The following is a 57,671-nucleotide window of genomic DNA, read 5'->3' on the forward strand; positions in this document are numbered from 1 at the left end:
ATTTCAAATAAATCCAAGCTTTGATAAAAGGAATTTTAGACATAATTTACTATCAAAGGATTTATAAATATGAGTAAATTCAAAAATAAGAAGGCACTAGCTTTATCAGTTGGTGCTATTATGGCAGGGGTTAGTGTTATAGGGATAGTTGCAGCTTGTGCACCAACGAAAGCCAAACCGAATAAACCTACTGAAAAGAAAGTAGAACAACCACAAACAGGTGGTAATCAATCTTCAAATCCTGGAAGTGGAAGTACTACAGCAGGAAGTAAACAAGGTTCAGAAACTGGTGGTTCAACTAATACAAACCCAGAAACTGGAAGCACTACAAATACAACTAAACAAGGTTCTGAAAACAGCGGAACTACAAATTCATCAGGCGGTTCAACTAACACTAACCCAGGAAGTGGGAATTCATCAAATCCAGGAAACCAAGGTTCACAAAATGGCGGATCAACAGAGGGGTCAAATGGTTCAACTAACACTAACCCAGGAACTGGCGGAGAAAACAATGGATCACAAAGTGGTGAAACACCAGATTCATCAAATAGTTCAACAAATACAAACCCAGGAACTGGTGGAGAAAATAGTGGTTCACAAAATGGCGGATCAACTGAAAATACTAAAAATAAAGAATTAGAAAATAAGAAAAAAGAAATTAAAGAAAAAATTTCTAAATTACCTTATTTATCTGAAGCTGATAAAAAGAGCTTCAATGACCAAGTTGATACTATTACAGATCCTTCTAAGGCTAATGAATTAGATACAATATTCACTAAAGCTCAGAAAAAAGATAACGAAGAAAAAGTTAAAAAAGAAGAAGCTGAAAAGGCAAAAGCTTTTGAAACTAAGAAAAATGAAGCAAAAGACGCAATAACAAAATTAAATAGTCTTTTAACCAGTGATAAAGAAAAATACAAAGAAAATATTGATGCAGTTGTAAAAATTGAAGAAGCTCAAAAAATTGATCAAATTGTAAAAGAAGCCACGATAAAAATAATGTACGTAAAAACAAATTCACTCCAACTAAAGCTTTACTTGAAGTGTTTAATGATCATAACTATTTAACTTTTGAATTTAATACTTCTATTGAAACATATAATGAATTAAAAAATAAAAAGTTAATTCTAGAACTTGAAGTTGCTGGAGAAGATGGTCTAACACATGTACCTAGCCCTGATAGTGCAGCAGTTTATGGTGAAGAACCAAATCAATACTATATAATTGGTGGCGTACAAAAAGATGGCTTAATTAATGTTAGAATTGGAACTCATAGTTATTTTGATGCTTCAACAAATTCAAAAAAAGGAAAATATAAACTTACATCTTTATACAGAGCTGATGACGGAAAGAAAACTAACTTATTAAACGAATCGTCTAGCGAAGTTAAAATAACTTGATAATTAAAAATATTTTAGTTAAAAGATTAAAACAACCTACTAACTTATAATATTGATTTCACTAATGATGTTAATTTCATATACAAAAAACCGACTGGAAAAGTTGGTTTTTTCTTTCTGATAATTTATATTTTTATCAAACAGATAACAGAGAACGGATTCATAAATAACAAAAAATACTAATCCTAAAAAATATCTTTAACCGGAACATTTACACACAAAGTCCTTTTTTTTTTTTTTTTTTGAAGCACGAAAAATTGAATTTAGAATTGCTTTATATTTCTCAAACCAAACTTTTAAAAAGGAATTTTCAACATAATTTTAACTATCAAAGGATTTATTAATATATGAGTAAATTCAAAAACAAAAAAGCACTAGCTTTATCAGTTGGTGCTATTATGGCAGGGGTTAGTGTTATTGGAGTAGTTGCAGCTTGTGCACCAACGAAAGCGAAACCAGCTAAACCCACTGAAAAGAAAGTAGAACAACCACAAACTAGCGGTAATGAATCTTCAAACCCAGGAAGTGGGAATACAACAAATCCAACTGGTCAAGGTTCAAACAGTGGTGGAACAACAAATGCTAATCCAGGAAGTGGTAATTCATCGAACGCAGGAAGCCAAGGGTCAGAAAATAACACAACAACTCCACCAAGCGATTCTTCAACTCCAGCTCCAAATCCAGAAACTACACCTAAAGATCCAAAAACTGATGGTGATAAATCAGATGTGGGTTCAGGTAACCAATCTGGTTCTAAAGATAAAACTGATCAAACTCCAGAAACTCAACAAAACCCACCAACTGATAAAGAAAAAGAATCTGAAAAGGATAATCCAAAAGTAGGAGAAACTCCAAAGGATTCAGGAACACCACAAAGTGATAGCTCTAAACAAGGTGAATCTACTGAAAAACCTGACAGCAAACAGTCTAACGGGCAAACAGGTGGTTCTCAAGGAGTTGGTTCAGCACAAAGTGACGGTTCAACTGGAGATAGTTCTACCAATGAAGTAGAAGAAAAGAAAGATGAAATGGTACAACCACAAAATGGAGAAGCTCAACAAGACGAAAAAGCCGAGCAAGATCTAACAGCTAAGAAAGCTGAAGCTAAAAAAACTGTTTCTGAATTAACTAATCTTCTAGATGCTGAGAAAAAAATGTTTGAAGCTAAAATTGAAGAAGTTAAAGAAGTTAGCAAATTAACAGAAATAGAAAAGATTGTAAAAGACGCTCAGGATGTTGATTCTAAGAAATTCCATTCTGTTGTTGTTCAAAGAGATCCAAAAAACGGTTATTTAACATTAACAATCAAAACGCCTTTAAAAAACTACAATGAAAATATAAAAAATAAAGAATTAATATACACTATTGAGCGTGAAGGTTTCCAACCTCTAACATCAGGCTCACAAACAGTAAAAGTTGGCGGAAAAGATGTGTATACTAGTGAGTTAGCTGGTGACCCAACACCATTCCAAGTCTTCCCATCTCTTCCATTCTTAAATAGTGAACCAGGTAATTACAAAATCATTAAAATAACTTTAAAAGATAAACCAGAATTCAATTTATTAGGTGCTAAATCTAAACCTACATTCAAAATCTAATTAATAAATTTAGTAAATAATCAATATACAAATTATTAACTAAAAACCCATTAATAAGACAAAATAAAAACCAAGCCAAACGGCTCGGTTTTTTTCTTTTTATCGATCCTTGTAAGCAGCTAAGACAGCTTCGTTTTGTTTGATTAAAGCTTTAATCTGCATACGTTTTTTGTCATCGTTTGTTTTTTCGAAGTCTTGTTGGTGTTGTGCAAGTTCTTTTTGAACACCTTCAACACTAACACTTTCTAAAGGAATAAAGTAGTCGCAAAACACACGAACTTGGTGTTTTTCTACATAAATAATTCCTTCTAAAAGAATCATTGGTTTTCGATTTGAACTTGGTGTTGCTCGAATGTATGCAACATGGTTAACAATGGGTGAAACTAATGGGTTGTGATCTGGTAAGATCGCAATTCGACCTTCAGATGTTTTCACTTCCACACTATATACATCCTCGCTATAAAGTTGAGCATGAGGAGTAACAATTTTTAGTTTTGTTAATTTACTCATTATTTATTACTATTTGCTTTTGCAAATACATCATCAATCTTACCAACATATAAGAAGTGTTGTTCGTGAATATCATCACACTCACCATCTAAGATTTGTCTAAATCCTTCTACGGTGTCTTCGATTTTTACTGAAAGCCCTGGTTGACCAGAGAATTTTTCAGCGACGTGACTTGGTTGACTTAAGTAGTTACGTACCTTACGAGCACGCATTACTAATTGACGGTCTTCTTCACTTAATTCATCAATCCCTAAAATAGCGATGATGTCTTGTAGTTCAACGAATCGTTGTAAAATTCGAATTACTCGTTGAGCAACTGTATAGTGTTTAACACCAACTACAGCTGGATCTAATAAACGACTTGTTGATTGAAGTGGTGAGATCGCTGGATATAGCCCAAGAGAAGCAATTGCACGGTCTAAAACCACTTTTGCATCTAAGTGAGAGAAAGTAGTTGCAGGAGCTGGGTCAGTTAAGTCATCAGCTGGCACATAAACTGCTTGAACAGATGTAATTGACCCTTTTTTAGTTGAAGTAATTCGTTCTTGTAATTGACCCATTTCAAATGCAAGTGTTGGTTGATAACCAACCGCAGATGGCATACGTCCTAAAAGAGCAGATACTTCAGACCCTGCTTGTGTGAAACGGAAGATGTTATCAATGAATAAAAGAACGTCTTGTCCAAAAGCATCACGGAATTCTTCAGCCATTGTTAAACCACTTAAAGCAACACGCATACGTGCACCTGGTGGTTCGTTCATTTGTCCGAACACTAGAGCAGTTTTATCTAATACTCCAGATTCTTCCATTTCGTAGTATAAATCGTTTCCTTCACGAGTACGTTCACCAACCCCAGCAAAAACTGAAAGTCCACCGTGGTTTTTTGCAACGTTGTGAATTAATTCTTGCATAAGGACAGTTTTACCTACCCCAGCTCCACCAAATAGACCAATTTTACCCCCTTTAGCAAACGGAACAAGTAAGTCAACAACTTTAATTCCTGTTTCAAGAATCTCAATAGATTCAGCTTGTTCTGCAAAACTTGGCGCAGGACGGTGAATCGGCATACTTTTACCAATTGGTTTAGGTTTGTCATCAATTGGATCACCAATTACATTAAACATACGACCCAAAACTTGTTTACCAACAGGCACATTAATTGGTTTGTTTGTGTTTATGACTTCTAAACCACGTTCTAATCCATCTGTAGTATCCATCGCGATACAACGAGCAATATTGTCACCACTAAGTTGGGCAACTTCAAGTACAAGCTTTTTGCCATTATTATCAACCTCAAGGGCTGTATTTACTTTTGGTAAGGCATCAGATGGGAATCGCACGTCAACAACAGGACCTAAAACTTGGTGGATTTTACCTTTTTTTGTTTGTAACATATTAATATCCTTCTAGTTTTTGGTTATTCATCATCACTACCAGCGACGATTTCTGTAATTTCACTTGTAATTTTACCTTGGCGTAATGTGTTATATGTAAGTTTGTAGGTGTCAGCAAGTGATCTGGCGTTTTTTGTAGCTGCTTCCATTGCATTTCTACGAGACGCATTTTCACTAATGTTTGAATTCAGTAAAGCATCAAATAGCACAATGGCAACATAGCTAGGTAAAATCATTTTAATAATATCTTCCTTGTTAGGTTGGAAAATAATATTATCATGCTCTAATTCTAAACCAATGTTATTCTTTTTAATAACTTCATCCTTATTAAAAGGAAGTACACTAATAACTTCTGGCTCAAAACTAATTGCGTTTACAAATTTTGTATAAACCACTTTAATAGTATTAACTTCACCATTTAAATATAATTCAAGAGCCTCTTTACCAATAGCAAGTGCCATTTCAAAAGTCATATCATTATCATTTAAATTTAAGAACTTATTAACTTGGTGCTGGCGTTTTGTAATTCGCATATTATCATTACCTTTTCTACCAATTGTAAAGGTAATATCTTCTGATTTAATTAATTCATTAACTAAACGGTTAACATTAAAGTTATAAGAACCTGCTAACCCCATTGTTGAATTAATAGTAATATATAAAGTACGTTTTTTAGCATTAGGAATGGTTAAAAAATCAACATCTTTTACAACAGATAATAATAAACCGATAACTTCATAGTAGTTTTCATAATATGTTTGAATATCAGCTAATTTGTTACGTTGTCGTTTTAGTTTCGCAGTTGCAACCAATTTCATTGCATTAGTAGTTTTAGCTGTTGATTGGATAGATGCGATTTTACGTTTAATCATATCTAAAGACATATTAGTGAGCCTCTAGATTTAAATGTGAATTGTTTGCAAGTTTATTTTTCTTTTGGGCTTTTTTATCAGCTTTTGATTGCTTGATTGCATATTTTTGTTCTGCGCTTAGTTTTGGTTTTAAAACTGTAATAAGCTTAACGACAATAATTACAAATGTAATCATTTGTGGCATCATGCAAGTTATGAATATCCAATAGTATGCATGATAGTTGTCTTGGTAAAGATCAATCATTTTCATACGTGTTTGAGCCATTTTACTTAGTGAGTTATTATGGCTGTCAACAACAGATGAATCAAGATTAGCAAATGCATTAGTGAATTTATAGAATCATGATTCTTGCCCCCCGCTTAACACTTTAACAGCAAATCCTCATGTACCATTATGGTTAATAGAACCTTGTGAGTGAGAGTGCATAAAGGCATGAACAGCTTCATTAAATTCTTTAGGGAATTTACTTATAGCTTGATGATCGTGTTTAACTATTGCATTAATAGCATCTTCAAAAGCTTTATTGCCATATGTTGTTTTAAAGTTTTCAATCGCTTTAAATAAAACTTGATAGTTAGCATGAGGATCATACTCAACAAATGACATAAATGATTTTTCTTTAGCAATATTTGCTACATGGATTGGTTCAATTAATTCTCCATTTCCATCCACAGCAGCACGTGCAATTTCAAAACCAGGATTTAATAGACAAAGAACAGTAAAAGCAGCAGTTGCTGTAAAAATGCATACTACTAAAGCGGCAATAAATCAAGGTGTAAATATTTGCTTCGCCTTTGATTGAGATGTAAACTCATCAAATGTTTTATTACGCTTAAATTTCATTATTTTAAGTAAGTAAACCCGCTAGGGCCCCTTTTCATATCAAAACTTGCTAATTCCTTAGGATTACGATATTTATATACACGAGATGCAATCAAAGCATGTGCATCAGTATGATCCATAAAGTAGTTTTTAAATACTTTGTTTGTAGAAATAACTGAGTAATCTTTGTAGCTATCTCACATTCTTGAAACTTTACCCTTTTTAATATCTAGTAAATCAAATTCACCAAGAACTTTTTTAATTGGTGAAGTTACATAAACAACTACACGGCCAACAGGATAAACTGGGGTTACTTTAAAGAAGATAGCAGATTTTCCGTTGTCAAATAGTTCTATAGCTTCATCTGGTGAAACAGAAATCATAACAGTTTGTTTTTCAATACCTTCAATAGCTTTTTCTGATTTTACTAAGACTTGTTGCTCACGAGCTTGAACTTCATCTTCTGAAGCCGCTTGTGCCATCTTAATTTCTTCAGCAGCGTGTATTTCCTCAGCTTCAAGTCTTAATCGCTCTGCTTCTTCTTGAGCTCTCTTAGCTTCCTCAGCTTCAAGTCTTAATCGCTCTGCTTCTTCTTGAGCTCTCTTAGCTTCTTCAGCTTCAAGTCTTAATCGCTCTGCTTCTTCTTGAGCTCTCTTAGCTTCTTCAGCTTCACGAAGTGCCCTTTGAGCTGCTAATCTTTCTTCTTCAAGGCGTTGTGCTTGTAATAGCGCTTCTTCTTGTTCCTTACGAGCTGCTTCTTCTTGTTGGATTAATAAAATACGTTGTTCTTCTTCAGCTTTTAAACGCGCTTTTTCCTCTTCTTGAGCTTTCAATGCTTTTTGTTTTTCCTCATCACTAATTACATCGCAGTGGCAAGGTTTACAACAGTAAGCACAAAAACTTTGATGTTCAGTATCACGATAAATAAACTTACTAATTTCTAAGTGAATTGCTTTAATCAAAGCAGGTTCAACTTCCATTGTAATACTTTCTTGGCTTTCGATTATATTATAAAGTTCAGTATTAGATAAATTCTTAATTAAATATTGATTAAATTCAGAACGCTCAAAAGCATCTACATTTTCAATCATATTTAGATTTGATGCATAAGCAATAATTGCTTCATTAACATTAAACGGTTCTAATTGTTCATCATGATTATGACTAGTTTTTTTAAATTTTAACACTTCTAATTCACCTCCATAATGATTAGTATTTGAGCAATTGTGGTGAGTACATTTATGTTCTTGCTCATTATTATTTAAACTATCTTTTGAGCAACAAACTTCTTTTCCACAACATTCGCTTACTTCATGTTCTTCGATAACTTCAAATTCATGTTGGCTGTTACAGGGAATATTAGCATTCATCATACTACTATTTGATTCAAAAGAATCAAATGCTAATTTTTCTTCTTCACTTGAGGCAGTATGCTCTACATTATTGTGTAAGAAAACATTAATTGCACGTTGAATTGCACATCTAAATGCTAAAGTGTTTTGTTTATCAAACGCCTGTTTCTTTTCAAGATCAGCACGTAAGTTAGTGCCCTTCATATAATCAATTAAGAATTCTTTGAAATCTTGGATTTTTTCAACAGGAACTTGTGTAATCATCTTTTCTTTAACAGTAAATAAAATGATTGCCTCATCAGTTTGTGAATATGGTTTATTTGGCGCTTGTTTAATAATCGCCATTACTGATTTACCCAAATCTAAAATCCGTTTCGTCTCTTCATCTAAATCAGAACCAAATTGACTAAACGCTTCAAGTTCACGGTAGTTAGCTAATTCTAATTTTAATGAAGCTCCTGTTTGTTTAATTGATTTGATTTGTGCAGCAGATCCAACCCGGCTCACTGATTGACCAGCATCAATCGCAGGACGTTGCCCAGCGTTGAATAATGAAGTCATCATAAATAATTGACCATCAGTAATTGAAATTACATTAGTTGGAATATATGCTGAAATATCTCCAGCTTGTGTTTCTACAATCGGTAAAGCAGTAATTGAACCCGCCCCTAAATCATCATTTAATTTACATGCACGTTCTAATAAACGGCTATGTAAATAGAAAACATCACCTGGATAAGCTTCACGACCTGGTGGACGACGAAGTAGTAATGATAATGTACGATATGCGATAGCATGTTTAGATAAATCATCATACACAATTAGTACATCTTTACCTTCATGCATTCATTGTTCAGCAATTGTTACTCCGGTGAATGGAGCTAAGTATTGTAATGCTGGTAATTCAGATGCATTTGCAGCAACAACAGTTGTATATTCCATTGCCCCTGTTTTTTCTAAAGTACGAACAACATTAGCAACTGTTGAGTTTTTTTGACCAATCGCTACATAAACACAATTAACATTTCGACCACGTTGATTAATAATTGCATCAATTGCAACAGTTGTTTTTCCTGTTTGACGGTCACCAATGATTAATTCACGTTGACCTTTACCAATTGGAAACATTGCATCAACTGATAAAATACCAGTTTCTAATGGTTGATGAACTGATTTACGATCCATAACACCATGTGCAATTTTTTCTACAACATCAAACTTAGTTGCATTAATTGGCCCTTTATTATCAACGGGTTTACCAAGCGCATCAACAACACGACCCAACATACAATCGCCAACTGGGACTTGTACAATGCGATTAGTACGGTAAACTTTATCACCTTCTTTAATACCTGAGAATTCTCCTAAAATAACAATACCAACAACATCTTCTTCTAGGTTTAATGCTAATCCTTCAGTTCCATTTTCAAAACGAATAATTTCGTTTAGCATCACTTTATCAAGGCCATCAGCTAAAGCGATTCCATCTCCTAATGACACAACTGTACCAAACTCATTAACTACATGCGAATTAGTGTATTTTTTAAGTTTAGATTTTATGTCATTAATAATTGAATTATTTTTATTATTTATCACTTAACACACCCTCTTTCTCGTTAGTATTGATGATTTGTTTTAATTTTGTTCGAAGAGAAGAATCAATCGTTTGAGAATTAATTTTTAAAGCAACCCCGCCAATTAAACTAGGGTCAATGATACTTGTGAGAATGATATTTTTCCCATAAATCTTAGTTAATGCATTAAGAATACGATCTTTTTGTTTTTGAGACAACTCATATTTTGAACTAACTTCAATTCTAGTTATACCTTTGTCATAATTCTTAATTCTTTCACTAATTAAGCGTGAATATTTTTCTAATTTACTTTTCATACAAAGACTAATCTTCTAATAAAAATTGATTTAATTTAGTTTTGATCGATCCATCAGCTACCTGTGATTGAAAATTAACTTTAACTCCCCCTAAAATTGATTTATCAATATAAACTTTCGGGCGGAATGTTTTGTTATATTTTTTCTCATAGGCAGTTTCAATTTGATGAATATGTTTTGGTGATAATTCGAAAGCTGAAGTAATAATTAAATCTTCACAACCTAATTCCTCACCAATTAAATCATGAGCCTTTTTAATAATGCGATTAAATAATTTAAATAAATCACGATCGATTAGTAAATAAATTAAATTTAATAAGCATTGCTCAATCTCTTTACCAAAAACGTCCTTAGCAATGTTTTTACGAAATTCACTATCAATAGTAATATCACTTAGCTCATCAATAAAATTTGGAGCTTCTTGTATCACGGCTGCTAAGATGTTTAAATCATTTTCATACTTAGCAAGCTTTTTTGCTTCTTTTGCTATTTCAAAAATTGAATAAGCAAATTTTTCTACAGATTTGACTAACTTCACTTAAATTATTTCTTTAAATTAGTTTCTAAATCCTTAATGAATTCATCAACTAATTTATCATTATCTTCTCTTGAAATTTCTTTTTTCATCAATGCTTCTGCAGCAAAGAATGCTGCTTCACGAGCTTCAGATTGAAGACGTTTAAGTTCTGCTTCTTGTTCATGTGCAAAATTAATTCTTGCAGATGTAACGATTTTATCTGCTGCCTCACGAGCTTCTTGTTCTAATTGAGAACGATAAGATTGTGATTCAGCTTTTGTATTCGCAATAATTTGGCTAGCTTGTGTTTGTGCACTAAGGTGCTCTTGTTTTGCATTTTCTAAGTAAGCGATTGCTTCAGCTTTTGCTTCTTCAGCATCTTGAATTTCTTTAGCTATATATTCACGACGCTTGTCCAACATTTTATTTGTTGGTTTTCAAATTAATCATAAGATTAATGAGAATACCAAACACATTGCTCCAACTTGTGCTAAGAATACTCATGCATTAGGGAATAGAGTATTAATAATTTCAGTTGGATTTAGTTCAGGAATATCTGCTGTACATGATGCAATGAAAGGCACAAGAAACACACCAAGTGCAAGTGTAGACAAACTAGCTACTAAGTGTTTTTTGTTAATTTTCATAGATTTTGCCCTCATAATTTATTTTTTTCTTTAAATTTATTGTAATGAACGAAATAAACTACTAAGCAACGAAAATAATTAAAATAGAAACAATTAAAGCATAAATCGCAACGGCTTCAGCTAAGGCTAAACCAACGATCATTGTACTTAAAATTTTTGGTTGAGCTTCTGGATTACGAGCAACCGCTTGAACTGAGTTAGCAGTGGCAAAACCTTGCATTAAACCTACTGCACCAGCAGCCAACATTGTTAAACCTGCTCCTAAGTATTTACCTAAATAAGCAACTGCACCACCATTTTGAAGTTGTGTACCAGATACCGAATCAACGTTTGGTAATGAACCTGCATCAAGATGTGATGAAATAACATTAGTTAAATCAATAAAAGACATATTTGTTCTCCTTGTTTTTATTATCTAGTTTTGTGTATTTGAATTTAGAAGATTAAGCAACAGAAACCATTTGTTCTTTTGCCTGATGTTCCGCTAAACGTTTAGCTGCTTCTTTTTCAGCTTTTTTGTGAGCCACATGTGCATGATGTTCTTCAGCTTCTTTAATTTCAAGACCTCAATTAATGCTTGTAAGTAATGTGAACACGTAAGCTTGAATTGTTCCAGCAAACATTGTAAAGTAACCAATTAAAATTGGTAGAATTGTCACTGCTCCAATGATTGATATACCAATCCATGGTAGTGAGTTAGTGAATCCTGCAAATGCTCAGAATGTAATATTCAATAATATTGCAGCAGCAGTAATATTACCCCATAGACGGAATGTTAATGAAATAATTGGTGATAGCTTTGACACAATTTCAAGTGGGTTAACCATCACAGGAATACCTTTAATTTTTAGAGTAAACTTCAAGAAGAATGAAGCTTTTTGGTAACGTAAAGCGACAATTTGACCACCAATAACTGATGATAAAGCCATTGCTAATGGTACCGCAGATGCTGTTGTTGCTTCTTTAAAACCAAATAGCGAAACCATATTAGCTGTAAAGATATATGAGAATGTAAATAACACAAACGGCGCAAACTTAACATATTTTGCCCCCATTGTATCAACTACTAAGCCTCTAAAGAAATTTACAATAATTCCAATGATAATCACAAAGCGGTTTGGGATATCATGAACAGTTAATTTACGAACCATTGCAAAGTATACAATTGAAATAGTTGAAATGATTAAAGTAACCATAATAATCGCACCAATGTGCGGTAAAGCAATACCAATATCAAGTGGGTTATAACTTTCCATTTTTTCACCTCCTAATGTTTTAGAGATTTTTTGGTTTTTATGTTGTCATATATTTGTGTTCCTAATTGTGCTACTAACAATAATGCAGTAAGGACAAATAATGTAACCTCATTAAAAACTTCAGCTCCAAAAGCAAACCTATTTAATAAGATTCCAATTACAAGCGGCAATAATCCTGCCATATTAAAAAAAGCATATAAAATTGCAAAACTTGATATATTATGAAATCTAAATCGTTTTCGTTTGCCTACTAGATTGATTGCCTTATCTACTTTTGCTTTAAATAGTTTATTAATGATCCAATGTTTAAAGCTAGCAAGTAGTAGACATGAGGGAACAGTTAATAGATAAGCATAAAAAAATGATTCGCCGTTATTTAATCAAACCCCTAAAAATATGCACACTATTAAGCTTAGTGTTGCAATAGGTAGAAAGATTGATAAATAGGTTTGAATCACTTTATTGTACTGCACTATTATCCATACACTCTTAAACAAATTAATCAGCCAAAAGGGTTTGGCTTAGTATTATTATAATAAATTTCAAACCTTTTATAGCATTTCCTTATCTTTTTTTTAATTTATTCTTAACATAGTTAGATTTAACTTAGCTTTTAATTAATAATTAATTAATTTTTTATTTATTTTGTTGGTTTTTAGTAAGATATAAATAATAAACCGATCAAGAGATAAAATAAAAGATAAGGAAAAAATAAAGTGTTAGCTAATAAACTTTTTATTCAAATTATAAACAAAGAATCAGATGATCAAAAACCTAATTCTTCATTACCAATTATCTTAGAATATAGTGGTTTAGAAAATCAATTTTTATTATCTAAAATTAAAGAAATAGATGGTTTAGAACTTATTCATAATCAAGATGATGCAATCTATTGTAAATATCACAATATGAACTTATTAATCTGGATTCCAGAAATAGTAGAAGCAGCTAGTTTATTTGACAAAAACCAAACAGCTCTTAAAGTTAAAGGACTTGAAAACTTTAACTTAGTTAAACTAGATAAAGCAAAAACTGAATTTTATAGTGAAGATAAAATAAGAAGTTTAATTACTTTAGTTAACGCTATTATTATGATTGATCATTCTTTATTTAAACAATTAAATTTCTGAACAATTCATCTTAGTATTATTAATTGAAGCTTATATTTTTCAACCTATCTAAAAATCGATCATTTTTATACAAATGACTGGAAAAAAGATGTGTTTGGTTTTATTAATTATCAACAAAAGAATGAACTTAAAATTACAAACACATCTGATTTTGGTTTTGTTAATTTCATTATTAAATACCATCATAATGATCGATTTAATGAAGCTTATGTAGTAGCTAATGAAATACTAAGAGAAGTATTGTTAATAGGGGATGAACCTTGAACTAATCTATACCAAAAACTAAGTAGTAAATATAGTTTACAAAAAGTACAAGAACAACAAAAAATTACAATTTATGTTTTATTAAGTTTATAAATATGTAATAATTTTTATCGTTTTATTATGATTAAAATAAAGATGAATAGTTACAATAAATCGAAAACGATCCGTAATTACTTTTATACAACTAAGCAATATTTATATGTATTGTTTAGTTTTTGAATCATTTTAGCTATTGGTTTATTTATCTTTAATTGTTTATTTTATAACCAACAATGGATTTGAGAAATAGTTAGAAATAATATGAATCATTTAATTATTAATTATTTATATTTTCCTATTAGTTTGTTATTATTAGCACCAAGTTTATTATTAAGCGGGATCTCTTTACAAGCAAGTACTAAGAATCAATTAGCAGGACCTACTACACTTGGGATTTTTCCTTTGTGTGTACTTGGTTTATTATTAGCTCAGATTATGACTACTACTTTTTCATATCTATATATTGGATTTGGTTTAGGATTAGTTTTTAGTATTTTAGTGTTATTGATCCATTTCATTATTATTAATAAATATCCTAATAAACCAAGTGTTTCACTTGTGTTTGGATTTGTATTAGCTACTGTGATTACATCAATTAATGTATTAATAGCTACTAACTTTAAACAAGTTAATATTAGTTTTTTACAACTATTAGGTAATAGTAGTATTAAAGTGTCAACTAACCGGTTTATTTTAGGAATAGTTACTTTATCAGTAGGGTTGTTGATTTTAGTGATTAATGGATCTAAAATCAAATTAATTAATCAGAACTATGATCTAGCAACAGGGCTTGGGGCAAGAGTTAATTTAATTTATTGAAGTAATGCAGTTGCAAGTAGTTTAATTGGGATCAGTTGTTGTGTATTAGTTGGATCAGTAGCTTTAGTAGCGATTGTGATGCCTCATTTTGGAAGATTATTATTTAAAAGGTTTAATTATCAGACTCAAATTTGAGCAAGTATTTTAGCTACCATTATTTTTTTACAATTTGCTCATTCAATGGTTAGTGCTTTAGTTAAGATTAATTTAATTTATGTAACAGCTTTTATAGCTGCTATTCCTATGATTATATTAGTTAAGAAGCAAATGAAAACTTAAAGGGGTTAGTATGAACAATATTAGTTATTTCAAACCCCAACAAAAACCTAAAACTACTAAAAAGATTATTGTTAGTATAAGTTTAATAATAGGTACTATAGGGATTATTTTATTAAGTGTGGGATTAATATCACACTTCAGCAAACTTTTTATTTTATGAGAAAATTGAAAGTTTGTATTACAGTTAGTGATTTCAGGAATCTGTTTAGGAATTGGTGGGTTTTTAGTTCAAAGGATCACTAAGAACAGAGTTGTTGACACTTCACTTATGGGGATGGGAAACTTTAATTTAGTTTTAATTTCTTGTTTATTAGTATTTTTAGATTTAATTAAGTTTCAAAACCATCAACAATTAGAATATATTTTTCCTTTTATTTTCTTATTAGGATCATTAATAGTTAGCTTCTTAATTAATTATGTAGCTAAAGATAATGGTGTTTTTATTAGTAAGAAAATAATTATTGCTGGGATCATTATTAATTTATTAACAATTATTTTTGCTCAATCTGCAAGATTGTTTATGAGTCTTGAAAATAGTGCAAGAATTAAAAGTTTAGTATTAGGGAATATAGCTATTAAAAGTGATTTTGAATTCAGTGTTAGTTCATTGTTTATGTTAATAGCTATTGTTTGATTAGGACTAAGAGCTAAATACATTGAGCATATGTGTACATCTGAATTAATTGCAATTCAGTTAGGGATTAACACTAAACAACTAATGCAAGAAATCTTAGTCTGTTTAAGTTTACTTGTAGCTGCAAGTTATAGTTTAAATGGTAATTTAGTGTTTGTTGGGATCTTTGCATCACACTCCGCTTTTAGAATTACAAAAAACCAGATCTTTAAAGGCATCTTTATTAGTGGTGGGTTTGGTTTAATTAGTACTTTATTTGCTTTATTAATTTGTAAAGGTTTGTTTAATTTAGAAGCTAATCAAACTTCAATATTTATTCCATTATTGTGTGGAGTATATTTATTAATTAATCTTTTTATTAAAAGAAGACAATAAAAAACCAGGAGCATTTCCTGGTTTTTGTGTTAACTTTAATTTATTTTTAATTAAGCTAATTCAACTTTTGCGCCAAGTTCGTCAAACTTCTTCTTTAATTCGTTTGCTTCTTCAACCTTAACGTCTTCTTTAATTACGCTACCAGCAGTTTCAGCTGCAGCTTTAGCTTCCATTAATCCTAATCCAGTAATTTCACGGATAAGTTTAATAACACCAACTTTGTTAGCACCAGCTTCAAGTAATTTAATAGTTACTTCAGTTGGAGCTTCAGCAGCTGCAGGAGCTGCTGCCATTGCTACAGGAGCTGCAGCTGATACACCAAATTCAGTTTCGATTGCTTTAACTAAGTCGTTAAGTTCAAGCATTGACATTTCTTTAATTGCTGCGATAAATTGTTCAATAGTTAATTTAGATGACATAATACATTCCTCTATCTAAAGTGATATATAAATTAATTTGAATTATGATTCTTTCTTTTCAGCTACAGCTTTAAGACCATATAATACATTTCGTAATGGAGCTGTGAAGCAAGAAAGTAACATTGAGTATAGTCCTTCACGACCAGGGATCGCTGCGATTTGGTCGATCTTAGTTTTATCAGCAAATTTACCTTCAAGGAAGGCACCTTTGACTTTAACGAAATCAAATTCTTTTGCCACATCGTTAACAGCTTTAATAGCTGCAATTTCATCATCCATTGCAACAGCAACTGCATTAGGACCAGTTAGTTTGTCTTCAAAACCTTCATAAACATTAGCTTCTTTAAAAGCACGTTCTGAAATACTATTTTTTAAAACAAATAGTTTAGAGTTTGAAGCATGTAATACATTTCTTAATGCAAATACATTTGCTGCTGTTAATCCGTGGTATTCAAAAACGATAAATGACTTAGCGTTTTTTAAAACAGTTGCAATTTCTGCAACCTCTTGTTGTTTTTTAACAACATTTGGTCTAAGATTTGTCATTCTTTCTACCTCTATATTTTATTTTGGCAACATGCACAAGGCACTAAATATATTTTTTAGTAAGTGAATGTTAATTAAAATAACATTCATTTTAGATAATAAACCTCGGTAACAAATTAAGCCATTATTATAGCAGTTACTGTCTTTGGCATATTGCTAGTTAGAATTATACCATATTAGAGTATCTTTATTATGACTTATCTTAATATAGTAAAAGAATATATTATTTATAATAACTTATAGATTATTTATTAAATATATTAATAAGTGTTTAATTAAAAGATTTATAGTAATAAATTAAAGAGAACATTTAAAACTAAATTAAAACAACTTGTCAGACAAGTTAGATTTAAAACTAATTTAAAGATTATATAAGCATGAAAAAGTTATCTTTTTTGTTGGTTAATCATCATCTATAAAGATTTATAATAATACTACTTTATTAAAAAACTGTTGAAGTAGAGGGTAAAAAAATCTATGAAAGAAAAAGAACCAATTAAAAGAGTAGTAGTTGGTTTAAGTGGTGGGGTTGATTCTTCTGTTAGTGCTTTTTTATTAAAGCAACAAGGATATGAAGTAATTGGTTTATTTATGGTTAATTGAGATAGTGTTGCTAACCAAGAAACCAATTACTTATCAGACTCTAATAAAAAAGGATGTGAATCCCAACAAGACTATTTAGATGCTAAAAAAGTAGCTAAAAAGATCGGGATACCACTATATCGAGTTGAATTCATTAAAGAATATTGAGATCAAGTATTTGTTCACTTCATTAATGAATATAACAGCAACAGAACACCAAACCCTGATATTTTATGTAACCAGTTTATTAAGTTTGATAGCTTCTTAAATTATGCTAAAAAAACATTTAATTGCGATTATATCGCAATGGGCCACTATGCTCAAGTATCACATACTGATGATTTAAGCCACTTACTAAAAGCAGTTGATGAAAATAAAGATCAAACATATTTTTTATGTAATCTATCACAAGAACAATTACAACAAACTCTTTTTCCAATTGGTCACTTAACTAAAAAAGAAGTTAGAGCAATAGCGCAAAAGAATGGATTAATTACAGCTTCTAAAAAAGATTCAACAGGTATTTGTTTTATAGGGGAGCGAAACTTTAGAAACTTCTTAGCTAACTATATTCCTAACCAACCAGGAGATATAGTAGATATTATTACCAACCAAAAGGTTGGAGAACATAATGGAACAATGTACTATACAATTGGTCAAAGAAAAGGACTTAATTTAGGAGGGATGGAACAACGATATTTTGTTTGTCAAAAAGATATTACAAACAAAATCATCTATGTTTCACCATTAAGTTTACAAGATCAATATTTAATGAGTACTAAAGCTTATATAGAGAACGTTAACTTCATTGAACCATATAATGAATATGAACCAGTAGATGTAAGGTTTAGACATCGGGGTGAATTAGTTAAAGTAACTAGTTTTAAAATTATTAAAGATGATGTATTAATAACATATCAAAAAAGTAAATCAATAACTCCAGGGCAATATGCTGTTTTTTATCAAAACCATAAATGTATTGGGGGCGGGGTTATTAAAGCTACTAATGCTAATAACCAAAAGCTTTAGTTAGTTAGTTAGTTAGACTAATTGCTAATCTTATTTAACTTAATCAATATAAACATTAAAAAACCTTAAAAAAGACACTAAAAAGTGTCAAAAATAAAGGTGTTATTACCTAATAAATATATAATTATAAGATAGAGATATAGTAGCTAAGTGAAGCTACTATTTTTAATCCCAATCTAACTTCTATAATGTCCTAAAAAGTGTATCCATAAAACTATATATAAAAATCGTACTTTTAGGGATATGTAAAACATATATTTTTTTATCAATTGTGTTATCCTATAAGTGAATTCGTGAGTGAAAGACACAATTCGTATCTATTTATATAGAATATCTTATATAAAATATCAATATGAATTAATGGACAAAATCTGTCCATTAAAATACTAGAAAGGTAATACCTATGAAAACTAAAAAAACGTTTCAAAAACGTTTATTAGCTTCTGTTTTTGGAGCAGTAGCTCTAGCAGGAGTTGTTGGAGCAGTTGCCGCTTCATGTACTGACACTAAACCTGGTCAAGTTAATTTACAACTTTCACAAATTAAAGCAACTTCTGACGCAAGTTCTACTAAAGCTCAAGTTGGTCCAGATTATGAATTAGAATTAAGTGATAAGAACTCATTATTTAGACCTGCTATGACTGACCCATACAAAGCATTTGAAATGATTGCTAAGAATTTTGATGCTGCGGGATATAAAATTAAAGAACATGCTCCTTTAAAAGATAAAGGTTTTGAAACTTTCGAAGCATACGCAAAAGATGTTAACACAAAAATTAAAGCTTATGTTAGAGCTATTGCTAATTTAGATTCTATTAAAGCATTACGAGCAAAAAACACAACTGTTTTATACGCTGAAACTACAGAACAATTTGATAAAGATAATGCTGCAAAGATTGATAACTTCTTCTTCCAACAACCTACTTTATTCCCTATTCTATATGCTGATCCAGAATCTGAAACACCAGGATTTGGTATGCATATGCCAACACCAAACAGCCATAGTGCAGATAAATGATATGACAACTGATACGGAATTGGTGCTGCTACAAATAGTGACCCACAAGCAGGAAACACTTGAAGAACATCTTTATATGAAGGTTACAGAGGAACTGCAGACTTCATTTTCTACAACTATAACTCAAATAAATTATTAACTAACACAACTAAAGAACAATTTGAAGAATTATTCAAAAAGACAGTAAAATCTGACAAGATCATTCCAGTTGATTTCCAATTTGATTACGCAAGTATTTGAGGACCAGTTGGTACTATGTACTATGCTGAAGCATTTGCAAGACGTTTAGGAGCAACTGAACAAGAATTACAATCAGTTGCAAATCTTAAACCTGCAATTCCTAAAAAAGAAGAAATGGCTAAAATTAGACCATCAGGTGAAAATGGTGAAAATGTAAACCTTGCTGTTCACTTCTACAACTTATGAGATCATATGATTATGTTAGGAATTACACCTGACTACTCTCAAACAAATGATACTCAAGGTAAATACAAAAATGTAGCTGGAATTTTTGCTCAATACATTGATGAAAGCAAAACTGACTTTGTGTTATTAAAAGATAGAACTCCTACTCCTGAAGCAATTGCATCAGCTAAGTTATATGCATATGCAGCAAATGAATCTTATTGAAATAAATTCATTCAACCAAACCTTCCATCTGGTTCAACAGTTAAAGGTGTTTTAACAGAAAGAGGAGATACTGCAAAAACAACTACACCATTTGATCAATATTTATACAACAGAAAAACAAATACATTACACAAAGCTAAAGCTAAAGCTGGATATGAAGCTAAATTTGAAACTTGAAAAGGTAATGCAAGCTAATAACTCTTTTCTTAGCTAATTAATTATTTATGGCAAACTTTACTTTTGAAAAATTTAATGAAACAAAAACCGAAAGTATAAAAACAAGCCAACCAACAAATTTAATTCCAAAAAATAACAAATTCAATTGACGAATTGTTGTTTTTTGTTCTATAGCCATAATTTCTATATTTATCCTTATTATGTCTTCATTTTTTAATGAAGGTAAGTTGATAGATGTAAAACAGACTTTATTAAACATTACAATTAGTCCACACATTTATGCTGTTAAATTTATTGGTATTCCACTTGCTATTTTCTTAACATCAATAGGTTTTGCATTTAGTGGATATAGCATGCAAGCTGTTTCACGAAACCCTTTAGCAACTCCAACAACTTTAGGGTTTATGCCTGCAGCTATGCTTGGGATGTTGGTTTCAAAAGCTATTATTACTAGTGAAATTTATTTACCAGTAATTTTAGGAATATTATTTGCTTCAGCTATCATTGCTTTGAACTTCATAATGATGAAGGGAAATATTTTTGAAGCTGGATTTAAACCAATTCTAGTTGGTTTTGCGATTGGTGGAATGATGAATGGTGTCATCATTTTATTAGATCGTTTTGTAGATCAAATAAAGGTTAAAGAAATTGGTTTCCTTTACAACCCTATTAACTTTTATAGTGTTGTTCAACTTTATATTTGTGGTAGTTTAATTTTAGTTAGTGGTATTTGTTTTATGATAATGGCTCCTTATTATCAAATTATTGAAAGAGACGTTATCTTAGCTAAATCTCTTGGTATTAAAGTAGATTTAGTATTCTGAATGACTGGATTATTTGCAGTAATTTGTACTGTTTGTTCAATTATTTTAATAGGACCATTAACACTTATTGGAATGGTAACACCACATGTTGCTCGTATTCTAAACCCTAAAGGGCGAACTTGAGAAAATTTATTAATTTCAATGTTAATTTCTATTCTTTTAATCGCTTCATCAAGATGATTATTAGATACTTATACAAGTTTTAATATTAACTTCTTCTCATCAGTTGCAGCTTTACCTGTGTTTGGTTATATCTTCTTCTCAAAGAGGTATCGTAAACATGTTGAATAAAGATGCAATGCAAATGAAAAAACGAGTTTTCATTCCTTATAAACTTTTACCACTTACAACATTAATCGGTACTTTAGTAGCAATTGCTGTTATTTTAATTTTAATTATCTTTGTATCTACAGTTCCTTTAGATTACAACATTAGAGCTAAAACAGTTTCAAGAATTGTAATTCAATTAATTATTACTGGTGGTGCACTTGGTTCATCAAGTTATTTATTACAACGAATTGCTAAAAACCGTTTCGCTGATGTTTCTATCTTAGGTATTGGAACAATTAACTTGATCATTTTATGTGCATTAGCAATGAATGTTGATATCATACAAGCTAATGAATTTGAAAAACTTAAAAATCAAGAATCATATTCATTCATTATAGCTAGTTGCTTATTAGCCATTTTCTTCTTTTTAATTGCTCGTCAGCGTGAAAACTTCAATTACAAGAAATTAATATTAATGGGTGTTATTTTAACATTCTTCTTGTATGCGATGGCTCAAACAATAAAAGGATGATTAGATTTCCATACTGCTCAATATGTAGCTGGAAAAATTATTGGTACAGCATCACAACAAACTGATACTACTATTATAATTTCAGGAACTATCGTAATTGTAGGTTTAGTATATTTATTAATTAATTCATACAAACTACAATTGATTGTTACAAACCAACAATTAGCTAAACAATTAGGTGTTAAGATTAATTTCCACTTATTTATGACTTTAGCAATTATTGGGGCAATGGTTGGTGCTAGTTATTCTCTTTCTGGAGACTTTGTTTATATTGGATTAATTGCTGGAAATGCAGCGATGCGAAGACGAAATAATAATTTAGGATTTGGTACGATAAATGCTGCAATGTTTGGTATTATCGCTACTCTTCTAACTTATTGGATCTCAGTTCCATTAATTAATCTAGAAGTTGAAAAAGTTGGTGCATTAGTGCCAATTATCATGGGACCATACTTCATTTATCGAGTTATTCGAGCCTAAAAGAATTTTGCGACTACAAAGTCGCTTTTTCTTTTCTATATCTATTTTAGATATTGCTTTATTATAGGGTTTTTAGTATAATTTTAATCGTGTGTTGACTTAATACACTTTTATTAGCATGTGGAAGGATTTTAAATAATCCATTAAACCACGTAGCGAATATCAATTTTATATTTTAATTATGAAAGAGGTGTTGCGTGTGGCTCCTAAAAAGAAAGAAGTTACAAGAATCGCAAAATTAAACCTTATTGGTGGGCAAGCTAAACCAGGACCTGCTTTAGCTTCAGTAGGGATTAATATGGCTGAATTTACTAAGTCATTTAACGATAAGACTAAAGACCAAAATGGTAAAGTAATTCCAGTTATTATTACAGCTTATAAAGATAAATCCTTTGATTATGTAATCAAAACAACTCCAGTTACTTATTTATTAAAAGAAGCAGCTAAGATTACATCTGGTGCAAAAGATTCTAAAAAACAAAAAGTGGCTACAATTTCTCGTGAAAAAGCACTTGAAATTGCTCGTTACAAACTAGTTGATATGACAGCTTATGATGAAGAAGCAGCATTAAGAATGATTGCTGGTTCTGCAAAACAAATGGGTATTGAAATTGAAGGCGTTAGTCCTTATAAGCAAGAAAAGAAGGTGAACTAATGTATGGCAAAACTTTCTAAAAAATTAAAGGCAGCTTATCAAGATTTTGACAAACAAAAAGCATACCCATTACTTGAAGCTATTAAATTAGCTCAAAGCAAGTCAATTACTAAATTTGATGGATCAATCAATATTGCTGTTAAATTAAACTTAGATACTACTAAGGTTGAACAACAATTACGTGGTTCAATTTCATTACCACACGGAAATGGTAAAGCTGTTCGTGTATTATTATTAAGCGAAGATGTTACAAAAGAACAAGCAGCAGCTGTTGGTGCTGATTACTTTGGTGGTTCTGATTACATCCAAAACATTGAAAAAATGTTAAACCAAATTGATGTAATTATTACTAACCAAAAAATGATGCCACAACTTGCTAAATTAGGTAAGGTGTTAGGACCTCGTGGATTAATGCCAAACCCTAAGATTGGTACTGTAACTAATGATGTTCTAAAAGCAGTTGAAGAATTTAAAAAAGGTCGTTTAGAATACCGTACAGATACATATGGAAACATTCATATGGCAATTGGTCGTGTTTCATTTGACCCTGTTAAGATTGAAGAAAATGCAAATGCATTAATCAATTTAATTCGTGCTAAGAAACCATCAACAGTTAAAGGTCAATACATCCAAAACATTTCTGTAGCTCCTACAATGGGACCTGGTGTTAAGGTTGTTATTTCTAACAATTAATTAAAAAAGAACTCAACACAAACACCAAGCTAAAACTTGGTGTTTTATTTTCAATAAGGTGTATAAATATTAGTTATATAATATATAATTAAAACTTAAATTGCACCAGATAGGAGCTGATAAGTTAATGAGTAGTAATGAAAGAGAATATCATATTTCATCCCTAGACCAGGCAATTGATGCTTCTAAAACAGCTATTGAATTTGAAAATGTTGTTTTTTCATATACAGAAGATCGTGTTGTATTAAACAATGTTTCATTTAGCATTGATGCAAATGAATATGTATGTATCATTGGACATAATGGATCTGGAAAATCTACTATTTCAAAAGTATTAACAGGTTTACTTAAACCAGCATCTGGTGTAATTAAGTTATTTGGTATTGAAATTAGTGCTGTTAACTTAAAATATTTAAGAAACAACATTGGAATTGTTTTCCAAAACCCTGATAACCAATTTGTTGGGATAACTGCAGAAGATGATATCGCTTTTGGATTAGAAAACCGAAAAGTACCACAAAATAAAATGTGAGATATTATTAATGAAGCAGCAGGTGCACTTGATATTCAACATCTTCTTAAAAAAGAATCACTTGAACTATCAGGGGGACAAAAACAACGTGTTGCCATTGCTTCTGTTTTAGCAATTAATCCTAAAGTTATTATCTTTGATGAATCAACAAGTATGTTAGATCCTAAAGGAAAAAGTGAACTTAAGGATTTAATGGTTTCATTACGAGATGTAGCTAAAAAAACAATTATTTCAATTACGCATGATATGGAAGAAGTAGTTCGTGCTGATAAAGTAATTGTAATGAACAAAGGTGAGGTTCAATTTATTGGTAAACCAAAAGATATTTTTGCTGATGAAGATAAATTAGTAAAAATGAAATTAGATATTCCTTTTACTTTAAAATTAGCTAAATTACTAAAAGACAAGGGAATGAAAATTGATTTAACCTTAGATAATGAGGAGTTAATTAACCAAATATGTCAAAGTTAAATAATTCCTTTCTATTTTCATTTAAAAAAGCAAGTAAACCAATAAGAACTGTTGATCCTAATCTAAGTGTTAAAGTAAGTAATTTATATGCAATCTATGATGAGAAAGCTGAAAACCAATTAGTTGCCTTAAACAACGTTTCTTTTGATTTCTTAAAAAATAAAATCTATTTTATTATTGGAAACTCAGGATCTGGGAAAAGTACATTAGTAACTCATTTTAATGGTTTATTAGTATCAAGATATGGATATGTTCAAGTTGGAGATATTGTTGTTGGGGATCATTTTGATTTAACTGATAAATTATTAGCTGTTATTGATAGTAGAGATCATAAAGTTAATAACTTATTATGAAAGAACCAATTAGATCAATGAACCTTTTTAGTTTTATATTCTAATGAAGTAAATACACACCAAGCTAAGATCTTATTTGAAGCAATTTATAAACATAGACCAAAATCACTTTACTTTTTAAAGAATCCTGAATTTATTAAAAACCCTTATGTTCGTGCTAATACTAAAGTAGCAATTGTAAGGGTTAATAAAGATGTAATTTTAGAAATTAATGATAAATTAAGTTTTGATGACCTACAAGCTTTTGAATTTGTTAATAAACCAATTAAAACCAACTATAAGCGTTCTAAGAAATTAAAACGATTTAAAGATCTTCGTAAAAGAGTTGGATTTGTGTTCCAATTCCCTGAGTATCAATTATTTAAAGATACGATTGAAAAAGATATTATGTTTGGTCCAATGAACTTAGGTGTAAGTAAAATTGAAGCTAAAAAACGAGCTAAGATTTATCTTAACAAGTTAGGTTTAGATGATTCATATTTAGAACGTTCACCATTTGGTTTATCTGGGGGTCAGAAAAGACGGGTTGCCATTGCTGGTATTTTAGCAATGGAAAATGATGTTTTAGTTTTTGATGAACCAACAGCAGGTTTAGACCCAGCTGGTGAACAAGAAATGATGGATATCATTACTGATGCTAAAGCTAATAATAAAACAGTCTTTGTAATTACTCATACAATGGAACATGTTCTTGAAGTAGCTGATGAAGTTGTTTATATGGATCAAGGTGAAATTATTAAGCACGGAACACCATATGATATTTTCTTTGATGATGAAATCATTAATAACTCATCAATTCAAGTACCAAGAGTAATTGCTGTTATTAAATCATTACTTAAAGCTGATCAACAAAAATGAGCTCCGCTTATAAATGAATTTAAACCTAAAACAGTGCAAGAGCTAGCTGAAGCTATATCTACAATTAATAAACAAACAAAAAGGAGAAGTAAATAATGAGTTCAAATGCTTATATATTTAGAAGATCTCCGATTCATTCGCTAAACCCAGCGATTAAGTTTGTTTCATTTATTTTATTGATTGCAATGATCTTTTTACCATTAGGTTTTTTTGCTCAGATGATCATTGGGACTTTTATTTTAATAGTTTTCTTTGTAGCTAAATTACCAAAACGAATTTTATGAAATATTTTAAAGTCCGTACTGTTCTTGTTTGCTCTTCTATTGTTGATCAACTGAGCAACCTATAAAGATCCAGCTGCTATTTATGATATAAAAAGTCAAGCTAAAGTTATTTTAGGTTCAACACAATGAATTAATGGACCAATTTCATATCCACAATCTTTACCAATTAATGATAATAATCCAGCATCACTAACCAATAATTTAGTATCAACTATTTGGGGTGGAGAAATTAAAGGTTATTTAGATGCTAATACCATTAAAAACTTAATTAACCAACCTAATTATGGTATTGATAAGTTTTTAATTGAAAACAAGATTAGTGCATCTAGAGTTGATAATGTTTATAATGCATTAGCTAATAATGTTAAAGCTAACTATCTTAATTACTATGGATCTGAAGCTTTTGAATTAGCAAACAAAAAGAGTCTACCAATTGCTCATTTAGCTCGATATATGTCAACAACTCCTTGAACAATTAAAGGAATTAAACACTTTGGATTAGTTTTATCTGGAGTTGGTGATAGTGTTGGTTTAGCTAATACAGCTATTTATTACACACGAAGTGTAGTTGCACTTTCTCCAATTGCTTTACAATTAGCAATTTATATTTCTATTAAGATTTTCTTAATGATTACTTTATCTTCAATTCTAACTTCAACTACTTCATCTATTGAATTAACTAATGGATTAGAAGATTTATTAAGTCCTTTAAGAATTTTAAGATTACCAGTTTCTGAAGCTTCAATGATGATAGCTATCTCACTTCGTTTTATTCCATCATTATTAGATGAATCAAAACGAATCTTAAATGCTCAAGCCTCTCGTGGGGTTGACTTTAATAATGGTGGACCTCACCAAAAGATTAAATCATTAGTTTCTTTAGTTGTACCACTATTCTCAATTGCATTTAAAAAAGCTGATGATTTAGCAAATGCAATGGAAGCTAGATCATATAACCCACGATATGCAAGAACAAGATATCGTTCATTCCCATTAACAATCATTGATTTCTTACAATTTGCTATTTTATGTATTGTTGTTGGTTTCTTGATCTCTTTAGCTGTAATTAAGCTTTATTTCACACCATTTGGTTTATTTGAAGCTTCTGCTCTTTTCTTAAAATAACAAAAAATATAACTAACTATAAGCGATTAATTGTGCTTATGGTTAGTTTTTGTTTTATAGTGAATTAAATGATATATTGGTTTAGTTTTGAATGGTAATTAGTACTTTTTAATATAAAAGGTTGGTTTAGTATTTAAGTGTTTTTGAATATATACTTCATTAACTAAAACTCTAAGGATGTTTTGAATTGTTGGTTTTGATAGGGTTGGAGTTAATTTAATAATCTTAGAATCTACTACTTTTTAACTTGTTCTAGAGTACTAGATTTCTTAGTTTGAAATCTTTAATTAAGCTAATTTGTTTTTTGTTTTGTGTAATAATACTTTCTAAACCATCTACTAATATTCACTAAATAGAATCAAAAATAACACCACTTTTAAAAAGTAATGTTATTAGTTAATGTAAATAAAAGTTAGGCTTAATGTTGTTCAAAAGCTCTTATTAAATCTCCTAAAGTTCTAATCTTTAAGATTTCACTATCATCTAGTTGAAAACCTACTTTATCTTCAACTTTCATAATTAAATTCATTGCAGCAAGAGAATCAATACCAATGTCTTTTAATGTAACATTTTTATTGTTCATATCTAGATTGATTTTATGTTCATTAGCTACTTGTTTAATAATTGCTTCAATATTCATATAATGATCTAACTACCTAATTCAATAACAATTTCATCATAGAACCGTTGTTCATTTTCTAGATTGTAATTGTCTAAATATCAATTAATAATTATTATAATACTTTTTAAATCTTGACTTAATTTATATTTGATATTTACTCTTAAATGCTTACTTAAATGTTTGAATTCTGGATAAGATAAAATAGCAGATCGCATGATTGATTCAATTTGACTTTTAAATTTATCTTCATCAAAATTAATTGCTGCATCATAACTATTAAAATATTTAGATCAATTGATTAATTGATAAAAAACTGGGTTGTTATTTAATGAGTTAACAAGATTAAACCGTTTAATAGGAATTGTTTTAATAACTTCTACTTCTTGTTTTTGTTCTTTTTCTTTAGTTTCATCGTTTTGTTTATCAAACGGGTTAATGGTTGGTTCATTATTAGTTGGTGTACTTTTTGGTTTAGTTTGTTTATGTGTGCTTGTCTGATGGTTTTTAGGTTTTGTGCTAGTTGGTTGTTTAGATGGATCAAACGATTTATGAGTTTCTGAGCTAATTGTTTTAGGTTCAGAACTTTTTATTTCTTGGTCATTATTTGGTTGAGTATTTTCTAGTTTTGCTTGATTATCAGATTGGTTTTGGTTTTGGGTAGATTCTGGTTGTTGTTGTTGTTGTTGTTGTTTAGGTAATTGATTAACAATAGTTGTTTGTTTATCTGATTCCTGTTTGTTTTCTATTTTTGTTGTAGAATGATCAACTTGAAGATCAGATTTAGTTGGTGGTTGTTTAATTGTTGGTTGTTTAGGTTGTGTTTGTTCGGTTTGTAAATTGATAACTTTGGTTTGTTTAAGATCAATTTGTTTAGTATCAGCTGTTTCTAATTTTTGACTAATAAACTGTTCAGTTGTCTCATTATAAACTTTAATACTATAAACTCTATAAGCTCGTTTTTTACTTAAGTTTTTAAACTCATAAATTAATTTATTAGTTTTTGTTTCTGGTTTTTGTAGTAAGCTTTTATATAACATATTTTTATCATCAATTAATTCTAGATAAGATTGGGAATTAATTGGTTGTTTTGTATTAACTTCAACAACTAAATCAATACCAGCTGCTAAATCATCTTGATTATATAATAATTGTTTAATGGTTGGTTTTTGGTTAATATGAGTAATATCTTTATTAACTAATTGATTACTATCTTTTTGAACCTTAATTACATCTTCTTTAATAACATGTGGGTTAAATACTTCAGTTTTTGGATTCTTAGGAGTTGGTGCTTGTTCTTTGATGATTTGTTTTTCAGCTTGTTTTTGTTTTGGTTCAATTGTTTTAACTGGGACATTAATATAAACAGGTGGTTCTATTTTTTCTTCAGGTTGTGGTTTTAATTCCTGTTCTTTATCTTGTTTTATTTCATCTTTTGGTTGTTCTTCTTTTATTATTTTTGGTTGTTGGTTTTTATCTTGATTTAAAGATTTCTTGTCATCATTCTCATCGCTTAAATTTTCTTGTTTCTTAGGATCTTGGTTTTGTTTTGGTTTTAGATTAAAAACAATACCAAGTGCAGTTGCAACCCCAATAATAATTAAACAAAAACAAGCTACTAAAGCACTTTTAAGTCGCTTTTTCATTACTTAACCTCTTTAAAGTTTTCATAATCATCAATCTCAGCTTTAAAAACTTTAATAATTGGTTTATTAAGAGTAGTAAAATCATTAGTAAAATTTAAGATAAATTCAATGTAATGGTTTTTAGTTGTTGAATAGTTAGTAATTAAAAATACTTTAAGTCTTGCTTTTTGTTTTTTAGGTAATCAGATCTGTTTGCTTGCACGCTCATCAAATACTAGTTCATCTTTAATAAAGTCATAAACCATTCCTTTATCAATTTCTAATTCAATATAGTTATTTTTAACCATTCTTTCTAAATTTAGTTGAGCGTGCGTTCATTTTAGTGATTTTTGCTCATTAGCTAGATTTCAATAAGTTAGTTCATAAGCTACTTCACGTAAAGCAATTCTCATCTCAGCTGGTTGATAATGACTTAAATAACTAATTCATGGTAGTTTTGTAACTGCTTTATTTTTAGTTAATCTAAGAGTTCGATGATCAATATCATTATCATGATCTCACCATAAATCAGAATAAGATTCATTTGCAGTCACTTCTTCTTCATTATTAATTTCACTTATATCAAAGAAGTTACTATATAAATAAGAAGCATTTGCTTTTGATCATCTAATATTTAGTTGGTGAGTAAAAACAGCTCAATCAAAAACAGTTGATGTTTTAACATCAGAGTTAATAACATGAGGGTTAACTGCAATATTAAAACTAAAGTTAAGCCGTTTCTTATAAACTGGTTTATTAACTAAATTAACCTTTCTTAGATCAATTCGCATACTTGATGTATATAATGTCTTTTTAGCTGTTGGTAATGATAAATTAGTTTGATAACTTTGGCTTGTTAACTCTTTAACTGGGATATTATTAAAATCTCCTAATGTTGAACTAACATTGATCACAAAATGATTAAGTGGTAAATGGTAGTTATGGATTACTTCAAAATCCACTTTAACTTCTAAAACTTCATTCTTGATCTCTATTTTAACCTCAGGTATATAATTAGTTGATGCATAATGATAAAATAGTCGATCATAAATATCGATGCAATAATTTGATTTAGTTTGACGATTATTAGTTGATATATATTGAATATTAGCATTATTAATGAACATAAAAGTATTGTGTAAAAAGATATTACACCCTCCTCATATCCCTAATTCGAGTAAGCTTTAAAGAATTTGAACAATTAACTCATTTTTTTATTCTATTAACTTATTTGTTTTGGTATAATTGTAGAGTTATGCACCTGTAGCTCAGTAGGATAGAGCATACGCCTTCTAAGCGTACGGTCAGGGGTTCGAATCCCTTCAGGTGCGCCATTAAAATTCATTTTGTGCCATCAAAAGTGGCACTTTTTTGCTAAAATATAGCCATTGCACCCATAGTTCAATCGGTTAGAATATATGCCTTCGAAGCATAGGGTTGGGAGTTCGAGTCTCTCTGGGTGCGCCATTATTAAACAATATCCTCCTTTCAAAAAGAAAACTAGGTTGTGATGGACCTAGTTTTTTATTATATTTATGTACCTTTATTAGCTTATATTGCATATAATTTAAATAAAGAACCAATTAAGATTGGAATTTAGGTTATGTTATTATCAATTCTATTTCATGTCTCTAAGAATGCAAACCATCTACAAGCTAATTTATCAGGTTTTTTAGACTTTGTACTAAAACATCCTAAGCAAGTTGAATTAATTCTAGTTGATGATGCATCTGATTCGCAAGTTTTAAGAATTGTAAAGCAAACTATTGATCCTAGTAAGCATAAAATTAAATACATCTACTTAAACCATCAACTTGGTCATGCTTATGCTTATAATTTAGCTACTAAGCATGCAAGAGGAAAATATGTTTGATACACTGGTAGTTTTAATGTCTTAAACAGAGATCTCGAAGATTCATTACTTAAACAAGTCCATGAAGACTTTGATGTGATTAGTTTTAATTTAGCAGATGATGTTAATAAAGCAACAACAGCAGTTCATACTACATTTAGTCCTGAAATGATTATTAATTATTGAGAATCAATTTCTAATAAAATCATTAATCGAGCTTGATTAGTGGCAAATGATATTTCATTTGCTTATGGTAAATGATTCCCAGCTCTTTTTAACTTTGCTCTTTTTAAAAACTTTAAGACTTGAAAACATATGGATGCTTGTTTATTAGCTAATACTAAACAAGATTGTGTAATCTATAACATTTATGATTTATTACAACAAATTAAACCCCTTTATCAAGCTTTTGTGAACAATAGTTGAAAAGATGTTTATAATCAAGAACTATGTTATTGAGCCACAGGGATTTGTTTACATACATTTATGCGACAAATCTATAAGATCTACTCTAATGAAGATGTAGATCAAATTAAAGATAAAGAACAGTTGAATATTATCCAAAATGCTTGTGAGAATGCTCTTAAGTATTTACAAACATATTTTTCTAACTATGCATCTAATAAGTATGTAAAGAAATATCAAAACCGTTTATTTAAATATTTTTTAAAATAAGAAGGAGCGTTTAAGTGTCTTTAGATGATTCACAACCAATTACAGTAACTAATGATGAATTAATAGAAAATAAACAACAACAAGAAGAAGAAGAAGAAGAAGAAGAGTATGAACCAGCCAGAGCACTTAAACGCTTTGGTGTTGCTTTTTGTGACTTCTTGTTTGTTTCATTAATCTGTTTTTGTATCGTTTTCTTATTTTTTATTAATTCAGCTTTTAGTATTAAGGATCTATTTTCTAAACTAGATCCTAATAATATTAAAACCCCAGAACCTTGAAGAATCTTTATGATTACAGTCAGTTCTTTTATTATTTATAATCTATACTTTTGAATCATCCCTTTATTTAATAAGGGAAGAACCTTGTTTAAGATGATTTTTAAGTTAAGAGTGATTAGTACAATTAAGCAGAATTGTACTAAAACCCTGGCTTTAGCTTTGTTTAAACATAATTTATTAACTTGGTTTATTTTTATGTTAATTAGTTTATTAATAACTAGTTTTACTTTTATTTTTAAAGATAATCCTAAACTTTATTTAGAGTTTGTGCAAAGTTCAATTAGTTTAAGTTCATCAAAGAATACAAGTTCTACTTTAGTTGAAATCTTAAGTGTATTAACTAAATCATTGTATTCAATTACAGGTTTAATTTCTTCAGTTGTACTTATTCATATGTTTATGAATTCTAAAAAAACAGCTTTACATGATCAAATTGCTAAAGTGGTTGTTTTAGACTTAACTAAAGAACCAACTTACAAAAAACCAACAAATCCAGATAACCCACTTAAAAAGCATAATAATTTAAAACAATTTGCTACTGAATTAGATAAGATAAACAATAAATAAGGAGTTGTAGTATGTCTACTAAGATTGATTATTCAAAACTTAATCCCGAACAAAAAGAAGCAGTAACAACCCCAGCTGATGCACAAGTTTTAGTTGTAGCAGGGGCTGGAACTGGGAAGACATCAGTGCTAACTCAACGAATCGCTTATTTAATTGCTGAACTTAATTTTGACCCTAAAAAGATCTTAGGGTTTACTTTTACTAATAAAGCAGCAGATGAAATGAAAGAGCGAGTTAAAAAAACTATTCCAGTTAGTTTACCGCACCTTGGTACTTTTCATTCAATCTGTATTAAAATCCTAAGAAAAGAAATCCATTTATTAGATTACAAACAACAATTCCAAATTGTTGATGAAGATGACCAAGAAGTATTAGTTAAAGAAATTATTGATGAACTAGCTTATGATAAAAAAGAATATAAAGCTAAGGATTTAATTTCATTATTTTCTAAATTAAAATCAATGCAAGATTATAGTGGATCTTTATTAGATGATCAATCTAATTGAATCCGATTTAATATTAAAAGTAGAAACTATGCTCGTAATCTAACTAAAGCTTTTAGATTATATAATGAACGATTACATCGTTTTAATTACTTAGACTTTGAAGACATTCTTAATTTCACTCATAAGATCTTAAGTACTAATAGTGAAGTATTAGCTCATTGACAAGATCAATTTGACTATATATTAGTTGATGAGTTTCAAGATACTAACCCAATTCAATATGAATTAGTTAAATTATTAGCTAATAAACATAAACGTCTATTTGTAGTTGGTGATCCAGATCAAATGATCTATTCATTTAGAGGGGCTAAACAATCAATTATTAATCAATTTAGTAGTGTATATGAAAATGCTTTAGTAATCGTACTTAAAACTAATTATCGATCAACTCAACAAATATTAGATGCAGCTAATCAATTAATTAATGTTAATACACGATTAATTAAAAAGGAATTAGTAAGTTTTAGTGGATCTGGAAATAAACCAAAATATCACAGAGCTGATGATTCAATGAAAGAAGCAAGTTGAGTTGCAAATGAGATCAAAAACTTATTAAATCCAAATAATAACTTTAATGCTAAACCACAAGAAATAGCTGTTCTATATCGATCTAACTATTTAAGTCGAGAAATTGAACAGGCGATTATTCGTGAAGGAATTAATTACAACATCTTAGGTGGTTATAAATTCTATCAAAGAGAAGAAATCAAAGACATCATGGCTTATTTAAAAGTAGTTAATAACTTTGATGAACTATCTTTATTAAGAATTGTTAACAAACCAAGACGGGGCATCTCAAACGATTGTTTTTCTAAATTAAAGAAATATAGTCAAGAACAAGAAATAGAAATGGTTCAAGTTTTTGAACAAATTGAACAATTAACTGATTTCTTTGGAGCAGCTCAAATTAAAGCTGTTAAAACATTTTATGATCAAATCCTAACTATTAGAATTAAAAATGCTAACCAATCATTTTTAGATTTAATAGATTTAATTACTGAAACTTTTAAATATAAAGATTTCTTAGAAACAAATTATCCAGATAAGTATCAAGATAAAATCGAAAACATTGATTCATTAAAGAGTGCTATTGATTATTTCTTAAACAAAAACAATGATGCTACATTAACTGATTTTATTAATGAAGTAGCTTTATATACTGCTCAAGATGATACAAAAATTAAAGAAGATGCAATTACATTAATGACTGTACATACTTCTAAAGGTTTAGAGTTTGATTATGTTTTCATCATTGGAATGAATGATGATGTATTCCCATCTCGTAGAGCAATCGAAGAAGATTATAAAGCACTTGCTGAAGAGCGAAGAATTGCATATGTTGCTTTAACTAGAGCAAGAAAACAACTTTATTTATCTTCATCAAGTGGTTATAGTTTTGTTAATAAAGTTAACAAAACAGAAAGCCGTTTCATTAAAGAAATGGGTTTAAATAATTTAGATATTGTTAAAAGTAACTTAATAACTAACAAACCAGCTAGTATGTCTTATTCTGAATACATTAAACAAGAAGAAGAGCGAAGTTGGTTTGATACCCAAAAGCGTAATGAAGCAATAGCCGCTAATTACTATGATGATTTAGAAAATAATTATGTAGTTGGTGAACAAATTGTTCATGATGTTTTTGGTATAGGAACAGTAATTGATGTGATCGATGATCGAATCAAAATTTATTTCACTAAATTAAACCAATCTAAAGAATTAGCATATAACCATAAATCGATTAAGCGAAAAAGTGCTTAATTAATTTATTAAGTTTTATATATTTAATTGGTATTTGGAGTAAAAATATGGACAAGAAAATTGTTCTAAGAGAGAGAGAGAGAGAGGAGTTAAGGTTTAAGGGGTTTGATAATCAATGAATTAAAAACAAACTAGCTTCGTTGGCTACAATTTCACGAGGTACATCCCCCTTACCAATCAGTGATTATATAACATCTTCAGAAGATGGAATACACTGGATCAAAATTGGTGATGCTCCATCATTAGGGCATTTTATTGAAAAAACTTCTGAAAAGATCAAACCATCAGGGATAGGTATGTCTTTAGAAGTTTATCCGAATGATTTGATTTTATCAACTCAATGAGTTTTGGTAAACCTTATATATCTAAGATTTATGGATGTATTCACAACGGGTGATTACTAATTCGTAGTAAAGATAATAGAATTAATTCATTTCTTCTTTGTTATTTACTATCTACACAACAAATGTTTAAACAATATAAAAGCTTAGCTGTTGGTAGTCTTGTAAATAACCTTACAATTGATATTGCTTCAAATATTGAAATTTATACCCCTAACGAATCTGAACAACAACAAATTGGAGAATTATTCAAGAATTTAGATCAATTAATTCAGTCTAATCAAAATAAACTAGATAAACTTAAAGATATTAAGAATGGTTTATTAGATAAGATGTTTCCTACAATTAAAATGATATTCCAAATCTAAGATTTAAAAATTTCAAAAACAAATGGAAACATCTACAAATTAGAGAAATATTAAAAACGGTTGGTTTTCAATCGTATCAAAAATCACCAGAACATTATGGAGATTTTCCAATAATTCAACAAGGTAATAACGCAATACAAGGTTATGCTGATGGTTCGCCTTTTTGAAAGTACAAAGATATAATAATTTTTGGAGACCACACATTATCTTTATATAAACCACAAAAACCATTTTTTATTGCATCAGATGGTATCAGACTTTTAAGAAGTATGAATGAAATTAATATAGATTATTTGTTTTTTCTTTTAGAAAAGAATATGCCTGCACCTGAAGAATATAAAAGACATTTTTCTATTATTTCTGAAATATATGTTTCATTGACATTAAACACTCTTGAACAACAAAAAATCGCCAACTTCTTCATTCAACTAGACAATTTAATCTCACTTCAATCTAAAAAAGTCCAAAAACTAAAAGATATTAAAAACGGATGTTTAAATAAGATGTTTGTTTAATTTTTATAAAATATAAATTATTAGAATAGAAGGAACTATTTCCTTTTTTCTTTCCTTATCGTGTCCCATAAAATAAAAATCTGTCCCAAAGTGTTAAAATATTATTAACGAATTAATAGGAGAGATACAACAATTTTATGAAAAAGGCACAAGTTATTAACTTAATAAAATATCATACTGAAGAGAATAATATTGCATTTAGAGATCAAGCATATGAAATTGCTGATGAATTTGAAAAAAATGGAGATTTAGAACTAGGACAATATATAATGGCTCTTCTATCATCTACTAATACATTTGTTGCTAGAATGAATGAGCATGATCTAACATTTTTAAAGAAGATGGAAAATAGTAGCGATCCATTAAGATTCCCAGAACAAATTAAAGATGATGTAATTGGTATTATTAATGCAATTGAACATAACTTTGGTGTTAATAAGTTTTTGTTTATTGGTGATCTGGGAACTGGTAAAAAACAAATAGCTAAACAAATATCTAAAATCTTAAATAGAGATTTACATATTGTTGATTTTAATATGCTTGTAGATAATAAATTAGAACAAAGCATAAAAAACATAGCTACTTTATTTGATCAGATTAATAATAACATTAATCCTAATAAATCAATTATCTTGTTAGATGAAATAATACCAATTGGATTAGATCCATTAAATTGCAATGATTTAAGAGAAATAAGAAGAGTTACAAATGCTGTTGTTAAAGGTTTAGATTCGCTTAATGAAAATGTTTTATTAATAGCTACATCAAATCTTTATAAACATTTAGATAAAGCTTTAATTAAAAGATTTGATGCTGTAATCGATTTCAATCGATACAGTAGAGAAGATTTAATAAAAGTTGCAGAAATCTTTTTAGATTTCTATTTATCTAAATCATTATCACTTACAAGAAATATTAGAATCTTCTACAAAATCATTAATTTATTTGACAAAATCCCATATCCTGGTGATCTTAAAAAGATCATTAAAACATCAATTTCATTTAGTAATCCAAATGATCAGTTTGACTATTTAAGAAGATTATATTTAGCAGTTACTAATTCAAGTTCAAAAGATCTAAAAACATTACAACAACAAGGTTTTAGTATAAGAGAAATAGAAATATTAACAGGTATTTCTAAAAGCCAGGTCAGTCGTATTTTAAGTAGTAGTTAACTATTAATGAGATTACTAACTAAAAACAAATAAATCACTTCAAAATTCTTTAATCCTTAAATATCATCGATTAAATTATTTATCTAATAGGTTGTATTTATCATCTAATTAAATAATCAGTGTTAATATTAATATATCTAGTAATTGAGAATAATTACATAGTAGGGGTGTGATTGTAATGATATATTCAAATAAAAGGAGATTATATTTAAGTGGATGATTTCAAAAACATCATCCTGTTTCTTATAATATCCCAATAAAGTTTCATAAGTTTTTAATTCTTTATGAAATGATGTGTAAAGTATTAAATCAAGAATATGATTTTAGTAATTTAGAAGGATGAGCTAATGGACCTATTTTTAGTAGTGTATGAGGAGACTATAGTAAAGATCGATATGAATTTGATAAGTTGGCTCTAATAGAACTAGCATTAAAATCATTTAACATTAATGAAGAAATAGCTAAAAAGTGTGCTTTTATTGTTGATTCTATTTCAAGTGATGAATTAATTGAAATCGTACATCAACTAAATATTTGAAAAGCTAAAGAAGATGAGATTGTTTCAAATACTTATCGACTATCTTTAGATGAAAAAGATTTTAATGAAGCTGATCAATCATTAATTATGAATTTATATAATATGTATTCAGTTGATTTAATAGATAACTCAAAAGTTTTTCAAATCAATGAAAAGTATTTTGTCTTTAATAAAGATCAATATGATTTATTAACTAAAGAACATAAAGAAATCTTACAAGAGCTTTCTTTAAACAAAGATTTAATTAATCCTGTTTTTGTAGAAATAGATAGTGATGGAGGACTTTTAATTGATTAAACAAAAAGATGTAATCTTACTTAAAATCCCCTTTCCTACTATTTCTGATAAATTAGCTTCTCAAGCTCATATGTATATCTGTGTTAAAACTGAACTTAAACAATATTCATTTGTTAAATGTCAAACCCTTAAACCAATTCATCTTATTAAACAAGTTGTTAAAAACTTTATTACTGAACAACCAGATAAAAACCGAAACCCATTTATAAAACCAACTTTAATCGATTGTGACAAAGTCTTTTTAGTCCCATCTAATTCATTATATAATCCAATAAGAACAAACATTAGAACTGATGTTTGTGATGAAGTTATTAATCAAATCAATCATAGTTTAAATCAATACAATTACAAAAGAGTTCCTCTTGATGAAAATGAACTTAAAAACATTAATCAACCAACTACTTCTAAAACATTTACTAACTCTAAAAACTAATCTTTTATTAAATCAATTAAGCAAACAAAAAGAAAGGGAAAAAGATCCCTTTCTTTTTTAAGTTTGTAGTGAACCCGATTTTTTGGACAAATTAATTCTTGTCTATTGTTATAAGGATTGATGCCTGTATTGTACAGGAGTCAATCCTTTTAATTTTACTTGTATTCTTTCGTTATTATAGTAATGAATGTAGTTTGTTATAGCTTGGATTAATTCTTCAACCGTTTTAAATTCAGATTCATGACCATAAAACATTTCGTTTTTTAGTTTACCGAAGAAATTTTCCATAGGCGAATTATCAAGACAATTACCTTTTCGCGACATTGATTGAATAATATTTTTCTCAGCTAGCATTTGGCGGTATTGGCGCATTTGATATTGTCAGCCTTGATCTGAATGCAATATTAACCCACTTAAGTCTTCAAACTTTTGAAAAGCTTCACCAATCATCTTAACTGTCTGTTGAAAGTTAGGGCTTGTTGAAATATTAAAAGCAATAATTTCTCTATTGTGCATATCCATAATTGGTGATAAGTATACTTTGCTATTAGTGATGCGAAATTCAGTAACATCAGTTGTTCATTTTTGATTACAAGAAGTGGTTGAAAAATCTCGTTGATAATAAGTTTTATGAGCAACTTGATCTTGAATCTTGATTAATAGATGACTCTTCACTACCCCATTTAAATCGCCTTTGTATGATCGATATTTAGCTTTAGGAGTTAGAGCAAATAATCCCATTAGTTTCATTAAACGTTTCACTTTTTTATGATTAATTAAAATCCCTCTATTTGCTAATTCTAGTGTGATTCTACGGTATCCATAGCGTTTTTTGTGGTGGTAATAAATTTCAGTGATAAGGCTCATTATTTCCTTGTTTTTCAGATCCTTACTTACCTTTTTAAGGTGGTAATAATAATCACTTCTTGAAATGCCTGGACAATTTGGATTGCTATTAATTACTTCTAAAATGAATCTCAAACTACATAACAATTCTTGCCTTAGTTCTGTGATAGCTTGAGCTATTTCTTCTTTTGTTGGTTTTCTCTTTTCTGAACTAAGGCATCTAATTTTTTTAAGTATTCGTTCTCTATGGTAAGGCGTAAATTCTGCTTTCGTAAAAGTTCATTTTCTTGCTTCAATGAGATGTTCGTCTTGTTTTCTTGCTTTTTGTTCATATGGTTTACGGCCCCTCTTTTTCTCTACAACATTATACCCGTTTTCAAGAAAAGATTTAATTCATGAGTGTAATAAACCAACATTAGATAATCCTAATTCTATCGATACCCTTACATAAGTTTCACCGTTAAGCAAAACACGATCAATTGCTGCTTTTTTGAATTCTTTAGAATATTTTTTATTCCTAGAACGATAAACAATCTTAGTTCCATGCCTTTCTATTAACCGAATAATGTATCAAACAACGGTTCTGTTTAAATTGTATTTCTTTGCAATTTTATTAAATGAAAAATCTTTTTCTTTGTACAAAGAGTAGATCTCTAACTTATCTTTGTATGTTAATTTCATGAAAAATGAATCCTTTCGTTGGTTGTCCAACTTTTAGGGTTCATTTCATGTTCCGCTTGCAGTAGGTTTTTTGTTCTTTTTGTTGTTTGGTGTAAATTTCTTTTTAATTAAAATGAAAGATATTAAAAAGATATATGTAATTGAACTATTTTGTCGTTCTTAATATTAATAAATTATGTGCTTCGTACTAGCATTAATATAACTAATCGCTTTATTTTAATATTATTAACTACGATGCATTAACAGTTTGTTTTGTTGTACTTCCATTAAATTTAAGAGTTTTACCATCAAGATTAATAATATGATATTCCTTGTCAGAGATTAAAACTAGCTTGTCTATTTCTACATCACCACTAGTGCTTTTTCTACCGATCAAATCTGCACCGAAATCAATTTTAGTATCATCATTTTGAAAAACACGATTTTTCAAATACTTAGGAAAAGCTGCTTGGAAATAATTAATATTTTGTTTAGAATTTTTGATTAATAATATTGATTTTGGATCATTATTAAATCTGGCATTTATATTTTTTCCTTCAATTAATATTTGTAAATTTTTAATTTCACTATCTTTATTATTAGTTCAATATTGATATTGCAGTGTTTTTAATGTTAATTTATTTTCTGGCTTTGATGCATTATTTACCATTTCAACATGTTTCATAGCTTTTATTATTGCATTATCAAGTTCAGTTTTTGCCTCTAAATATTTAGAAGTATTTTGGTTAGTTGCATCCTTTAGTACCTCTTCATACACTTTAATTTTTGATTGTAGTTCAGTTCTACCATCAACATATTTTGGTTCATTCATCGAACCTGTAATATATAAAGTAGCTGTTGCTTTAGATGTTGTATAAGCAGCTTCTGCTTCTTCTTTGGCTTTTTGATCAGCACTTCTACCAGATGCTAAAATTCGTTCAATATCATCTTTTGTTTTAGCATTATCAATTCGGTTCTTGTATTGGTCTTTTTGATCAGTTGATAGATTAACTAAAGACTCAAGAGATGTGTTTGCTTCTTGTTTCTTTTCAGTTAATTCTTTTTCTTTGTTTGCTTTATTTTGGTTGTTTAGTTGATTTGCATTTTCAATAATTTTGTTAATATCTTCTTGACTTGATGATTTAGCAATTTGTTCTTTAAACTTATTCTTATCATCTTCTGATAAATCTGCTAGTTGATCAATTTGGTTATTAGCTTCAATTTTCTTGCTGTTTGCTTGTTGTTGTAAAAGTAATCTCTTATTCGTCTTATTAGTTTGAACAAGAGTTTTAGCTTTTTCTAAAACAGCTTCAACCTTTTGTGTTGAATCAGTAGCTTCAACTTCTTTTAAAAGAGCTGTTTTTTGTTCTGGTGTTAAGTCAACTAAATCATTAATTTGATTTTTAACTTCTGTTTTCTTAGAAGTTAATTGAGCTTGATTAGCTTTTACTAAAGCCACTTGAACTTTTTGTTCTGTATCAGCATCATCTATTTCTTTTAAAAGTAATTCTTTTTGTTGATTGTTTAAACTAACTAATCCACTAACTTGATCTTTAGCATCATTCTTAGATTTTATTAATTGAGCTTGTTGATTTGCTTTATTAGTAGAACTAGTTTGATTAGCTTTAGCTAAAACATCATCAACTTCTTGAATTGATCTTGCTTCATTCACTTCTTTATTAAATTTATTTACTTCTTCAGGTTTTAAACTACTTAAACCATTAATCTTATTAACTGTTTCAGTTTTCTTAGCTAAAAGTTCTGATTCTACTCTTCTATCATTTGCTTGTTTATTAACAGCAACCCCTGCAACTACTCCTGTAATTGTAGATGCAACAATAAATCCACCTACTCCAATTAGTATTCCTTTTTTGCTTTTGCTATTTAGTTTATTCATCTAAATCACCTCTTATTTAATCCTTTAAACTAAGAGTTAGTAGCTCAAATAACTCTCTGATTAAAGCTTCAAAAAATGGGTAAATTATAAAAATTCACTTTTGTTTTGCAAAAAAAAAAAAAAAAAAAAAGCCATTTATCAATTAATTGTTCCGCTTAAGTAGAATAAAAAGCTTTTAGATTTATTAGATAAATGATGATATTAATCAAACCAATCCCTTATTAAAATCACTTGCTAACATACTAATAAAACAAAAAACTCCACCCCATTTAATGAGATGAAGTTTGTTTGTAAAATTAATTAGTGCTTACGCATTTCATTTTAAACGTGCACCGTTTTTATCACGGAAACACCCTAGTATGATTTTAATAAAATCAACTAAAGCTCCAATTCCTAATAAACCACCTGTAAGTAATCATAAAATACCAGTTCCAATTTTACCTACATAGAATCGGTGAATTCCTAATCCACCAACAAAGAAAACTAGTAACAATGCTACAAGGTTAGATTTATTAGAAACTACTTCATTATTTGGTGTAACAACTACTGTGTTCATATAAACTCCTATTTATTGTCAATATAAGTATTTAGATTGATTATATTAGTTGTGTAGATATACACATCTATAACCATTTTAAATACTCTTATTAATATACTATTTTTCTTATTAAAATAGTTAATAAAAATTAAAATAAGGTACATTTTTAACAAAATAACTTGTTTTTTAAACAAATAATTTAATTTTTAAATTTTATCTTCTAGGAACTAAAAATAAATTAAATTAGACATTTTAACCCCTTTTTAGTATCAAACCCATCATAAACTAATCAACCATTAACAATACCAAACCAACTACCTTAACCGATTCACTTAATAATTTTTCTTTATAAACAAACAAAAAACCTATATCTCTAGTTAATCTAAAAACATAGGTTCTTTTTTAATATAGTTAAATTTATACAATAGTAATTTGATCTACATCAAGTGTTTTATCTAAATGTTTATTATCAACATTGATTTCAACTGTTTCATTAAGTATTCCATTATGATGAATTGATTTTAAATTAGTAGCTACTTCTTGATCTAAGATGATCATACTTAAATTATCAAAATCTTGTTTCATTACTTTTTGTAATTCAGCTAATTTAGTATCATCAATATCAATTACCATAATAACATTCATTTCTTTAAGACCTGAGTAAATATAATTCATTAATCTTAATAAACCATAATCAACATTCATATTAAATATAAATCGATGATTAAATTCTTTTACTCCTGGGATTAATTTCACTTCTCTTTTAAGAATAAATTTAAAAGAGTTGATTTTATTCATTCTTGCTACTAAGTATTCTTCAACACTCATTTTATTAGTTCTTGGTCTAATCTTTTTAACCATATAGATATATAAGAAACTAAAGAACATAAAAAACATGGTTATACAAAGGGGTGCAATAACACTTGAATCACTAAATTGTTTTTGCCAAATACTTGCTATTTTATCTAAAGTATCAGCATCAGGAGTTTTAGATGAAAATGGATCACTAAAAGTTCCTCTAATTTGTTTAACTGTTAGAATAGTAGCTTCAATAATTGGTTTAGCTACTCCTGCAAAAATACAAGCAAACAATCCTACAATACATAATCAAAAAAAGATTTCTACTAATCATTCTTTTCAAGATCGTTTTGCTTTTGATATATCTGGATTTAATTTATAGTTAGTTGTTTGAAACCATCAGTTCATAAACAAAAACAATGGTCTTGATTTATATCTAATATGAGCATCAAAACTTTGTCTTACAATTGATAAATACCTTTCATTACTAAATAAAGGTCCACTATCATGTAAGATCTTAGTGTCAAATTTTCGCATCTGATCATACGATTTATTGATAATTAAAATAGTTTTCATTTATACTCATCCTTTAGCTATTATTTTACAAGATTTAGCTATATCTTTGACTAAATGCAACAAAATGACTTATTTTTTGTAATATATAAAGATATTAATAAGCTATGAAAAACATTTTAAATATTTACAAACCAGTTGATTGAACATCAAATGATGTTGTTCAAAAAGTTAAAAAACTAATTAAAGCCAACAAGGTTGGTCATGCAGGAACACTAGATCCAAATGCAGATGGTGTTTTAGTTTTAGGTATTAATGAAGCTACTAAACAACTAAACCAATTACTTTTAGATAATAAACAATACTTAGCTACCATCCAATTTAATACAGCTACAGATACATATGATGTAACTGGTACAATCATTCAAACAGATAATACAATAATCAAATTAGAAGATATTAAAAAAGCATTAGAAGAATTTAAAACAAACCAATACTACCAAACCCCACCAGCTTATAGTGCTATTAAAATCAATGGACTTAAAGCTTATGATTTAGCTCGAAAAAAGATTGATGTTAAACTAGAATCAAGATTAGTTAAATTATTAGATTATGAAATAGTTAGCTATGATCAAATTAATCAACAATTAGTTATATTAATTGATGTATCAAAAGGGTTTTATGTGCGTTCATTAGCTGTTGATTTAGCATCTAAATTAAACAGTTGTGCACACTTAGCTAAACTAACTAGAACAAGAAGTGGTAACTTTGATATAAAGGATAGTATTAAAATTGAACAAGTCTACGATTTTTGAACTCAACAAAACCAATCTAAAATCAATTAAACAACTTAATTTAAAAAAGTTAGTGATTGGTTTTTTTGATGGTTTACACTTAGGTCATTTAAAACTTTTTAATTTAAATAATCATAAACAAATTACAAACGATTATAGTGTTCTTACTTTTTATTCTATTCCACGTAAAACAAACTACTTGTTTAGTTTTAATGAACGGATCAAACAATTAGAAAAGATTGGAATCAAAAACATCTTAGTGTTTGATCTAGAAGCTAATAATATGAATGGAATTGATTTTATTAATCAATATTTAAATGAACTAAATATAGAATCAATTATAGTGGGTGAAAACTTTAGTTTTGGAAAAGATCAACTAAGTGCAACTTCTCTTAGACAACAAACTAAAGCTAATGTAGAAATAGTACAAATTGATCAAAGATATGCTAGTTCTAAAATTAAAGCAGCAATTTTAGAAAATGATTTTAAAACAGCTAATGAATTATTAGGATTTGCTTACTATCGAACTAATCAAGTAGTATTAACTTCACAAGTTGGACGATTAATCGGATTTCCTACAGCTAATATTGAATTAGAAGCTAATTTAATTAATTTAAATAGTGGTTCTTATGTAAGTAGTGTACTTGTTGATCAAAAAAGTTATTTAGGAGTAAGTTATATAGGTATTCCTAAAACAATTAAATCAAGAGTATATAGTATGATTGAAGTTCATATCTTAGATTTTAATCAAGATATTTACTACCAACCAATCCAAATTAATTTCCATCAATTTTTAGCTGTTAATCAACGTTTTAGTTGTCAAGAAAGTTTAATTGAACATATTAAAAATTGTATAGAACAAACTAAAGAATTCTTTAAAAATGATCCTAGTTTACCTATAGGTAAACATTAATTTCTTTAGTTGATTTAATGATGTAATATTTAACTAGCATATAAATATGATTTATAATAAAAATGATTTCTTAAATCAATATATAGGATAGGAAATATAGTATGTCAAAGTTTAAAAAAGTTCATAAATTATTACTTTTAGGTAGTAGTTTATTAATAAGTGCAGCTGTAGTAAGTGCAATTGCTGCAAGCTGTAATAATGAATCAAAAGGTGGCGGAAGCACTCAACCTGGAACTGGAACTCAATCTGGAACTAAAAAAGTTAAAAAGAGTAATTTAACAACTGAACAAAAACAAGCTGAATGAAAAGATAAAGCATTAAGTTATGCTGCAACTCAAAAATCAGTTAACCCTGATTATGTAAATATTATTACTCAAAAACCAAATGTAGCTCTTGATCGAACTTCAGGAAGTTTAGAACAATCAGATGCTGCTTACTCATTTGGGATTGCACCGCATTTATCTCACTTTAAATGACAAGGATCAGGAAGTGCAGATTCAAGTAAGGGAACAAATGTAGTTGTTCCTCACTATTTAAACAAGTATTATGATTCATCAATGACTGAAGGATGAGTTGGTCGTATTAATGAACAAGGAATTCAAACAATTGTAGAAAAGAAAATTGGTGTTTTATTTACTACAGAATCTAATGTAGAAGCTAGATATAAGAAATTAGCAGAAGATAAAACTATTGGAGCTGTTGTTGCTCAATCTCGTTCATCTGGTTTACCATCTAAATATCCATGAGCTCACAAACCAGCATTTATGTTTGATGATAAAGCAAACAAATATTTACACGAAACAGATGATTCACACGCTGGTAACCCAAACTATTTAGTTTCACCTAACTATGGTTTAATTTACACTGGTCAAATGCTAGATAAAGTTTATGATGCTTCTAAATTTGAACCAGTTAATAAAGCAACAATTGATGGACAAACTGGATTTACTTCTTTTGAAGCATATGCTAAAAAAGCTGCAGAAACCGCAATTGTTAAAACAAGAGAATGAACAAGAAAAAACCAACAATGAAAAGATAAATCTGTTGTTGTGATGATGCCAAACCCACAAGCTGGATCAGGAATTATCTTTACAAACGATATAACTAATGAAACTAATAAATACAATCTTGGTAATGTATTCTATGTTCAACCAGTATATCACCCATGAGTATATGGATCAATTGATCACGAATTTGTACCAGGATTAGGTGCTAAGTTCCCAACACCTAAAAAAGATCTTGACACTATGTCTAAATATGTTGATGACTATGGTTGAATTGGTGGAAAAACTCTTGTTGAACCATCAACTAAAGATACATCAAGTAAACAAGTTGCTCCAAACTTAGCTAATGCTTTTGAAAACACAACTGATAAAGTAATTTATACATATAACCAATATATGATCGAAGGATTTGATGGAACAGAAGCTACTGAAGATAAAGTAAAAGCTTTTGAAAAAGCTTTAACTGATTACATTGACGGTTTATCTGATACTGAATGAAAACAATTCAACCCAACTAAGATTCTTAAAGAAAAACCAAAAGTTGGTAAGAACTTCTTTATAGTTCGTAAAGACGACTGATATGATGGAAGCTATGGATTCTTAGGTCAAAAAGTAGTTGTTGATTACTTAGATAACTGAGTAAAAGAAAAGAATGGTAAAGGTAATGTTGATCTTGGTTTACCTAAATTAGGAACAGATAAACCACAACATTTAGAACCTAAACATTTAAAAAAATCAAACTAAATAACATACTATTAAACAATGGTCTATAACGAATTAATTACAAAAACCAAACCTAGTTTTTATAATCGTTTTTGTGAGTTTAAAAATCGCTTTAGAATTGTATTAAGAACAAAGTGATCGATTTCGATCATTTGTTTTTTACTATTAGCTTTAGCTGCTATTATGTTTGCTTTTAATATCTTCTATAAAAAAGAAACTAGTTTTCTTTTAGATGATAAAAATGAAATCGTATTTGATGAAGCAGATAATCCAATTCTAGTTACTAAGTATTTTCGAGCTTGATCTGATATTACTAAAACTAGTGAAAGTTTAAGAATCTATTTATTCTCACCAATTGCTAAGATCTTAGTATCAATTTCAATTCCAATTGCTGGGTATGCAATTCAGATTACAACCCAGAATAAACTATCTTCTCCATCTACTCTTGGATATGTACCTGCATCAATTCTAGCTTATATTTGCACACTTGCAATTAATCCAACTAATTTCTATTTAACCTATGTTTTTGGATTTATTTTCTCTAGTTTTGTAATCCTTATTAAATTAGTATTACAACATACAGATTCAACAAATAATAAATTTAAACCAGTATTAATTGGGTTTGCAATTTCTGCATTAATTTCTACAATTGGTGTACTAATCTCTATTCTTAAACCAAACTTAGTTAATACTTCTGTAATTTGAACAGGAGAGTTAGCTAATGCTTTTGAATGAGAGAAATTATATGTATCAGCTCCATTAATTTTAGCTTGTACACTAGTTTTCTTTATTTTAAGCCCTAAGCTTAAAATTATGCAAAAGGACTTTATTTTAGCTAAAACCTTGGGAATTAACACTAAAGCTGTTTATTGAACAGTAGCAGTTACTACAGCAATTTTATGTATTAGTACAATTACAATCTCAAGTCCTGTTTTCTTGTTAGGATTAATTATTCCTAACATTGTTAAAGTCTTCTTTGATCGACATGATCCATTATTTGTTTTTTGTGTTTGTATTATCTTCTCTTTAGCTTTAAATCAAACATCATTATTTATTTCAATTAATCATAATTTTAGTACTAACTTATTAATAGCTATTATTGCTTTTGTAGTTTTATTATTTATGATGCGAAAGCGAACTTAGGATATGAAACTAAATTGATCAAATAATAAAACTAAAGAAATTATTAATAATGGATATTTAAAACAACGCTTTGTTAGTTTTTATAAACAAAATAAACTAGTTTATTGAATAGTAACTATTGTTTTAGTAATCTTATTTTCATTCTTAATTATGTTTACAACAGCAAAAGGAGTTGTAAGCGCAGATGCTAAAACTGTTTTTAGAGTTTATTCAATAACAGTAGTACAAATTATAGTAACTGGTTTTTGTTTAGGGATTAGTGGGTATTTAATCCAAAGAATCACAAGAAACCGATTAATTGATACATCATCACTTGGAATTGGTAATGTTTGTTTAATTGGTTTATTAGGATTAGGTTTAACCTTTAATTTTGATGCTAAAGGATCAACTATTAGATTTTTAGATACTTTACCATTTATTTTTGTTTTTTGTAGTTTAGTAGCTGGACTTTGTTTATATTACTTTGCTAAAACAAGAAATAACTTTAGTAGTAATAAATTAATAGTTTGTGGGATCTTCTTAAACTTTATTAGTATTACAATAGCTATTAGTTTAAGAGCTAGATTATCATTAACAGCAGTTAACTTCTTAGATGATCGGTTAATTGCAAGTTTTGGAAAAAGATCAGATCTAGAATGAATCTTAGCTGGAAGCTTATTTAGTATTTGTCTTGTGTGATGATTGATTCGATCATTTCATTACCAAATTGTGTTAAATGAAATTAATGTTGCTAAACAATTAGGGCTAAAGGTTAAATTAATAAATTTTGAATTAATTGCAATTGCAAGTATATTAACTGCAATTGCTTACATCTTAGCAGGTAATATCTTATTCTTAGCAATTGCATCTGGGAACATTGCTTATTTAATCTTTGGTAATAAGCTAAGAAATGGTGCTTTGTTTAGTGGTTTAATTACTTCACTATTTCTTTTATTTAGTCACTTTATTTTAAATAATATAATAGGAACATTAACACCATATCTATTCCATGCTCCAATTATGACTCCATTAATTATTGCTCCAATCTTCTTAATTATTGTTTTAGTTAAAAAATAAGAAGAAATAATAAAATCATTAAAGTAAGTTCAAGTGTAGTTTACACTTGGGCTTATTTTTTATAAAACAGATTTATCTTTATTTTTATACTTAAGTGGGAAACGTAGGAAGCTTAATAGATTAGATTTTAAGAAAAATTACATAAAGATAAAAAACACAGACACAACTATAACATCTTATAATTGCATCTATGTTTAAGTAGCTTATGCTTATGTTTTATATAATCTGAAAAGAGATTGAATTCATTTTATTTATCGTTTATAACGAAATATAGGTTAATCAAGATAAGTAATAAATTCAATGACTAAGTCAATGATTATATCTTATTACATATCCTTAATTGAAGATTTTATATATTCTCTTTCTTCTTTTGATAAACCGTACTTATCAAATAGTTGTTGATCAATTTCATTTATTGATTTTGATCAGTCTATGTCTGAATTATCTGTAAAATCTTGCATAGGAATCTTAGATCAGGTTTCTTTTGTTTTATTATTTTGAGCAACCTTCTTTAAGCCCAACATCAATCTTGCAAATTTTGTTTTTATATATTTCAATAATGCATTTGCTTCATTTTCATTTTCAAATCTACCAAGTGAAATAAATGTTTGGGTGTATCCAATCACAGGATACCCAATTGCCGGATGCCCAATCACAGGTGTAGATAAGACTTCTCCTAATGCACCACTTCCATTTGCTGCAAGAACAAAAACCTTATAAAATTCAAAATTATTATGCGGTTCAAGATACTTTTTATCTATCCACATATATGATCTTTCGTTTGAAATTCTTCCATATATTTGAACTGCATTAGTGAATTTATGCTTTTTAAATAATTGTATATATTCTTTAAATGCTGATGATGTAATTCTTTTTTCTTTTTTTATAACACTCTCTAATTCAGAAAAATCTTCAAAAATCTTTTTAAGATTGAATTTATTTTGAACATACATAAGAGAACTAATATTATATTTAAAATTATTACTTTTCAGTTTAACTTTCTTGTATATTTTTCTTAGTATATTACTTGAAATAAACATTTCTATTGGCTTATAAATAAGGTTTTTATTTCGAGTGGTTATAGCAACCCCTCCTTTTTATATCTACATTTTCAAAAACATCTGTAGATTTAACAGCATATTTTTCAACCCTGAAATGTTGACCATTCAATATTTTATTATTCCAATTACTAGGTGTTGAACCTACATTATTTAAAAATCTTGCTGGGGTAATAAAAATACATATATTAGAAGTAAAAAAACCTAATTCCATAAACAAATTGTATATTGAATCATCTCTGTTTCTTAAAGAGTTATTTTTTTGATATGGTGGATTGCCAACTATAGCTGTAAAATTCACTTTAGTCTCACCTACATTCACTTTATCATCAAGACTAATCTTACTAAATAATTTATCTTGTTTAATTAAGTCATTAATCCTTGCATAATCTACTTTTTTATATCTTCAATTGGACTATTAATGTCTTCTATTTCTGTTTCTTTAAAAACTCTTTACTGTAGTAGATGCCATCTTCTAAATCGCTTTGCTTTAATCTTTTCTTATTTAAATCATTTTCAGAAATTGGTTAATAGCATAATCTCTAAAATATGTTTCTTCATTTATGATGGCTTTGTTTTCGTATTGTTTCTTAAGTTCAGGAAAATACTCTCTTCATTCATTTAATCTTTTTGTTACAGATCTAAATGTATCACCAACCTTTAAATAATTTGGGACTGTATTTGTACTAAAAGCGTAGATGTGTGGTTGTATGCGACCAACAATAATGTTATCTAGTGTATCTAAATCTACGATCTTATTTTTCTTCATTTGCCTCACTTCTTTTAGCTAGTATATCTTTGAAGAAAACATTTTTTTCTTCTTTTCAGTCTTTTATAACGCAGAAACCATCTTGATTTTTATTTTCTTTTAATTTCAAAAGGATAAGTTGTAATTTTGATTCAGCAACTTTTTGATAGGGAATTGCAAAAGTTAAACCATCCATTTGTCATAAATTTCATGAAATTATAATTGCGATATTTAATAACTCGTTTTCATTTGGCTCTCTTTTAAATCTTGCTTCATAATAGTCACAATAAGATGCTAAAAGATTTGCTCTTGCTATAAGTAAACTATCTCCTTGAAATTCAAAACCGTAAGTACTTTTAAAAGCATTTTCAGTTCATTCAAGCCATTCTTGATTAGTTTTTGCATTTTCATTAACAATTCTCATTTTTCGATCAAGTATACCAATTCTGTTATTTAATTCAATAGGTACACCACTAATAGCATCATAACGACTTGCTAAATATGGAGCTTCTCCACATGTTATTTCAAGTATGTTTTCATTAACATACTGTTTTCATGTTTTTCCTTTTGGGAACTGTATTCTTTCAGTGATAGTTTCTCAAGTTTTTTCTTTTTCAATATTGAAAACTTTTTCTCTATCAAATCACGCTTTATCTACTAAATTATTTTGAATATTACATACTCAACTAGGGGTAAAGACCTCTGCTTTTTGTTTAGTTCGCTTGTTTTGATTTTGCTTAGTTTTTAATATTCTTGGTTGAATAAGATTGCGATTTTCTCCAGTAATTAGATCAAAAAGAATAGGAAAATGTGATCCATACTCTTTTCCTATATATTCATAATCATTTGTTCCCCATATGATATTGCTATTAGTAGTTCTATCAATAAGAAGAGTTTCTAAGATTTTTTTTACTTCATTTTTCTTCATCTACATCAATTGTAAACGCCATTTATCTATCTTCCTTAACACTTCTATCAATCCCAACTAGATCACCAATATCTGATTTTAATTCATTACAAATTTTTCATAAGATTTCCATATTAACTGGTTCACCTTTTGACATTTTTGCAACTGTTGATGGAGAAATCCCTGTTTTTTCCATTAAATCCTTCTTAATCATATTTTTATCTATGAGCAACTTCCACAATCCATTATAATTAAATTTCATTTTTTAATAGTCCTAACTTTTAATATGCGTATTTTACATATGTTAAATTATAACATAATAACAACTTTATTTATATTATGCTATTAGAAAAATATAAGGTTAGATGAAAGTTAAACATAGATTTATTAATTCTTAAAATATAAGCAAGTTATAAATAAGAATACAGAAAATCACTAAAAGATCAAAAAGCTTTTCAAATACTAAATCAATTGATTAATTAACAAATGATTTAATTTAGCTTTATAAGCTAAGCCAAAAGCAACTATAAAACCATATCAAATTGCTTTTATTATATAATTAAGTATTACATTATCTTTTATTAAGAAGGTTAAGAATGAATAATAGTAATAACAATGCTACTAATTCAAATACTAATAGTTCAACTAATAGTATTGGATCAGCACAACGTGATGAACTACATAAAAACATCTGAGCAATTGCAGATGAAGTAAGAGGAGCTGTTGATGGGTGAGACTTTAAACAATATGTATTAGGGATCTTATTCTATCGATTTATTTCAGAAAACATTACCACATATTTTAATAAAGCTGAACATGCTGCAGGTAATTTAGATTTTAATTATGCAAACATATCAGATGAACAAGCTAAAGAATTATTTGAACCAGGAACAGTTGATGAAAAAGGATTCTTTATTAAACCAAGTGAATTGTTTTGTAATGTTGCTAAAGAAGCAGAAAAAAATCAAAATTTAAATGTTGATTTAGATACGATCTTTAAAAACATTGAAAAAAGTGCAATTGGTCACCCTTCTGAAAGTAATATAAAAGGATTGTTTGATGATATTGATACAACATCAAACCGTCTTGGTCATACTGTTAGTCAAAAGAATGATAGATTAGCTAAGATCTTAAAAGGAATAGCTAATATTAAATATGAAAATTTAGAAGACAATGAAATTGATACACTTGGTGATGCATATGAGTTTTTAATTTCAAACTATGCATCAAATGCTGGAAAATCTGGAGGAGAGTTTTTCACCCCACAAAGTGTTTCTAAATTATTAGCTAAATTAGCTGTTCAAAACAAAGAAACAATTAATAAAGTTTATGACCCAACTTGTGGAAGTGGATCATTACTTTTACAAGTTAGTAAACAATTTAACAAACAAATTGAACAAGGATTCTTTGGTCAGGAAATTAACCAAACAACATATAACTTAGCAAGAATGAATATGTTCTTACATAATGTTAACTATGACCATTTTTCAATTAAGTGTGGTGATACTTTATTAGATCCATTACATAACAATGACAAACCATTTGATGTTATTGTTTCAAACCCACCTTATTCAATTAAATGAATTGGTGATAATAATCCAGCCTTAACTAATGACCTAAGATTTGCACCCCCTGGTGTATTAGCTCCTAAATCTTATGCAGATTATGCTTTTATTTTACATTCATATTACTACTTATCATCTAGAGGAACTGCAGCAATTGTATGTTTCCCTGGAATCTTTTATCGTTTAAATGCTGAACTTAAGATCCGTCAATACTTAATTAAAGTAAATGCAATTGACTGTGTGATCCAACTTCCGCCAAACCTATTCTTTGGTACATCAATTGCTACTTGTGTACTTGTACTTGCTAAAAACAAAAAAGATAATAATGTACTATTCATTGATGCATCAAATGAATTTGTTAAAGAAACTAATAACAATATCCTATCTGAAGAAAATATTTTAAAGATTGTCGATGCATACAACAAGCGTGAAGATATTGCTCATTTTAGTAGAAATGTATCTGAAAATGAAATTGTTGAAAATGGATATAATCTCTCTGTATCAACTTATGTTGAAAAAGAAGATACAAATGAAAAGATTGATATTGAAGTATTAAATCAACAAATTGATGAAATCATTAAGAAGATTGATGATTTAAGAGTTGCAATTAATCAAATTACTAAACAACTTCAAAATCACTAATTAATAATCGTATATAGTAATAAAGGAAGTATTTATTACTAAGGTTATTTAATGTTTATATGTTAGTTATGTATAAAACTAACTATTTAAGGATTTAATATATTATCTTAATAAATAGGAACGGTTTATAAGTGTAAGGTTTTAAAGGATAAGAAGTAGGGATAGTTGATGGAGAATATACTTGAGTTGATTAAGAATGAGAAGGTAAAGTGGAAGAGATTGGGGAAAGTTTGTTTATTAAATAAATTTAAACAAGTTGATGCCAAAAAGATTGAACAATTAAATCAATATAAAGGTGATGTTAAACTTCTTCCCAGCTCAAAAAACTATGATTGAGGAACTACTTTAGAACAAGCTAATAACCTTGTTAATAAAGGTGCTGTAATAACATTAGGGAGAGCACGTTATTCTAATATAAAATACCACGAAGGATATTTTATCTCATCAAACAATATCACAATCTGTTCAAAAAATGAAAACTATCTTAACAACAAGTTTTTATATTATTTTATCTTCAACAATGAAAAGAGTTTTTATAAGGAAACAGGTTCATATCCAAAGTTTGATAATGAAACTTTTAAGAACACTTTAATCCCAATCCCGTCTTTAGAAATACAAGAAAAAGTTGTAAAAATACTTGACAAATTGACAGAATATGTTACCGAATTACTACTAAGAAATAAACAATATAACTACTACAGAAACTTTCTTCTTAGTGAAGAATACTTAACTAAGAAGACATTAGAGCTTTGTGGGGAAAATACTGAAGTTAAATCTAGAACATTAGGGGATGTTTGTGAGATAAAGAGAGGAAGAGTTATTTCTAAGAAATTTCTTAGAAATGATGAGAACAAGGGAATATATCCAGTTTATTCATCACAAACACTTAATAACGGTCAAATAGGCAGTATTAATACTTATGATTTTGATGGAGATTATATAACCTGAACTACAGATGGAGCTTATGCTGGAACAGTATTTTATCGAGAAGGTAAATTTCTATAACTAATATTTGTGGAATCATAAGTTTGAAAAGCTCAGAACTATTATTAAAATTTCTTTACTATTACTTATCAATCGAAGCCAAAAATCACGTTGCAGGTGGATCTGGTAATCCTAAGCTAATGAGTAATGTTGTGTACAATATTCAAATTCCAATCCCACCCCTATCAGTCCAAAACCATATTGTTTCAATCCTTGATCAATTCAACATTCTAACCAACGATCTTACCCAAGGTCTTCCAAAAGAAATAGAACTTCGCCAAAAACAATACGAATATTACAGAGAACAACTTTTATCGTTTAATGGAAATAAAGGTTAATAACTTATGAAAAAGACAAATCCAATTCTAGAACATTCAAAAGGTATTATCTTAGATGAATATGAATACATCAATAATACAAATACAAGCTATCAAAGTGAAAAAGAACTAGAACAACAATTTATTAATGATTTAATAAAACAAGGATATGAGTATATAAAATACGATTCTTCTGAGCTTCCATCATTAACAAAAGCTAGTAGTGAATTAAGTATCCCTGATCTTAAATTTGATGAAATCAAATATTTTTATGACACTTTATTTGTTAATTTAAGAAATCAAATTCAAAGACTTAATAATATTACTTTTAATAATGATGAATGAAGAAGATTCCTTTTAGAGTATTTAGATAGTTCTAGTGATACTTTTGTTGAAAAAGCTAAGAAACTACATAATGATGGCGAATATAAAAATGTAGTTGATGACTTTGAATTTGATAGTGAAGAATTAAAAAACATAATTATTTTTGATAAAAACAATATCAACAATAATAAATTACAAGTTATTAATCAAGTTAAATCTGGAAATAATATATATGATGTATCAATTTTAGTTAATGGTTTACCACTTGTTCACATCGAACTTAAAAGAAGAGGTGAAAACCTATTTGATGCATTTGATCAAATTGATCGATATAAAAAAGAAAGTTTTAATTCAGAAAAATCATTATATAAATGAGTTCAGATCTTTGTTATTTCTAATGGAACAGAGACTTCATATTTTCCTAATACTAAATCTAATATTAAAAGTCATGAACAATATACTATGCAATGAGCTGATGCTAAAAACAGAGTCATTACAGATATTGAAGACTTTACTTTAACTTTTTTCCAAAAAAGAACAATATTAGAAATATTAGCAAAGTATTGTGTTTTTGATTGTAGGGATGAACTATTGATTATGCGTCCTTACCAAATTGCAGCAACTGAGCGAATTTTACTTAAGATTAACACAAGTTATAACCTTAAAAATCAAGAGGGTGGTTATATTTGACATACAACAGGTTCTGGAAAAACACTAACTTCATTTAAAACAGCACGACTTGCTAAAGGATTAGATTTTGTTGATAAAGTATTCTTTGTAGTTGATCGAAAAGATTTAGATGATCAAACAATTAAGGAATATGAAAGATTTTCACCAGGTAGTGTTGATAATAGTACAAGTACATATAAACTAAAACAAAACATTGAAAAAGCAAGTGATAAAATCATTGTTACTACTATTCAAAAGTTAAATAACTTCATTAAAAATAATGATAATCATAATATTTACAAAAAGAGTTGTGTAATGATTTTTGATGAATGCCATAGATCTCAATTTGGTGAATTTCAAAGATCAATAGCTCAGAAATTCACTAAAGCTTTTAGATTTGGTTTTACAGGAACTCCAATTTTTGAAGAAAATGCTGAAACAGATGCTTCAAAAAATAAAATTACTACACAAAGAATCTTTGGACTTGAGTTACATTCTTATATTATTACAGATGCTATTCGAGACAAAAAAGTTCTTAGATTCTTAATTGATTATGTTAATTATGATTTTAGTGAAGAAGATATTAAAAAGCATGCAGAAATCAATGATAAGAGTTTAGCTAAAGCTGAAAATGACTTATTAATGCATCCTAAAAGAATCAGTAAAATTACAAATTATGTAATTAATACAATTAATAAGAAATGCCATAGAGGTAACAACTTCATTCATAAAGAAAAGAATTTA

At 28.7% G+C, this 57,671-nt stretch carries 58 protein-coding genes, 2 tRNA genes and 1 other annotated feature (1 of these 61 only partly in view); of the genes, 35 read left to right on the forward strand and 25 right to left on the reverse strand.

The genetic code is table 4. The features are described from left to right. The first annotated feature begins 69 nt into the window (after nt 1–69). The 3 genes from JM47_RS00855 to JM47_RS00865 all read left to right on the forward strand — a co-directional run bounded on the left by JM47_RS00855 (nt 70) and on the right by JM47_RS00865 (nt 2,998). Complete coding sequence (locus tag JM47_RS00855) at nt 70–1,068, forward strand: GA module-containing protein (protein WP_208895129.1); 999 nt, start codon at nt 70–72, stop codon at nt 1,066–1,068. Continuing rightward, the gene (locus tag JM47_RS00860; RefSeq protein ID WP_208895130.1) at nt 1,044–1,403 is read left to right on the forward strand and encodes a hypothetical protein; all 360 of its coding nucleotides are present in this window, start codon (nt 1,044–1,046) and stop codon (nt 1,401–1,403) included. The genes JM47_RS00855 and JM47_RS00860 overlap by 25 nt, the downstream gene beginning before the upstream one ends. Nucleotides 1,404–1,747: 344 nt before the next feature. Next, nucleotides 1,748–2,998 carry a GA module-containing protein gene (locus tag JM47_RS00865; RefSeq protein WP_208895131.1) on the forward strand — a complete coding sequence of 417 codons (1,251 nt, stop codon included), beginning with the start codon at nt 1,748–1,750 and terminating at the stop codon, nt 2,996–2,998. A gap of 99 nt (nt 2,999–3,097) precedes the next feature. Here JM47_RS00865 and atpC read toward each other — a convergent pair whose 3' ends face one another. The 11 genes from atpC to JM47_RS00920 all read right to left on the reverse strand — a co-directional run bounded on the left by atpC (nt 3,098) and on the right by JM47_RS00920 (nt 12,733). Next, entirely contained in the window at nt 3,098–3,508 is a 411-nt protein-coding gene (atpC, locus tag JM47_RS00870; RefSeq protein WP_208895132.1) for an ATP synthase F1 subunit epsilon, read from the reverse strand. After that, entirely contained in the window at nt 3,508–4,902 is a 1,395-nt protein-coding gene (gene atpD / locus JM47_RS00875; RefSeq protein WP_038102074.1) for a F0F1 ATP synthase subunit beta, read from the reverse strand. The genes atpC and atpD overlap by 1 nt, the downstream gene beginning before the upstream one ends. A 23-nt stretch (nt 4,903–4,925) precedes the next feature. Further along, complete coding sequence (gene atpG / locus JM47_RS00880) at nt 4,926–5,786, reverse strand: ATP synthase F1 subunit gamma (protein WP_038102077.1); 861 nt, start codon at nt 5,784–5,786, stop codon at nt 4,926–4,928. Nucleotide 5,787: 1 nt separating this feature from the next. Continuing rightward, nucleotides 5,788–6,618, reverse strand: a complete 831-nt coding sequence (locus JM47_RS00885; RefSeq protein WP_244870386.1) for a hypothetical protein — start codon at nt 6,616–6,618, stop codon at nt 5,788–5,790. Beyond that, on the reverse strand, nt 6,618–9,542 hold the full coding sequence (gene atpA / locus JM47_RS04045) for a F0F1 ATP synthase subunit alpha (protein WP_318023482.1): 2,925 nt from the start codon (nt 9,540–9,542) through the stop codon (nt 6,618–6,620). Before atpA ends, JM47_RS00885 begins: the two co-directional genes overlap by 1 nt. Beyond that, on the reverse strand, nt 9,535–9,840 hold the full coding sequence (locus JM47_RS00895) for a F0F1 ATP synthase subunit delta (protein ID WP_038103022.1): 306 nt from the start codon (nt 9,838–9,840) through the stop codon (nt 9,535–9,537). The genes atpA and JM47_RS00895 overlap by 8 nt, the downstream gene beginning before the upstream one ends. A gap of 7 nt (nt 9,841–9,847) precedes the next feature. Beyond that, nucleotides 9,848–10,378 (reverse strand): ATP synthase F1 subunit delta, encoded by a 531-nt coding sequence (atpH, locus tag JM47_RS00900; protein WP_038103019.1) that lies wholly within the window; start codon nt 10,376–10,378, stop codon nt 9,848–9,850. 5 nt (nt 10,379–10,383) lie between these two features. Next, the gene (gene atpF, locus JM47_RS00905; protein WP_081847826.1) at nt 10,384–11,004 is read right to left on the reverse strand and encodes a F0F1 ATP synthase subunit B; all 621 of its coding nucleotides are present in this window, start codon (nt 11,002–11,004) and stop codon (nt 10,384–10,386) included. 61 nt (nt 11,005–11,065) lie between these two features. After that, nucleotides 11,066–11,395 carry a F0F1 ATP synthase subunit C gene (locus JM47_RS00910; protein WP_208895133.1) on the reverse strand — a complete coding sequence of 110 codons (330 nt, stop codon included), beginning with the start codon at nt 11,393–11,395 and terminating at the stop codon, nt 11,066–11,068. A 52-nt stretch (nt 11,396–11,447) separates the two neighbouring features. After that, nucleotides 11,448–12,260: a F0F1 ATP synthase subunit A gene (locus tag JM47_RS00915; RefSeq protein WP_038103012.1), complete on the reverse strand. Its 813-nt coding sequence runs from the start codon at nt 12,258–12,260 to the stop codon at nt 11,448–11,450. Nucleotides 12,261–12,271: 11 nt separating this feature from the next. Next, nucleotides 12,272–12,733, reverse strand: a complete 462-nt coding sequence (locus JM47_RS00920) for a hypothetical protein (RefSeq protein WP_038103009.1) — start codon at nt 12,731–12,733, stop codon at nt 12,272–12,274. Between the two features lie 243 nt (nt 12,734–12,976). On the opposite strand from JM47_RS00920, the gene JM47_RS00925 reads away from it, so the two are divergent. Genes JM47_RS00925 through JM47_RS00935 form a run of 3 tightly spaced genes read left to right on the forward strand, consistent with a single transcriptional unit; the run spans nt 12,977 to nt 15,800 of the window. Further along, nucleotides 12,977–13,747, forward strand: coding sequence for a hypothetical protein (locus JM47_RS00925; RefSeq protein WP_208895134.1), 771 nt, complete (start codon nt 12,977–12,979; stop codon nt 13,745–13,747). Nucleotides 13,748–13,789: 42 nt separating this feature from the next. After that, nucleotides 13,790–14,791, forward strand: a complete 1,002-nt coding sequence (locus JM47_RS00930; protein WP_208895135.1) for an iron chelate uptake ABC transporter family permease subunit — start codon at nt 13,790–13,792, stop codon at nt 14,789–14,791. A gap of 10 nt (nt 14,792–14,801) precedes the next feature. Next, nucleotides 14,802–15,800, forward strand: a complete 999-nt coding sequence (locus JM47_RS00935) for an iron chelate uptake ABC transporter family permease subunit (RefSeq protein WP_208895136.1) — start codon at nt 14,802–14,804, stop codon at nt 15,798–15,800. A gap of 50 nt (nt 15,801–15,850) precedes the next feature. On the opposite strand, the gene rplL is transcribed toward JM47_RS00935, so the two are convergent. Both rplL and rplJ read right to left on the reverse strand, forming a co-directional pair. Then, nucleotides 15,851–16,219 carry a 50S ribosomal protein L7/L12 gene (gene rplL / locus JM47_RS00940; protein ID WP_038102513.1) on the reverse strand — a complete coding sequence of 123 codons (369 nt, stop codon included), beginning with the start codon at nt 16,217–16,219 and terminating at the stop codon, nt 15,851–15,853. Nucleotides 16,220–16,261: 42 nt separating this feature from the next. Further along, on the reverse strand, nt 16,262–16,765 hold the full coding sequence (gene rplJ / locus JM47_RS00945; protein ID WP_038102515.1) for a 50S ribosomal protein L10: 504 nt from the start codon (nt 16,763–16,765) through the stop codon (nt 16,262–16,264). 67 nt (nt 16,766–16,832) lie between these two features. Further along, nucleotides 16,833–16,932: a sequence feature (ribosomal protein L10 leader region), on the reverse strand. Nucleotides 16,933–17,242: 310 nt separating this feature from the next. Between rplJ and mnmA the strand changes: the two genes are divergently transcribed. From mnmA to JM47_RS00990, 9 genes are all read left to right on the forward strand, one after another. Then, a complete protein-coding gene (gene mnmA, locus JM47_RS00950; protein ID WP_208895137.1) occupies nt 17,243–18,376 on the forward strand; it encodes a tRNA 2-thiouridine(34) synthase MnmA in 1,134 nt (377 codons plus the stop codon). 403 nt (nt 18,377–18,779) lie between these two features. Beyond that, entirely contained in the window at nt 18,780–20,219 is a 1,440-nt protein-coding gene (locus JM47_RS00955) for a Vmc-like lipoprotein signal peptide domain-containing protein (protein ID WP_208895138.1), read from the forward strand. Between the two features lie 182 nt (nt 20,220–20,401). Further along, nucleotides 20,402–21,316 carry an iron chelate uptake ABC transporter family permease subunit gene (locus JM47_RS00960; RefSeq protein ID WP_208895139.1) on the forward strand — a complete coding sequence of 305 codons (915 nt, stop codon included), beginning with the start codon at nt 20,402–20,404 and terminating at the stop codon, nt 21,314–21,316. Further along, complete coding sequence (locus JM47_RS00965; RefSeq protein ID WP_208895140.1) at nt 21,306–22,307, forward strand: iron ABC transporter permease; 1,002 nt, start codon at nt 21,306–21,308, stop codon at nt 22,305–22,307. Before JM47_RS00960 ends, JM47_RS00965 begins: the two co-directional genes overlap by 11 nt. 181 nt (nt 22,308–22,488) lie before the next feature. Then, nucleotides 22,489–22,962, forward strand: coding sequence for a 50S ribosomal protein L11 (rplK, locus tag JM47_RS00970; RefSeq protein WP_038102519.1), 474 nt, complete (start codon nt 22,489–22,491; stop codon nt 22,960–22,962). A 3-nt stretch (nt 22,963–22,965) separates the two neighbouring features. Continuing rightward, nucleotides 22,966–23,655, forward strand: a complete 690-nt coding sequence (gene rplA, locus JM47_RS00975) for a 50S ribosomal protein L1 (protein WP_038102520.1) — start codon at nt 22,966–22,968, stop codon at nt 23,653–23,655. 127 nt (nt 23,656–23,782) lie between these two features. After that, nucleotides 23,783–24,658, forward strand: coding sequence for an energy-coupling factor transporter ATPase (locus JM47_RS00980; protein WP_038102521.1), 876 nt, complete (start codon nt 23,783–23,785; stop codon nt 24,656–24,658). Then, nucleotides 24,646–25,965, forward strand: a complete 1,320-nt coding sequence (locus JM47_RS00985) for an ATP-binding cassette domain-containing protein (protein ID WP_051749428.1) — start codon at nt 24,646–24,648, stop codon at nt 25,963–25,965. Before JM47_RS00980 ends, JM47_RS00985 begins: the two co-directional genes overlap by 13 nt. Beyond that, nucleotides 25,965–27,278 (forward strand): energy-coupling factor transporter transmembrane component T, encoded by a 1,314-nt coding sequence (locus tag JM47_RS00990; protein WP_038102523.1) that lies wholly within the window; start codon nt 25,965–25,967, stop codon nt 27,276–27,278. Before JM47_RS00985 ends, JM47_RS00990 begins: the two co-directional genes overlap by 1 nt. A 418-nt stretch (nt 27,279–27,696) precedes the next feature. Here the strand turns inward: JM47_RS00990 and JM47_RS00995 are convergent, their stop codons facing one another. The 3 genes from JM47_RS00995 to JM47_RS01005 are packed head-to-tail and all read right to left on the reverse strand — an operon-like array spanning nt 27,697 to nt 30,649. Further along, nucleotides 27,697–27,918, reverse strand: a complete 222-nt coding sequence (locus JM47_RS00995; RefSeq protein WP_038102528.1) for an acyl carrier protein — start codon at nt 27,916–27,918, stop codon at nt 27,697–27,699. Nucleotides 27,919–27,926: 8 nt separating this feature from the next. Next, the gene (locus JM47_RS01000; RefSeq protein ID WP_208895141.1) at nt 27,927–29,543 is read right to left on the reverse strand and encodes a DUF5452 domain-containing protein; all 1,617 of its coding nucleotides are present in this window, start codon (nt 29,541–29,543) and stop codon (nt 27,927–27,929) included. Beyond that, entirely contained in the window at nt 29,543–30,649 is a 1,107-nt protein-coding gene (locus JM47_RS01005) for a hypothetical protein (protein ID WP_208895142.1), read from the reverse strand. Before JM47_RS01005 ends, JM47_RS01000 begins: the two co-directional genes overlap by 1 nt. 130 nt (nt 30,650–30,779) lie before the next feature. On the opposite strand from JM47_RS01005, the gene JM47_RS01010 reads away from it, so the two are divergent. The 11 genes from JM47_RS01010 (at nt 30,780) to JM47_RS01060 (ending at nt 38,828) form a co-directional block, all read left to right on the forward strand. After that, a tRNA-Arg gene (locus JM47_RS01010) sits at nt 30,780–30,856 on the forward strand. Nucleotides 30,857–30,912: 56 nt separating this feature from the next. After that, nucleotides 30,913–30,989, forward strand: a tRNA-Arg gene (locus tag JM47_RS01015). A gap of 136 nt (nt 30,990–31,125) precedes the next feature. Then, nucleotides 31,126–32,049 carry a glycosyltransferase family 2 protein gene (locus JM47_RS01020; RefSeq protein ID WP_038102533.1) on the forward strand — a complete coding sequence of 308 codons (924 nt, stop codon included), beginning with the start codon at nt 31,126–31,128 and terminating at the stop codon, nt 32,047–32,049. Between the two features lie 14 nt (nt 32,050–32,063). Beyond that, nucleotides 32,064–32,894: an RDD family protein gene (locus JM47_RS01025; protein ID WP_208895143.1), complete on the forward strand. Its 831-nt coding sequence runs from the start codon at nt 32,064–32,066 to the stop codon at nt 32,892–32,894. Between the two features lie 11 nt (nt 32,895–32,905). After that, nucleotides 32,906–35,161, forward strand: a complete 2,256-nt coding sequence (locus tag JM47_RS01030) for an ATP-dependent helicase (protein WP_208895144.1) — start codon at nt 32,906–32,908, stop codon at nt 35,159–35,161. Between the two features lie 47 nt (nt 35,162–35,208). Beyond that, nucleotides 35,209–35,565 (forward strand): restriction endonuclease subunit S domain-containing protein, encoded by a 357-nt coding sequence (locus JM47_RS01035; protein ID WP_208895145.1) that lies wholly within the window; start codon nt 35,209–35,211, stop codon nt 35,563–35,565. Next, nucleotides 35,502–35,870: a restriction endonuclease subunit S gene (locus JM47_RS01040; protein WP_208895146.1), complete on the forward strand. Its 369-nt coding sequence runs from the start codon at nt 35,502–35,504 to the stop codon at nt 35,868–35,870. Before JM47_RS01035 ends, JM47_RS01040 begins: the two co-directional genes overlap by 64 nt. Next, a complete protein-coding gene (locus tag JM47_RS03860) occupies nt 35,858–36,385 on the forward strand; it encodes a restriction endonuclease subunit S (RefSeq protein WP_222702339.1) in 528 nt (175 codons plus the stop codon). Before JM47_RS01040 ends, JM47_RS03860 begins: the two co-directional genes overlap by 13 nt. A gap of 137 nt (nt 36,386–36,522) precedes the next feature. Next, nucleotides 36,523–37,560, forward strand: a complete 1,038-nt coding sequence (locus JM47_RS01050; protein WP_208895148.1) for an AAA family ATPase — start codon at nt 36,523–36,525, stop codon at nt 37,558–37,560. A gap of 178 nt (nt 37,561–37,738) precedes the next feature. Beyond that, a complete protein-coding gene (locus JM47_RS01055) occupies nt 37,739–38,395 on the forward strand; it encodes a hypothetical protein (RefSeq protein WP_208895149.1) in 657 nt (218 codons plus the stop codon). After that, nucleotides 38,388–38,828 (forward strand): hypothetical protein, encoded by a 441-nt coding sequence (locus tag JM47_RS01060; RefSeq protein ID WP_208895150.1) that lies wholly within the window; start codon nt 38,388–38,390, stop codon nt 38,826–38,828. The genes JM47_RS01055 and JM47_RS01060 overlap by 8 nt, the downstream gene beginning before the upstream one ends. A gap of 108 nt (nt 38,829–38,936) precedes the next feature. Here the strand turns inward: JM47_RS01060 and JM47_RS01065 are convergent, their stop codons facing one another. The 4 genes from JM47_RS01065 to JM47_RS01080 all read right to left on the reverse strand — a co-directional run bounded on the left by JM47_RS01065 (nt 38,937) and on the right by JM47_RS01080 (nt 44,143). Next, nucleotides 38,937–40,355, reverse strand: coding sequence for an IS3 family transposase (locus JM47_RS01065; protein ID WP_318023472.1), 1,419 nt, complete (start codon nt 40,353–40,355; stop codon nt 38,937–38,939). Nucleotides 40,356–40,584: 229 nt separating this feature from the next. Next, nucleotides 40,585–42,231, reverse strand: a complete 1,647-nt coding sequence (locus JM47_RS01070; protein WP_208895151.1) for a GA module-containing protein — start codon at nt 42,229–42,231, stop codon at nt 40,585–40,587. A 307-nt stretch (nt 42,232–42,538) separates the two neighbouring features. Next, nucleotides 42,539–42,787 carry an NINE protein gene (locus tag JM47_RS01075; RefSeq protein WP_208895152.1) on the reverse strand — a complete coding sequence of 83 codons (249 nt, stop codon included), beginning with the start codon at nt 42,785–42,787 and terminating at the stop codon, nt 42,539–42,541. Nucleotides 42,788–43,186: 399 nt separating this feature from the next. Next, complete coding sequence (locus JM47_RS01080) at nt 43,187–44,143, reverse strand: hypothetical protein (protein ID WP_038102259.1); 957 nt, start codon at nt 44,141–44,143, stop codon at nt 43,187–43,189. Nucleotides 44,144–44,247: 104 nt separating this feature from the next. Here JM47_RS01080 and truB point away from each other — a divergent pair, with 104 nt between their 5' ends. From truB to JM47_RS01105, 5 genes are all read left to right on the forward strand, one after another. Next, complete coding sequence (gene truB / locus JM47_RS01085; protein ID WP_208895153.1) at nt 44,248–44,925, forward strand: tRNA pseudouridine(55) synthase TruB; 678 nt, start codon at nt 44,248–44,250, stop codon at nt 44,923–44,925. Further along, entirely contained in the window at nt 44,873–45,787 is a 915-nt protein-coding gene (gene ribF / locus JM47_RS01090) for a riboflavin biosynthesis protein RibF (RefSeq protein WP_208895154.1), read from the forward strand. The genes truB and ribF overlap by 53 nt, the downstream gene beginning before the upstream one ends. Nucleotides 45,788–45,888: 101 nt before the next feature. Continuing rightward, complete coding sequence (locus JM47_RS01095; RefSeq protein ID WP_208895155.1) at nt 45,889–47,535, forward strand: Vmc-like lipoprotein signal peptide domain-containing protein; 1,647 nt, start codon at nt 45,889–45,891, stop codon at nt 47,533–47,535. An 18-nt stretch (nt 47,536–47,553) separates the two neighbouring features. Further along, nucleotides 47,554–48,657, forward strand: coding sequence for an iron chelate uptake ABC transporter family permease subunit (locus JM47_RS01100; RefSeq protein ID WP_208895156.1), 1,104 nt, complete (start codon nt 47,554–47,556; stop codon nt 48,655–48,657). A 3-nt stretch (nt 48,658–48,660) separates the two neighbouring features. Next, on the forward strand, nt 48,661–49,713 hold the full coding sequence (locus JM47_RS01105) for an iron ABC transporter permease (protein WP_208895157.1): 1,053 nt from the start codon (nt 48,661–48,663) through the stop codon (nt 49,711–49,713). A gap of 326 nt (nt 49,714–50,039) precedes the next feature. Here the strand turns inward: JM47_RS01105 and JM47_RS01110 are convergent, their stop codons facing one another. The 5 genes from JM47_RS01110 to JM47_RS01130 all read right to left on the reverse strand — a co-directional run bounded on the left by JM47_RS01110 (nt 50,040) and on the right by JM47_RS01130 (nt 52,688). Next, the gene (locus JM47_RS01110; RefSeq protein ID WP_208895158.1) at nt 50,040–50,666 is read right to left on the reverse strand and encodes a hypothetical protein; all 627 of its coding nucleotides are present in this window, start codon (nt 50,664–50,666) and stop codon (nt 50,040–50,042) included. A gap of 112 nt (nt 50,667–50,778) precedes the next feature. After that, complete coding sequence (locus tag JM47_RS01115; RefSeq protein WP_408645521.1) at nt 50,779–51,150, reverse strand: Eco57I restriction-modification methylase domain-containing protein; 372 nt, start codon at nt 51,148–51,150, stop codon at nt 50,779–50,781. A gap of 126 nt (nt 51,151–51,276) precedes the next feature. Next, nucleotides 51,277–51,540, reverse strand: coding sequence for a hypothetical protein (locus JM47_RS01120; RefSeq protein ID WP_208895160.1), 264 nt, complete (start codon nt 51,538–51,540; stop codon nt 51,277–51,279). Beyond that, nucleotides 51,527–52,447 (reverse strand): hypothetical protein, encoded by a 921-nt coding sequence (locus JM47_RS01125; protein ID WP_222702331.1) that lies wholly within the window; start codon nt 52,445–52,447, stop codon nt 51,527–51,529. The genes JM47_RS01120 and JM47_RS01125 overlap by 14 nt, the downstream gene beginning before the upstream one ends. A 22-nt stretch (nt 52,448–52,469) precedes the next feature. Next, a complete protein-coding gene (locus JM47_RS01130; RefSeq protein ID WP_038102240.1) occupies nt 52,470–52,688 on the reverse strand; it encodes a helix-turn-helix domain-containing protein in 219 nt (72 codons plus the stop codon). A 334-nt stretch (nt 52,689–53,022) separates the two neighbouring features. Here JM47_RS01130 and JM47_RS01135 point away from each other — a divergent pair, with 334 nt between their 5' ends. The 4 genes from JM47_RS01135 to JM47_RS01150 all read left to right on the forward strand — a co-directional run. Beyond that, complete coding sequence (locus JM47_RS01135; RefSeq protein ID WP_208895161.1) at nt 53,023–54,633, forward strand: type I restriction-modification system subunit M; 1,611 nt, start codon at nt 53,023–53,025, stop codon at nt 54,631–54,633. Nucleotides 54,634–54,801: 168 nt separating this feature from the next. Beyond that, the gene (locus tag JM47_RS03865) at nt 54,802–55,638 is read left to right on the forward strand and encodes a restriction endonuclease subunit S (protein ID WP_222702332.1); all 837 of its coding nucleotides are present in this window, start codon (nt 54,802–54,804) and stop codon (nt 55,636–55,638) included. Between the two features lie 23 nt (nt 55,639–55,661). Continuing rightward, a complete protein-coding gene (locus tag JM47_RS03990) occupies nt 55,662–55,955 on the forward strand; it encodes a restriction endonuclease subunit S (RefSeq protein ID WP_222702333.1) in 294 nt (97 codons plus the stop codon). 6 nt (nt 55,956–55,961) lie between these two features. Continuing rightward, nucleotides 55,962–57,671, forward strand: the 5' portion of a protein-coding gene (locus tag JM47_RS01150) for a type I restriction endonuclease subunit R (protein WP_208895162.1). The gene runs 1,326 nt beyond the window's last position; the window shows 1,710 of its 3,036 coding nt (coding positions 1–1,710); its start codon is at nt 55,962–55,964; its stop codon lies off the right edge, out of view.

Origin of the sequence: Ureaplasma diversum (genome assembly GCF_000941095.1) — a bacterium.
GTDB lineage: Bacteria > Bacillota_I > Bacilli_A > Mycoplasmatales > Mycoplasmoidaceae > Ureaplasma > Ureaplasma diversum.